We start from the raw sequence: 57,368 nt of genomic DNA, 5'->3' as shown, positions 1-57,368 counted from the left end.
GCTTCTCGCGCAAGGCCGAGACCGGCGGCTTCCTCGACGACTACAGCAAGATGAAGATCATGGACCTGTCCGAGGTCCACGCCGGCGGCGCCGGCAACGCGCCGATCCTCGGCCAGTACCTGGCCAAGATCATCCTCAACAAGGACACCCAGCGCTTCTCCAACGCCGACTGGAAGTTCATCCACAGCTACCTGATCGACTCCTGCGGCATCAAGGCCAACCAGTCGCGGCTGTACTTCTACATCTTTAGCGCCGGCGGCGGCACCGGCTCGGGCATGGCCTCGGAATTCGGCCTGGCCCAGCAGTTCGCCTACATGAGCAAGACCTTCGAGACCAAGCAGGAGAGCAGCAGCGAGGACAACCGCGGCCACTCCTTCGTGTTCGAGCCGATCTTCACCAGCGGCATCTGCATCCTGCCGAACATCTCCGACCAACGCATCGAGATGTCGGAAGCCCTGCACATCAACGCCGGGCGCCTGCTGTGCAAGTACCTCGCCGAGGAGTGGGACTTCTCCTACAACTTCGACAGCGAGGAAACCGGCGAAGAGAGCGTGATGCGCCGCATCCGCCCGTGGAACGCCATGATGCTGATCTCCAACGACATCATGCGCTACGCCGAGGAGAGCGACGGCGGCAACGTGCAGAACATCGACGTGAACGCCATGGAGCGCCACGCCAACCAGTACATCTCGCAGCAGATCTTCAACATCCTCACCGCCCAGGCGGTGACCACCGACTACGACCAGAACTACTTCCGCCGCGCCGGCATCGACATCGGCGAGACCATCCGCCTCGACGCCAACGACCTGTTCATGAGCCTGGCCGGCCCGGTGGCCGTGGCCTACGCCGAGTCCGTGGTGGCCGAGCAGGCGCCGCCCGCCCCCACCGACAAGTTCAAGGTGTTCGAGAAGGAACAGCCCAGGCTCAACATCGACGACCTGTTCTTCCGCTCCATCGACCTGCCGCACTTCAACAAAACCACCCAGGCCATCGAGGGCATCAGCCTGCTGCCGATCGAGGCCAAGCGCTACCGTGCGGCCCTGGAGCAGTACAAGAAGTCCAACTTCGACGCCAGCGCCCTGAGCGACCTGCACTTCTTCAAGAACTGCTCGTCGGTGGTGTCCATCGTCTCCCTGCCGAAGGACTACAAGCTGTCCTACATGGACCTCAACCGGCTCAAGACCCACCTCAACAGCCTGTTCCCCAACACCACGCTGAAGCGCTACGCCCTGGTGATCGGCGCCTCGGCCAACCTGTCGCTGACCACCCTGATCGTCAAGAGCCCGTGCCTGTCGGACGACTTCCTGACCCTGATCGTCGCCTTCATCAAGCGCTGCTTCGCCCGCGACCAGTACCGCTACGACGAGAGCCTGGACAACGCCATGCTCGACTTCATCGTCTCCGAGGACTTCGACGAAGCGCGCATCGACGCCATGCTCAACGAATACGAGAACCCGGCGAAGATCCTCGACACCAACTGGTACGCGATCAAGCCGATGTACGAGAAGAAGTACCGCGAGCTGATCCACGACCAGGACAAGTTCGTCTCGATCAACGACATCCGCCTGTCCCGGGACAGCGTGAAGAAGGCCATCAGGTACCTGCGCGAGATCTACCGCCACCGCGTCGGCAAGACCCGGGTCATCTCGCTCAACGACTACCCCAGGGACTGAGGCAGGCGGCTCACCCGCGCCAGCCGGCCAGCCACGCCAGGCTGGCCGAGGTATCACCGCCTGGACTGTACTCCGCGCCCAGCCAGCCCTGGTAGCCGGTTGCCTCCAGGACCTCCAGCAACGGCACGAACGCCAGCTCACCCGTGCCCGGCGCGCCGCGTCCCGGGCAATCGGCGAACTGGACGTGCCCGGTCCTGCCCGCCAGACGCTCGATGCAGGCGGCGACATCCAGGCCCTGGCGGGCCATGTGGTAGAGGTCGAGCTGTGCCTGGCAGTTGGGGTGATCCACCCTGCGCAGCAGCTCGTCCAGTTGCTCGGCCGTATTGATCAGGAAGCCGGGCATGTCCAGCGGATTGATCGCCTCGCACAGTACCCGGATGCCCAGCGCCTGGAACCGCTCCGCCGCCTCGCGCAGGTTGGCCTCCAGGGTGGCCAGCGCCTGCTCGCGGGGAACGCCTTCGGCCAGCCGTCCGGGCAACACGTTGACGCATTGCGGGCGGACCACGGCCGCGTAGTCCAGCGCCTCGCGCAAGGCGGCGTCGAACTGCGCCTGCCGCTCGGGCACGGCCGCCAACCCAGCGCCCCCGGCCATCAGGTCGCCGGCCGGCAGGTTGACCAGCACCAGCGGCATCGAACTGCGCTCCAGCACCTCGCGCAACGATGTCGCCGACACCTCGTAGGGAAACTGGATCTCCACCCCGTCGAACCCCGCCGCTGCGGCCGCCTGTGGGCGTTGCAACAGCGGCAGCTCGCCGAACAGCAGGGACAGGTTCGCGGCGATCTTCATGGCCGCTCCTCGCGGAACAGCTGGATCAGGGTCGCCGGATCATGTTCGAGATGGCCCTGGCTGCCGTGCAACCGCATCAGCTGGGCGGCCAGGCCGCTCATGGGCGTGGCCCTGCCTTGCTCGTGGGCCAGCCTGACGGCGGTATCCAGGTCCTTGAGCAGCGTGCGCACGTGCCACTTGATGGGTTCGAAACGGCTCTCGGCCATCTGCGGGGCGAGTATCTGCAGCGGCCTGGAATCGGCAAAACCGCCGGCCAGGGCGTCGGCCAGGAGATGGGTATCAACGCCGGCGCGTTCCGCCAGGGCGACGGCCTCGGCGATCACCAGTGCATTGCAGGCGACCAACATCTGGTTGCAGACCTTGGTGACCTGACCCGAGCCGACGCAGCCCATGTGGGTCACGCGCTGGCCCAGGTTCGCCAGGATCGGCCGCAGGGAATCCACGTCCTCGCCGCGACCGCCTGCCATGATCGCCAGCGAACCCGCCTCTGCGCCCTGGACGCCGCCGGAAACCGGAGCGTCCACCCAGCGCATGCCAGTGTGCCCTTCAAGCGCCTCCGCCATTTCGCGGGTCGCCGCAGGGTCGAGACTGGAAAAATCCACCAGCAGTTGGCCGGGTCTTGCTTGCTCGACGATTCCGCCCTCGCCGAACACCACCTGACGCACCGCCGCAGTGTCGGCCAGGCAAAGCATGACGATGTCCGATCCCGCGCCCAGCTCCGCCGGCGTCGCCACATCATGCGCGCCAGCCTGTAGCAGCGGCGCACATTTGTCGGCCGAGCGGTTCCAGACGTTAAGGGGATAGCCGGCCTGCAGCAGGCGATGCGCCATGCGCAGCCCCATCAGGCCGATACCGGCGAATCCCAGAGTGGGTCGTACTGGTTGCATGCGAAGCGTCCGCTACAGCTTGAAGAGCGTGTGATTGTAGCGTCTGCGGACATGAAAAAAGCCGGTCGGTGACCGGCTTCAATCGGTTTGCGGGCGGCCAATGCGAACAGGCGCCGGGCTTCGGCATGCCTTGCCGTGCTTACTGCAATCGCTGCGACAACTCCGGCGCTCGGGGCCTCGGTCGCGCTGCTCGGCCGCTACCCCTTGGTCAGTTGACGCTCAGCCTGTCGCGGTTCTTCTCCAGGGTGGCCGGACCGATGCCCTTGACCTCCAGCAGCTCGTCCACCGACGCGAACGGACCGTTGGCGTCGCGATGGTCGACGATGGCCTGGGCCTTGGTCTGGCCGATACCCACCAGCTCGGATTCGAGCGTGGCGACGTCGGCGGTATTGAGATTGACCTGGGCGATCACGACCTGATGCGCCGTCTTGCCGGGAACGGCAGTGGCTTCGGCGGCGGCGGAGGCATTGAGGGAGAAAGCGAGCAGCGAGGGGTAGATCAGTGCAGCGAGACACTTCTTCAACATGGTGGAACTCCTTTGGTTGATTGGCGCAAATCCGGTCGCGCCAATCGCAAGGCTAGTTACCACCCACGGGCTGTCAAACCCTAGAAGTTACAGATCCGTGTAACGCTGCACATGAATCCAGTCGACTATGTCACCTTCCGGCGCATAACCGCTGACGGTCTCTCTCAGCAACTGGCGGACCTTGTCGTAGTCATCACGCTCAAGAGCGCCGAGCATGTTCTCCAGTACCGCCTTCATGCGCTCCCAGGACAGGCGCTCTTCGCTGGCGCGCATGATCATGGGGTGCTCGGTCGGTGTCACATTGTCGCCGATCAGCAGCTCCTCATAGAGCTTCTCGCCGGGCCGCAGTCCGGTGAACTCGATGGAGATGTCGCCGAGGGGACTGCGCTCCGAACGGATGCTCAGGCCGGAAAGGTGGATCATCTTCTCGGCGAGGTCGAGAATCCGCACCGGCTGGCCCATGTCCAGCACGAATACGTCGCCACCCTGCCCCATTGCGCCCGCCTGAATCACCAGTTGAGCCGCCTCGGAGATGGTCATGAAGTAGCGGGTGATGGACGGATGGGTGACGGTGACCGGCCCGCCCCGCTTGATCTGCTCGCGGAACAGGGGAATCACCGAGCCCGAGGAGCCCAGCACATTGCCGAAGCGCACCATGGTGAAACGGGTCTTGTTGACCTGGTGCAGCCCGCTCGGATCGCTGAACAGCACGGGCGCCGATTCCCGACTCAGCGCCTGCAGGATCATCTCCGCGAGGCGCTTGGTGCCGCCCATCACATTGGTCGGCCGCACCGCCTTGTCCGTGGAGATCAGCACGAAATGCTCGACGCCGGCCTTCAGCGCCGCCTGGGCCGTGCTCAGGGTGCCCAGCACGTTGTTGCGCACGCCTTCGGCGATGTTGTGCTCGACCATGGGCACATGCTTGTAGGCCGCCGCGTGGTAGACGGTATCGACCCGCCATGCCCGCATCACGTCCAGCATGTGCGACTGCGAGCGGACGGAGCCGAGAATCGGTACCAGCCGGATGGGCAGGGATTCGCGCTGGAGGTAGTCCTCCAGCTCGGCATGGATGCTGTACAGGTTGAATTCGGCGTGGTCGATCAGCACGACCGTGCGCGGACGGCTGCCGATCAGCTGCCGACACAGCTCCGAGCCGATGGAGCCGCCGGCACCGGTCACCATCACCACCTTGTCGCGGATGCAGCGCTCGAACAGCTCCACCTGGGGCGGCACGGCATCGCGGCCCAGCAGGTCGGCGATGTCGACTTCCTGGATGTCGTCGACCCGCACCCGGCCGCTGGCCAGGTCCATGATCGCCGGCACCGAGCGGATATGCAGAGGGAAGGTCTCGAGATGCTGCAGGATTTCCTTGCGCCGCGCCCGGGTCGCGGAAGGGATGGCCAGCAGGATTTCCTGGGCCGCGGTCTCGTTGATCATCTGGTCGATGTGCTTGGGCTTGTACACCTTGAGCCCGGCGATGACCCGGGTGGCGATGCTGTCGTCATCATCGATGAACGCCACGGGGCGCATGGCACGCCCCATGCGCAACGCGGCGACCAGCTGGTTGCCGGCGGTGCCGGCGCCGTAGATCGCCACGCGCGGCAGGTCGTCGTCCTTGCCCATGAGGCTCATGGCGGCACGGACATCGAGCCAGTTGCCCATGAAGTACTGGCGCATCAGCAGGCGCACGCCCCCCGCCATCAGCAGACTCAGCCACCAGTAGTTGAACACCAGCGAGCGTGGCACCAGCGCCTGGGAATCCCGGTTCCAGTAGACCACCAGCGCCAGCACCAGGGCCGAAATCGTCACCGCCTTGAAGATGCTGATCAGTGCGTCGTTGCCCAGGTAGCGCAATACGGCCCGGTACATGCCGGAGCGGATATAGATGGGAATTGCGATAGCGGGGGCCGCCAGGAACAACCAGAGATGGTCATCGAAGGGATCGACGAGCTTGTCGGACCCCAGCCTGACCCAGAATGCCAGCCACAGGGCGGCCCAACAGATCAGCACATCGACGCTGACCTGCAGAAGTCGTTTGTATCGGCGCGGCCATTTCAACAACCATGCGCGCAAATTCATGGGCTCCATGCCTCGCAACGAAATAAAGTGGTACTACTCAGCCAAACCCGCACGGTATTTCAACACCAACCAGATCAATGGCCCATAGGCCAACGGAACAACGAACCAGGCATCACCCTTCAGCACCACCCAGCAGGCCAGCGGCAGCAGCCAGAACAGATTGATCGCGGCAACCGCCGCGGTCACTGGCCGATGTGCCCGCAAACGACGCGCGGCGTGCTGATAGGCGTGCTCCCGATGAGCTTCGTATACGCGCACACCCCGCCACAGACGGCGCAACAGGGTGATGGTGGCATCCACCAGAAACACGGCCAGCAATATCAGCCAGGCCCAGAGCAGATCAGGGTTGGCCCAAGCCATCTGCAACGACAGCAACCCCAGGATCAACCCGAGAAAACCGCTGCCGGCGTCCCCCATGAAGATCCTGGCCGGGGGAAGATTCCAGTAGAGGAAGCCACCCACCGAAACAGCCAGGAGAGCGGGAAGCACCGCAGCCTGCCAGTCCCCCGTCAATCCGCAGATCAGTGCCACGGCGGCGCAGGTGGTAACCGCTTCAACCCCGGCGATACCGTCGATGCCATCCATGAAGTTATAGAGATTGAGCATCCAGACCAGATACAGAAGCCCGACCGGAATTCCCCAGACACCCCACGGGATATATGCGTCGCCGAACTGCAGGGGCGGCATGCCGCCCAGCCAGTATAGCCCCCAGGCCGCCGCCACAAAATGCACCAGAAGCCGCCAGCGGGCGGAAATGGGTCGATGATCGTCAAGAAAGCCGACCAGAGCGACGAGACTTCCCGCACCACCGAGGGCGATGGCGTGGTGAACTTCGAGCCATCCGCCCTGGACGACCATCGGCAGGGCCGCGACGAAGCTCAGGACGATGGCCACGCCGCCACCGCGCGGCGTGGGCACCACATGCGAACTCCGCTGGTTGGGAACGTCCATGATGCTGTGATGAAGCGCATACGCACGCACCAGCCAGGTCCCCACCCAGGCAACGCACAGCGCGGCCGCAAGCAGCCAGCCGACCGTCAGCATGCGCGTCTCCGCAGGAAATGCTCAGCGGTTTCCCGTAGCGCCTGCTCGCTGCGCACGGGCGGAGTCCAGCCCAGAAGCTCTCGCGTCTTGTCTATATCCAGTTGCAGCGAGCCGTACAGGCGCTGGACCAGGGAATCCCTGCCCGTCGCAATCAGCAGGCGCTTCACCAGCCGGGAACCCCACAGGCGCGCAGGGCGACCCATCGCAGCGCCCAGGCGACGCAGTAGTTCGGAAGTGGAGATATCGTCACCATCGCTGACCAATAGCGTCTGGTTGGCCGCGGCTGGGTGGCGGACGCAACACACCAGCAAATCGACCAGATTATCCAGCGCGACAAAACTACGGCGGTTATCCACGCCGCTAAGCGGCAGCGGTATGCCGAGGCGCAACCAGCGCATCAGGCTGAGGAAATTGGCACGCACACCCGGCCCGTAGACCAGCGGGGGACGAACGATGACCAGTTCCATGCCGGTCTCGTCGGCGATCCTGCGCAGGCCCTGCTCGGCTTCGTACTTGGAGAGGCCATAGGGATCGCTCGGTGGCACAGGCGCGTCATCGGCGCGGATGGGCTCTCCGGGCCGGCTCGCCTCGCCATTGACCTTGACCGAACTGAGGAACACGAAACGGCGCACGCCCGCCGCCGCAGCCGCCGTAGCCAGCGCCAGCGTGCCCTGGACATTGACCCTGCGGAACTCGGCCAAGGGATCGGCGGCATGATCGTGCATCACATGCACGCGAGCGGCAGCATGCACCACTGCGGAGAAGCCTTGCAGATCCTGCGGGCTCACCCGGCAATCCTCGAGATCACCCAGTGCCAGATATTCGACAGAAGCTTCTGCTGGAGCGGGTACACGACGCACGCCCGCGACAGGCACCATGCCAGGCTCCGCGCCGAGCCTGCGCATCAACGCACCGCCGACGAAACCGGTGGCTCCTGTTACAAGCACCCGTTTCATGGGCAGATAGTTCATCTAGGGTTGATCCAGATTGCAGGCAGCGTTCGACAACATCTGCAAAGGTTTAGTTGCTCTTCGCCACTGAGGAAGCGACTTGTGTTTCGCGCCTTGCGCGCGCCGAGCGTCCAGCCATCCGCCAGGCGAGGATCAGGCTGAAGAAGAGGCTGGAGAGGACACCCAGCAGGAAGGCGGCGACCAGCACCACGGAGAACGGCAGCTCCGGGGTCGCCCAGAGCAGGAACTGGAATTGCGACTGCTGACTGTTCTGCAGGACGAACACCAGAACCAGAGCGCCGACGAGCAGCAGACCCGAAACGACGATGAAGCGCTTAATTCCGCTGAGCATGTTCAGCTTCCCAGGGCGACGGAAAAACCGTGATCTTACTCGTCATTGACGCGATCGCGCAGCTCTTTGCCAGGTTTGAAATGCGGCACGTACTTGCCATCCAGTCGAACCGACTCGCCGGTCTTCGGGTTTCTTCCGACCCTAGGAGCACGATAGTGCAGAGAGAAGCTGCCAAAGCCACGAATCTCGATCCGGTCGCCAGTCGCCAGAGCCTGGGACATCTGCTCCAGCATGGTCTTGATCGCGAGCTCCACATCCTTGGAGGACAGCAGTCCCTGGTGAGTGACAATGCGCTCGATCAACTCCGACTTGGTCATGGTTTTCCCTTCTTTTTCAAGCGGCTAGATCAACTGATAGGGTGTTTTAGCACGCCTGCCAATGTTTGGATAGCCCAAATGTCAAGAGGAAAAATACGAATCGCCCGGAAATGAAAAAGGGCGACCGAAGTCGCCCTTTTTCCAGAAGCACCGGAACTTAGTTCTGGTTCATCTGCGCACGGATCAGATCACCGATGGTGGTCGGACCAGTGGTTTCGGTTTCCTGCTTGTTACGCAGCTCTTTCATCGCATCCTTTTCGTCTTCGACGTCTTTGGACTTGACGGACAGGCTGATAACGCGGGACTTGCGGTCGATGCTGATGATCTTGGCTTCGACTTCGTCGCCTTCTTTCAGCACGTTGCGCGCGTCTTCGACGCGGTCACGGCTGATTTCGGAGGCTTTCAGGATGCCTTCGATGTCGCCGCCCAGGCTGATCACGGCGCCCTTGGCGTCCACTTCCTTGACGGTACCGCGCACGATGGTGCCTTTCTCGTTCAGGGAGGCGTAGTTGGAGAACGGATCGTCTTCCAGCTGCTTGATGCCCAGGGAGATGCGCTCACGCTCCGGATCAACGGAGAGGATGACGGTTTCCAGCTCGTCGCCCTTCTTGAAACGACGTACGGCTTCTTCGCCCACTTCGTTCCAGGAGATGTCGGACAGGTGAACCAGACCGTCGATGCCGCCGTCCAGGCCGATGAAGATACCGAAATCGGTGATCGACTTGATGGTGCCGGAGATCTTGTCGCCCTTGTTGAACTGGCCGGAGAAGTCTTCCCACGGGTTGGACTTGCACTGCTTGATGCCCAGGGAGATACGACGACGCTCTTCGTCGATGTCGAGAACCTGAACTTCCACTTCGTCGCCGACCTGAACGACCTTGGACGGGTGGATGTTCTTGTTGGTCCAATCCATCTCGGACACGTGCACCAGGCCTTCCACGCCCTCTTCCAGCTCGGCGAAGCAGCCGTAGTCGGTGAGGTTGGTGACTTTGGCGGTAACGCGGGTACCTTCCGGGTAGCGCGCCTTGATGGCGACCCACGGATCTTCGCCCAGCTGCTTCAGACCCAGGGAGACGCGGTTGCGCTCGCGGTCGTACTTCAGGACCTTGACGTCGATCTCGTCGCCGACGTTGACGATCTCGGACGGGTGCTTGATGCGCTTCCAGGCCATGTCGGTGATGTGCAGCAGACCATCTACGCCGCCCAGGTCAACGAACGCACCGTAGTCGGTGAGGTTCTTGACGATACCTTTGACCTGCTGGCCTTCCTGCAGGGATTCCAGCAGAGCTTCGCGCTCGGCGCTGTTCTCGGCTTCCAGCACGCTGCGACGGGAAACGACAACGTTGTTGCGCTTCTGGTCCAGCTTGATGACCTTGAACTCCAGCTCTTTGCCTTCCAGGTGAGTGGTATCACGCACCGGACGGACATCGACCAGGGAGCCCGGCAGGAACGCGCGGATGCCGTTGACGTCAACGGTGAAGCCGCCTTTGACCTTGCCGTTGATGACGCCCTTGACCACTTCCTCAGCATTGAAAGCGGCTTCCAGAACCAGCCAGGACTCGGCACGCTTGGCTTTCTCGCGGGACAGCTTGGTTTCACCGAAGCCGTCTTCCACAGCGTCCAGCGCAACGTGGACTTCGTCACCGACCTTGATGGTCAGCTCGCCTTGTTCGTTGAAGAACTGGTCGAGCGGGATGACGCCCTCGGACTTCAGGCCGGCATGCACGGTGACCCAGTCACCGTCGATGTCGACCACAATGCCGGTGATGATGGCACCCGGCTGCATGTCGAGGGATTTCAGGCTTTCTTCAAAAAGTTCTGCAAAGCTTTCGCTCATGTTGATTCCTGTTGATCAAGGGCGGGGATTCGCCCAAACCACACTCCAGACAATGTGGGTTCGTTCATGTAAAAAGAGGCCTGCGGGACTATGACTGGTCTCCCGCATGCCTCCTTGCGAGCCTTTCGACTTAAGGCAGCCGTGGCTCATTGCCCTGCAAGATCGCGACTGGCGACCTCGCTGAGAATTCTTTCCATCACCTGCTCGATGGTCAGCTCGGTGGAATCCAGCTGGATGGCGTCGACCGCCGGCTTCAGCGGAGCCACCGCGCGCTGCATGTCGCGCTCGTCGCGCGCACGAATCTCGTCTAGCAGACTCGGCAGGCTAACACCTTCGACCTTGCCTTTCAACTGCAGGTAGCGGCGACGCGCGCGCTCCTCGGCGCTGGCGGTCAGGTAGATCTTCAACGGCGCGTCCGGAAACACCACGGTGCCCATGTCACGACCGTCGGCCACCAGGCCCGGTGCCTCGCGGAAGGCGCGCTGGCGCTGCAGCAGTGCCTCGCGCACGGCCGGCAGGGACGCGACCATGGAAGCGCCGGCGCCGACCTGCTCGTTGCGGATGGCGTCGGTGACCTCCTCGCCCTCGAGGATGATGCGCTTGCCGACGAACTGCACGTCCAGGTGGGCGGCCAGGGTCTTCAGCGCTTCCTCGTTGGTCAGGTCGATACCATGGTTGCCAGCGGCGAAGGCCAGCAGGCGGTACAGGGCGCCGGAGTCCAGCAGTTTCCAGCCCAGCTGGTTGGCCAGCAGGCCGGCGATGGTACCCTTGCCCGAGCCGCTCGGCCCGTCGATGGTGATGACGACGGCGTTCATGCCTTGCTCTCTTCCGCCACGCGGATGCCGGTCTGTGCCGCCAGACCGAGGAAGTTGGGGAAGGAGGTGGCGACGTTGGCGCAGTCGTGGATGCGGATCGGTGCAGTCGCGCGCAGCGAGGCGACGCTGAAGGACATGGCGATGCGGTGGTCGCCATGGCTCCACACTTCGCCGCCACCGATCGCACCACCCTCGATGATGATGCCGTCCGGGGTCGGCTCGGCCTTCACACCCAGGGCGATCAGGCCATCGGCCATCACCTGGATGCGGTCGGACTCCTTGACCCGCAGCTCCTCGGCGCCACGCAGCACGGTGCGCCCTTCGGCGCAGGCGGCGGCGACGAACAGCACCGGGAATTCATCGATGGCAAGCGGCACCAGGTCCTCGGGGATATCGATGCCCTTCAGCCTGGCGGCACGCACTCGGATGTCCGCCACCGGCTCGCCGCCGACTTCGCGCTGGTTTTCCAGGGTCAGGTCGGCGCCCATCAGCTTGAGGATGTCGATCACCCCGGTACGGGTCGGGTTGATGCCTACGTGCTCCAGCACCAGCTCGGAGCCCTCGGCGATGCTCGCGGCGACCAGGAAGAAGGCAGCCGAGGAGATGTCCGCCGGTACTTCGATATGGGTGGCGCTGAGCTTGTGACCGGACTCGACAGTGGCGACGTTGCCGTCGACCGCCACCGGATAGCCGAAGCCGCGCAGCATGCGCTCGGTGTGGTCGCGGGTCGGCGCCGGCTCGGTCACGCTGGTCTCGCCGGCGGCGTACAGGCCGGCCAGCAGCAGGCAGGATTTGACCTGGGCACTGGCCATCGGCATCTCGTAGCTCATGCCGGTCAGGCGCTGGCCGCCGCGAATGGTCAGCGGCGGGCGGCCTTCGGGGCCGGTCTCGATCACCGCGCCCATCTCGCGCAGCGGCTTGGCCACGCGGTTCATCGGGCGCTTGGACAGCGAGGCGTCGCCACTCAGCACGGTGTCGAACGGCTGCGCGGCGAGCAGGCCGGAGAGCAGGCGCATGGAGGTGCCGGAGTTGCCCAGGTAGAGCGGGCCGGGCGGCGGCTTGAGGCCGTTCAGGCCGACGCCGTGGATGGTCACCTTGCCGTGATGCGGGCCTTCGATCACCACGCCCATGTCGCGGAAGGCCTGCAGGGTGGCCAGGGCGTCCTCGCCCTCGAGGAAGCCCTCCACCTGGGTGGTGCCTTCGGCCAGCGAGCCGAGCATGATCGAGCGGTGCGAGATGGACTTGTCGCCGGGCACGCGGATGCGGCCGGAGAGGGAGCCACCGGGGTTGGCGAGGTAGATCAGGTCGTTCGAGTGCATGGCGTCCACATAGGCCCTGCGGGCCAGGATTTTGCTGAAATGCTCGCGGGCATGACGGGCGCGGGTGAACACGCCCAGCAACTGATGCCCGTCCCCAGCGTCGACCGCGCCGCGCAGGGCGTCGAGGTCGTCGCGAAATGCGTCGAGGGTGCGCAGCACGGCCTCGCGGTTGGCGAGGAAGATGTCGTGCCACATTACCGGGTCGCTGCCGGCGATCCGCGTGAAATCGCGGAAGCCGCCAGCGGCGTAGCGGAAGATTTCCAGGTTCTCGCTGCGCTTGGCCAGCGAGTCGACCAGGGTGAAGGCCAGCAGATGCGGCAGGTGGCTGGTAGCAGCCAGCACCTGATCATGGTGCTCCACCTCCATGTGCTCCACATCGGCGCCCAGGGCGCGCCACAGGCCGTCGACCAGTGCCAGCGCAGCGGCATCGGTGCTTTCGTGCGGAGTGAGGATCACCTTGTGCCGGCGGAACAGCTCGGCGTTGGAAGCCTCCACCCCGCTCTCCTCCGAGCCGGCGATGGGATGGCCCGGGACGAAGCGCTCTACCCTGCCGTCGAAGGCCAGACGCGCCGCGCGCACCACGTTGCCCTTGGCGCTGCCCACGTCGGTGAGCACCGCGCCCCCCAGGTCGAGCCGCGCCAACTGGGCCAGGACCTTTTCCATGGCCAGGATAGGCACCGCCAACTGGATCACCGCAGCGCCCTGACAGGCGGCGGCCAGCTCGGTCTCGCAGCGGTCGACCACGCCCAGCTCCACCGCCAGGCGGCGCGACTCCGGGTCCAGGTCCACGCCCACCACTTCGTCGAACAACCGCTTCTCGCGGATACCCTTGGCGAAGGAGCCGCCGATCAGGCCGAGCCCCACCACCACCAGGCGGCCGAGCCTGCCGGCCGGCATGACGTCAGCCACGGAGAATCCGCTCCAGCGCTTCGAGGAAGCGGGCGTTCTCCTGCTCGGTGCCGATGGACACGCGCAGGAAGGTCGGCATGCCGTAGCCTGCCACCGGACGTACGATCACCCCGGCCTGCAGCAGCGCCTGGTTGATCGGCGCGGCGTCGCGGCCGAAGTCGACGGCGATGAAGTTGCCCTTGCTGGGAATCCAGCTCAGGCCCAGGCCACGGAAGCCCTCTTCCAGCTGCGCCATGCCGGCATCGTTGGTGCGGCGGCTGGCGGCCAGGTAGTCGGCATCGTCCAGCGCGGCGCAGGCGGCGGCCAGGGCCAGGCTGTTGACGTTGAACGGCGCACGCACGCGGTTGAGCACGTCCGCCACCTGCGGCGAACTCAGCGCATAGCCGACCCGCAGCGAGGCCAGGCCGTAGGCCTTGGAGAAGGTGCGCGAGACCAGCAGGTTCGGGTATCGCGCCAGGTAGTCGAGGCCATCCGGCAGCTCGCCGCCCTCGGCGTACTCGATATAGGCCTCGTCCAGCACTACCAGCACATTCTCCGGCACGCGGGCGAGGAAGCGCTCCAGAGCATCGGGACCGAACCAGGTGCCGGTCGGGTTGTTCGGGTTGGCGACGAACACCACGCGGGTATTGGCGTCGATGGCCGCCAGCATGGCTTCCAGGTCATGACCATGATCCCTGGCCGGCACCACCTTGCCTTGGGCACCGACCGCCTGGGTAACAATCGGATATACGGCGAAGGCGTACTGGCTGAACACCGCGTTCAGGCCCGGCGCCAACCAGGCGCGGGCAACCAGGTCGAGAATATCGTTGGAGCCGTTGCCCAGAGTCACCTGGGCCGGGCTGACGCCACAGCGGGCTGCCAGCTTCTGCTTCAGCTCGAAGCCGTTGCCGTCGGGATAGCGGGTCAGCTCGGCCAGTTCGGCGCGGATCGCCTCCAGCGCCTTGGGCGACGGACCCAGCGGATTCTCGTTGCTGGCCAGCTTGACGATGCCGGCCGGATCGAGATCCAGCTCGCGAGCCAGTTCGTCGACCGGCTTGCCCGGCACGTAGGGCGAGAGTTTCTGTACACCCGGTACGGCCAGGGCGAGGAAATCGCAGCTCATGATGGCTCCTCAGAGAACCGCTTTCGGGTAGGAACCCAGCACCTTCAGGGCGACGGCTTCGCTGTTGATCTTCTCCAGCACGTCCTTGATCAGCGGGTCCTGGTGGTGGCCGACGAAGTCGATGAAGAACACGTAGGTCCACTTGCCGCTGCGCGACGGGCGGGTCTCGATGCGAGTCAGGTCGATGCCGTTGGTGTGGAACGGCACCAGCAACTCGTGCAGGGCGCCCGGCTTGTTGCGCATGGAGACGATGACCGAGGTCTTGTCGTCGCCGGTCGGCGGTACTTCCTGGCTACCAATGATGAGGAAGCGCGTGGAGTTGTCCGGGCGGTCCTCGATCTTTTCCTGCAGCTTGGTCAGGCCATAGAGGTTGGCCGCCATATCGCCGGCGATCGCCGCCGAGTTCCACTCGCTCTTCACCCGCTTGGCCGCGTCGGCGTTGCTGGAGACCGCCACCCGCTCGACGTTCGGGTAGTGCGCGTCCAGCCATTTGCGGCACTGGGCCAGGGACTGGGCGTGGGAATAGATGCGGGTGATCTTGTCGGTCTTGGTGGTCTCGCCGACCAGCAGGTGGTGGTGGATGCGCAGCTCCACCTCGCCGCAGATGACCATGTCGTGTTCGAGGAAGCTGTCCAGGGTGTGGTTGATCGCACCCTCGGTGGAGTTCTCCACCGGCACCACGCCGAAGTTGACCGCGCCGGCGGCCACTTCGCGGAACACCTCGTCGATGGCGGCCATCGGCACGCTGATCACCGAGTGGCCGAAATGCTTCATCGCCGCCGCCTGGCTGAAGGTGCCTTCCGGGCCGAGGTAGGCGACCTTGAGCGGCTGCTCCAGGGCCAGGCAGGAGGACATGATCTCGCGGAACAGCCGCGCGATTTCCTCGTTGTCCAGCGGCCCCTTGTTCAGCTCCATGATGTGCTTGAGCACCCAGGCTTCGCGCTCGGGGCGGTAGAACACCGGCTTCTCGCCTTCCGGCAGGGAGGCCATCTTGACCCGCGCCACGTCCTGGGCGCAGCGCGCGCGCTCGCTGATCAGCTCGAGGATCTTCTCGTCGAGGCTGTCGATGCGAACCCGCAGCGCCTTGAGCTGATCGGCGTCGCTCATCAGCCGTGCTCCTTCTCGAACTCGGCCATGTAGGCCACCAGCGCCTCCACGGCGTCCAGGCCGGTGGCGTTGTAGATGGAGGCACGCATGCCGCCCACCGAGCGGTGGCCCTTGAGGTTGAGCAGGCCGCGGGCGTCGGCGCCGGCCAGGAAGGCCTTGTCCAGCTTCTCGTCGGCCAGGCGGAACGGCACGTTCATCCAGGAGCGGGCGCTCGGCTGGATCGGGTTGCTGTAGAAGTCGCTGGCATCGATGGCCTTGTACAGCAGGTCCTTCTTGGCCTTGTTGCGCTGCTCCATCGCGGCGACGCCGCCCTGCTCCTTCAGCCACTCGAAGACCAGGCCGGAGAGGTACCAAGAGTAGGTCGCCGGGGTGTTGTACATGGAGCCGTTGTCGGCGGCGATCTTGTAATTGAGCATGGTCGGGCAGACGCTGCGGGCGCGGCCCAGCAGGTCTTCGCGGACGATGGCGACGACCAGGCCGCTCGGGCCGATGTTCTTCTGCGCGCCGGCGTAGATCAGGCCGAACTTGGACACGTCGATCTCGCGGGAGAGGATGTCCGAGGACATGTCCACCACCAGCGGGGTGTCGCCCACTTCGGGAATCCAGTCGAACTGCAGGCCGCCGATGGTCTCGTTGCTGGCGTAGTGCACGTAGGCGGCGTCCTTCGACAGCTGCCACTCGTTCTGCCCGGGGATGGCGAAGTAGTCGTAGCCCTTGGCGCTGGCGGCGACGTTGATGTTGCCGTAACGACGCGCTTCCTCGATGGCCTTCTTCGACCAGATGCCGGTCTCGATGTAGTCGGCGGTGCCGTCTTCCGGCAGCAGGTTCAGCGGAATTTCGGCGAACTGCTGGCTGGCGCCGCCCTGCAGGAACAGCACCTTGTAGTCGTTGGGGATGCTCAGCAGGTCGCGCAGGTCCTGCTCGGCCTTCTCGGCGATGGCCACGTACTCGTCGCTGCGGTGGCTCATCTCCATCACGGAGAGGCCACGACCCTGCCAGTCGAGCATCTCGGCCTGGGCGCGCTGCAGAACGGCGGTGGGCAGCGCGGCCGGGCCAGCGCAGAAGTTATGGGCTCGTTTGCTCACTTCGACTCTCACTCTTCGCTGTTGCCGGTATCCGCGCCCTCTTCGGCGTCGGTCACCGCATCTTCGTTCTGCTCGCCGGCCTCGCCTTCCAGCGCCTCCAGCTCGTCCTCGTCGCCGCCGGATGGCTCCTGCACCCTCTCCAGGCCGACCAGGGTCTCGTCCTTGGTCAGCTTGATCAGGGTCACGCCCTGGGTGTTGCGCGAGGAGAACGACACTTCGTCGACGCGGGTACGCACCAGGGTGCCCTGGTCGGAGATCAGCATGATCTCCTCGCCGCCCTGCACCTGCACGGCGCCGACCAGCTTGCCGTTGCGCTCGTTGATCACCATCGCGATCACGCCCTGGCCACCACGACCACGACGCGGGAACTTGCCCAGGCCGGTGCGCTTGCCGAAGCCACGCTCCGAGGCGGTGAGGATCTGTGCGCCGGATTCGGGGATCAGCATGGAGATCAGCTGCTGCTCCTTGCCCAGGCGCATGCCGCGCACACCGCGGGCGGTACGGCCCATGGTGCGCACCATGCTCTCGGCGAAGCGGATCACCTTGCCGGCGCTGGAGAACAGCATGACTTCCTTGGCGCCGTCGGTGATGGCGGCGGCGATCAGGGTGTCGCCCTCGTCCAGGCGCAGGGCGATCAGGCCGCTGGAGCGCGGCTTGCTGAACTGCACCAGCGGAGTCTTCTTCACGGTACCGAACGCGGTGGCCATGAAGATGTAGGCACCGGTGGGCTCAGCCACCAGTTCCGGGGTATCGCCTTCGACTTCCTCGACTTCCGGCTCGACCACCTCGCCTTCGAGCACAGCGCCCTCGGCCTCGTCGAGTTCTTCCTCGTCGCCGGCCTCGCGCTGCAGGGCTTCCAGGTCGATCTGCAGCATGGCGGTGATGCGCTCACCCTCGTCCAGCGGCAGCAGGTTGACCAGCGGACGGCCGCGCGCAGTGCGCGAGGCTTCCGGAATCTCGAAGGTGCGCAGCCAGTAGACCTTGCCCTTGCTGGAGAACAGCAGCAGGGTGGCGTGGCTGTTGGCGACCAGCAGGTGCTCGACGTAGTCCTCGTCCTTCACCCCGGTGGCCGACTTGCCCTTGCCGCCACGGCGCTGGGCCTGGTAGGCATGCAGCGGCTGGGACTTGGCGTAGCCGCCATGGGAAATGGTGACGACGCGCTCTTCCTCGGTGATCAGGTCGGCGATGGTCAGGTCCATCTGCGAGGCCATGATCTCGGTGCGGCGGGCGTCGCCGAACTCGGCCTTGACCTTCTCCAGCTCCTCGCGGATGACTTCCATCAGGCGCTCGGGGCTGGTCAGGATGCGGATCAGCTCGCCGATCTGGACCAGGATTTCCTGGTACTCGGCCAGCAGCTTCTCATGTTCCAGGCCGGTCAAACGGTGCAGGCGCAGCTCGAGGATGGCCTGGGCCTGCTCGGGCGACAGGTAGTACTTGCCGTCGCGCAGGCCGTACTGCGGGTCCAGGTCTTCCGGACGGCAGGAGTCGGCACCGGCGCGCTCGACCATCGCTTCCACCGCGCTGGAGGCCCAGGCGGTAGCGATCAGGCGCTCCTTGGCCTCGGCCGGGGTCGGCGAGTTCTTGATCAGCTCGATCACCGGGTCGATGTTGGACAGGGCGACGGCCTGGCCTTCGAGGATGTGGCCGCGCTCACGGGCCTTGCGCAGCTCGTAGACGGTCCGCCGGGTCACCACTTCGCGGCGGTGGCGGACGAACACCTCGAGCATGTCCTTGAGGTTCAGCATGCGCGGCTGGCCGTCGACCAGGGCCACCACGTTGATGCCGAACACGCTCTGCATCTGGGTCTGCGCGTAGAGGTTGTTCAGCACCACCTCGCCGACTTCGCCACGGCGCAGTTCGATGACCACGCGCATGCCGTCCTTGTCGGACTCGTCGCGCAGCTCGGTGATGCCTTCGATCTTCTTCTCTTTGACCAGCTCGGCGATCTTCTCGATCAGACGCGCCTTGTTCAGCTGGTACGGCAGCTCGGTGACGATGATCTGTTGGCGGTTGCCGCCCTTCTCCATGTCCTCGATCGTCGCGCGGGCACGCATGTAGATGCGGCCACGGCCGGTGCGGTAGGCCTCGATGATGCCCGCGCGACCGTTGATGATGCCGGCGGTGGGGAAGTCAGGGCCGGGGATGTACTGCATCAGCTCGTCGACGGTCAGCTCGGGATTGTCGATCAGCGCCAGGCAGCCATCGATCACCTCGGTCAGGTTGTGCGGCGGGATGTTGGTGGCCATGCCCACGGCGATACCGGACGAGCCGTTGACCAGCAGGTTGGGGATCTTGGTCGGCATGACCGCCGGGATCTGCTCGGTGCCGTCGTAGTTGGGCACCCAGTCGACGGTTTCCTTGTCCAGGTCGGCCAGCAGCTCGTGGGCCAGCTTGGCCATGCGCACTTCGGTGTATCGCATGGCCGCGGCATTGTCGCCGTCCACCGAACCGAAGTTGCCTTGGCCATCGACCAGCATGTAGCGCAGGGAGAAGGGCTGGGCCATGCGCACGATGGTGTCGTAGACAGCCGTGTCGCCGTGCGGGTGGTACTTACCGATCACGTCACCGACCACACGGGCGGACTTCTTGTACGCCTTGTTCCAGTCGTTGCCCAGTTCGCTCATGGCGAAGAGCACGCGCCGGTGCACCGGCTTCAGGCCGTCGCGCGCATCCGGCAGAGCACGCCCGACGATCACGCTCATGGCGTAGTCCAGATAGGACTGTTTCAGCTCGTCTTCGATATTGACCGGGAGGATTTCTTTGGCCAGTTCACCCATGAGAAGCCTGGTTCCTTATTCTGGTGAAACCCCGTCACGCCCTTCCTGGGCCGGACCGGAGTCCGCCGTTGTCGCCACAGCGGGGGCGACTCACGACAAATCAACGAGTTAAGTCGTATTGGAGCGGCCCGCACGGGGCCGCCCGAGAACTGCCGGAGCTTACCACAGTCACCCGTGCAGACCTACCCCGCCGGACGCCCGGACGATGGCCTCAGTGCAGGCGCTTGCGGCACATGAGCTGGGCCATTTTCGCCGCATCCGGCCGCTCGACCACGCCCTTTTCGGTGACGATCACGTCGATCAGGTCGGCCGGCGTCACGTCGAACACCGGGTTCACCGCATGTACATCGGCGGCGACGCGCTGCTCGCCGACATCCAGCAGCTCGCGACCATCGCGCTCCTCGATGAGGATGTCCTCGCCATCCTCCAGACTCATGTCGATGGTCGAGCTGGGCGCCACCACCATGAAGCGCACGCCGTGGTGCATGGCGTTGACCGCCAGCTGGTAGGTGCCGATCTTGTTGGCTACATCGCCATTGGCGGTTATGCGGTCGGCGCCGACGATGACCCAGGTGATGCTCTCGGTCTTCATCAGGTGGGCGGCGGCGGAGTCCACGTTCAGACTGACCGGCACGCCCTCGCCCGCAAGCTCCCAGGCGGTCAGGCGCGAGCCCTGCAGCCAGGGCCGGGTCTCGTCGGCGTAGACCCGCTCGACCAGCCCACCCAGGTGGGCGGCGCGGATCACCCCCAGCGCGGTGCCGAAGCCGCCGGTGGCCAGGGCGCCAGTATTGCAGTGGGTGAGCAGCTTCTGCGGGCCATCCTGATGCTTGCGGATCAGCTCCATGCCGAGCTGAGCCATGGTCAGGTTGGCCTCGCGGTCGCTGTCGAAGATGCCGATCGCCTCGGCCGCCAGCGCCGCCCGGACATCCTCGCCCGCCTTCAGGCGCTGCAGGCGCTCGCGCATGCGGTCCAGGGCCCAGAACAGGTTGACGGCGGTCGGCCGCGACTCGGCCAGCACGCGGAAGTCGTCTTCCAGCGCAAGCTTCCAGTCGCCGCCGGCTTCCAGGCGCGCCCGCGCGCCCAGGGCCACGCCGAAGGCGGCGGCGATGCCGATGGCCGGGGCCCCGCGCACCACCATGCTGCGGATCGCCTCGGCCACGCCGGCGGCCGAATCGTAGGCCAGCCAGGCCTCCTCGCGCGGCAGCAGGCGCTGGTCCAGCAGGAACAGCGTGTCATCGCGCCACTCGATGGCCTTTACCTTCTCTGCCGCCAACAGCTTGTCGCGCATGACATCCCCGCCCGGTGAAACGAAAAGCCGCGGATTATAGCGAGCCGCCGCCGACATGGGTCAGTTATACTGCCGCCCTGTTTCCTTCAGCCTGGATACCACGCCATGCCCGAACCGCGCCAGCCGCTCGACCTGCTGCTCCTGCCTGCCTGGCTGGTGCCCGTCGAGCCCGCTGGCGTCGTGCTGAGGGACCATGCCCTGGGCATCCGCGACGGCCGCATCGCCCTGATCGCGCCGCGCGCGGAGGCCATGCGCCACCCAGCCAGCGAAATCCGCGAACTGCCCGATTGCCTGCTCACCCCCGGCCTGGTCAACGCCCACGGGCATGCCGCCATGACCCTGTTCCGCGGCCTGGCCGACGACCTGCCGCTGATGAGCTGGCTGCAGGACCATATCTGGCCGGCGGAAGCGCGCTGGGTGGATGAGGCGTTCGTGCGCGACGGCACCGAGCTGGCCATCGCCGAGCAGATCAAGGGCGGCGTCAGCTGCTTCTCCGACATGTACTTCTTCCCGGAAGTGGCCAGCGAGCTGGTGCACAAGAGTGGCATCCGCGCCCAGCTGACCATCCCCGTGCTGGACTTCCCCACGCCCGGCGCCCGCGACGCCGAGGAGGCGCTGCGCAAGGGCCTGCGCCTGTTCGACGACCTCAAGCAGCACCCGCGCATCAAGGTGGCCTTCGGCCCCCACGCGCCCTACTCGGTCAGCGACGACAAGCTGCGCCAGGTGCTGATGCTGGCCGAGGAACTGGACGCCGGCATCCACATGCACGTCCACGAGACCGCCTTCGAGGTGCAGCAGAGCCTGGAACTGCACGGCGTGCGCCCGCTGCAGCGGCTGGCCGGCCTCGGCCTGCTCGGCCCACGCTTCCAGGCCGTGCACATGACCCAGATCAGCGCCGAGGACGTGGCCCTGCTAGTGGAAAGCAACAGCAGCGTGATCCACTGCCCCGAATCCAACCTCAAGCTGGCCAGCGGCTTCTGCCCGGTGGAGAAACTCTGGCAGGCCGGGGTCAACGTCGCCATCGGTACCGACGGCGCCGCCAGCAACAACGACCTGGACCTGCTCGGCGAGGTCCGCACCGCTGCCCTGCTGGCCAAGGCCGTGGCCGGTAGCGCCACCGCCCTCAACGCCCACGCCGCCCTGCGCATGGCCACCCTCAACGGCGCCCGCGCCCTGGGCCTGGATGACTGCACCGGCTCGCTGGAGCCGGGCAAGCTGGCCGACCTGGCCGCCTTCGACCTGTCCGGCCTGGCCCAGCAGCCGGTCTACGACCCGGTCTCGCAGCTGATCTACGCCGGCAGCCGCGGCTGCGTGAAGCACCTCTGGGTCGGCGGCAAGCAGTTGCTGGACGACGGCCGCCTGACCCGCCTGGACGAGTCGCGCATCATCGCCAACGCCCGCGCCTGGGGCGAGCGCATCGCCGCCAAGAATTCGCTTTGAAGAGAGTCATGCCATGAGCAACGTCGACCACGCCGAAATCGCCAAATTCGAGGCCCTCGCCCACCGCTGGTGGGACCGCGAGAGCGAGTTCAAGCCGCTGCACGACATCAACCCGCTACGGGTCAACTGGATCGACGAGCGCGTCGGCCTGGCCGGCAAGAAGGTGCTGGACGTGGGCTGCGGCGGCGGCATCCTCAGCGAGGCCATGGCCCAGCGCGGCGCCACCGTCACCGGCATCGACATGGGTGAGGCGCCGCTGGCCGTGGCCCAGCTGCACCAGCTCGAATCCGGGGTGAACGTCGAATACCGGCAGATCACCGCCGAGGAAATGGCCGAGGAAATGCCCGGCCAGTTCGACGTGGTCACCTGCCTGGAAATGCTCGAACACGTGCCCGATCCCTCCTCGGTGATCCGCGCCTGCCACAAGCTGGTCAAACCAGGCGGTCAGGTGTTCTTCTCCACCATCAACCGCAATCCCAAGGCCTACCTGTTCGCGGTGGTCGGTGCCGAGTACCTGCTGCGCCTGCTGCCGCGCGGCACCCACGACTTCAAGAAGTTCATCCGCCCCTCCGAGCTGGGCGCCTGGAGCCGCGCCGCCGGCCTGCAGGTCAGGGACATCATCGGCCTGACCTACAACCCGCTGACCAAGCACTACAAGCTGGAAGCGGACGTCGACGTCAACTACATGATCCAGACCCTGCGCGAGGAGTGAGGCGCATGGCCCTGCGAGCGGTTCTCTTCGACATGGACGGCACCCTACTGGACACCGCGCCGGACTTCGTCGCCGTGTGCCAGGCCATGCGCACCGCGCGCGACCTGGCCCCAGTGGACGACCAGCTGATCCGCGACGTGGTGTCCGGCGGCGCCCGCGCCATGGTCGCCGCCACCTTCGGCATCGCGCCCGGCGCCGAAGGCTTCGAGGCGCTGCGCCTGGAATTCCTCGAGCGCTACCAGCAGCACTGCGCCATCTACAGCAAGCCGTTCGACGGCATGAACGAACTGCTCGCCGACATCGAACGCTCGCGGCTGGTCTGGGGCGTCGCCACCAACAAGCCGGTGTGCTTCGCCGAGCCGATCATGCAGCAGCTGGAACTGGCCGACCGCAGCGCCGTGCTGGTCTGCCCGGACCACGTCGAGCGCAGCAAGCCGGCACCGGACATGCTCCTGCTGGCCTGCCAGAAGATCGGCGTGAGCCCCGCCGAGACCCTCTTCGTCGGCGACGACCGGCGCGACATCGAGTCCGGCATCGCCGCCGGCTGCAAGACCGCCGCCGTCACCTACGGCTACATCCATCCCGAGGACAACCCGCGCCACTGGGGCGCCGACGTGGTGGTGGACCATCCGCTGGAGCTGCGCGCCGTGCTCGAACGCGCCCTGTGCAGCTGCTAGTCGCCGCCTGATGTCTCTCGTTTTTCCAACTTGAAGCTTGCCGCTCTCCGAAGGAGCCTCAGATGTTCGATTACCAAGCCCGTCCCGACCTGCTCAAGGGACGCGTGATCCTGATCACCGGCGCCGGCCGGGGCATCGGCGCGGCCGCCGCCAAGACCTGCGCTGCCCACGGCGCCACGGTGCTGCTGCTGGGCAAGACCGAGGAAAACCTCAACCGGGTCTACGACGAGATCGAGGCCGCCGGCCATCCGCAGCCGGTGGTGATCCCCTTCAACCTGGAGACCGCCCTGCCGCACCAGTACGACGAACTGGCGGCCACGGTGGAAAACGAGTTCGGACGCCTCGACGGCCTGCTGCACAACGCCGCCATCGTCGGGCCGCGCACGCCCCTGGAACAGCTGTCCGGCGACAACTTCATGCGCGTCATGCAGGTCAACGTCAACGCCATGTTCATGCTGACCAGCACCCTGCTGCCGCTGCTCAAGCTGTCGGACGACGCCTCGGTGGTGTTCACCTCCAGCAGCGTGGGCCGCAAGGGCCGCGCCTACTGGGGCGCCTACGCGGTGTCCAAGTTCGCCACCGAAGGCCTGATGCAGGTCGTGGCGGACGAAGTGGAAGGCATCACCCAGGTCCGCGCCAACAGCGTCAACCCGGGCGCCACCCGCACCAGCATGCGCGCCCAGGCCTATCCCGGCGAGAACCCGGCGAACAACCCGTCGCCGGAAGACATCATGCCGGTCTACCTGTATCTGCTGGGCCCGGACAGCAAGGGCGCCAACGGCCAGGCACTCGACGCCCAGTGACCTCGCATACCGCCGGTTTTCCGGCGGTCGGCAGCGAAGCGGCATCAGATTGCCAGCACCGGCGTCAAGGTAGCGGCGAAAGGTTGCCGCAAAAGCCGCCCAGAAACGTCACAACCATTTGAAATAAAAGAACTTTATTAAAGTGGCACAGAATTCGCTCTAGCTCTCCCAACAAGGCGCTCAAGCGCCGGAGGTCGAGCAGCATGAATTCCACCATCCCGCCCAACACCATCGATTTCGACGCCGCCAAGCTGCAGCGCCTGGGCTATGCCAGCCGCAACCAGCCGCTGCTGAAGCCGGTCACCCTGGCCCAGCTACGCCAGCAGCTCAGCCTGCAGCTGCAGACCTCGCTGGAAGTCGATCGCATCCTCGGCCTCTTCTTCCAGCAGGTACAGCGCCTGGTGCCGCTGAGCGCACTGAGCTACCAGCTGGCCGCCTGCGACCTGCGCCTGGAACTCGGCGAGCGCGCCAACCACTCGACCGCCTACCGCCTGAGCCACCAGGGCGAATACCTGGGCGAGCTGACCTTCCGCCGTCACCAGCGCTTCAGCGACGAAGAACTGGGCCAGCTGGAATCCCTGCTCGCCAGCCTGCTGTTCCCCCTGCGCAACGCCCTGCTCTATCGCGCGGCCCTACAGAGCGCGCTGCGCGACCCGCTGACCGATACCGGTAACCGCATCGCCATGAACCAAGCCCTGCAGCGCGAGGTCGACCTGGCCCGCCGCAGCATGCAGCCGCTCTCCGTGCTGATGCTGGACATCGACCACTTCAAGAGCATCAACGACCGCTTCGGCCACGCCACCGGCGACGAAGTACTGAAGGTCGTGGCCGCCGCGCTGAAGAACAGCCTGCGCAACATCGACATGGTGTTCCGCTACGGCGGCGAGGAATTTCTGGTGCTGCTGGCCAATACCAGCCGCGAGGCGGCACAACTGGTGGGCGAGCGCCTGCGCCTGGCGGTGATGGGCCTGCAATACGTCGAAGAAGGCCGAGCGCTGGAAATCTCCATCAGCCTGGGTTGCGCCACCCTGCTGGCGGGCGAGTCCCCGGAAAGCCTGCAGCGCCGCGCCGACAACGCCCTGTACGTATCCAAGCGCGAGGGCCGCAACCGCCTGTCCATGGCCGGTTGAGAAACACCAGACGACAAAAAGGGGCTCCGCGGAGCCCCTTTTTGTTTCCAATGAACCGAGGCCTACAGCGGCGGGGCGCAGGAAAGGGTCAGGGTGGTGGTTTCCCCCCGGATCAGCGCCGGATCGCTGGCGAGCACCAGGGTCTTCTTCCCACCCGTTTTAAGGTTGACGAGGCCTTGCTGCAGGACCTGTTCGACGCCCTCGACCTCCACGCTGCTGGTGTAGCGGGCGAGCGCCGAGAAGCAGGCGCAGTCGCCTATCGGCTTGCTCAGCTCGACATCGCCCTCGACCGTGGCCAGATTGCCCTGGACGGCCAGGGGTGCAAGCCTCACCGCCGCGCAGTCGGCCAGTTCGTTGTTCAGGCGTATGCCTTCGGCCGAGCAGGCCAGCGGGCTCAGCAGGCAAAGATAGACCAGCAACCTAGTTCGCAACATAGGTACCTCCGTTGGTCTCGCGACCCGCCACGTATTTGACCTTGATGATCAGGTGCCCACGTGTTCTGGCAAGGCTGCTCGACTTCAACACCGTGAAAAACCCAGGATCGACTTCGATGCAACCGTGGCTGTAGCCCTTGGTCGAGTCATGCATATAGAAGCCACCGCGCCTGATGGCACATGCCTGGCGGGTCTGAGGGTCCGCCGGTTCCATCCTGGCCCGGTTGTTTCCCCAGTTCGCCCAGAAGGGCTCGCAATCGCCTGCCGCATTACCTCGCGGGATTCGCTGCATACCCCATGCAGGAGACAGATTGCACCGATTCTTGCCGTCGTCCTGCGCATCGCCCATGTCGCGGATAAAGACCTTGTACAGTCCCTCGGGTACCGGCCCCTTGTCCGGCACACACTGAAACTCCGGTCTCTGGAAGCCCGGCAGGGCCGTGCTGGCCTTGAACCGGCCGACCCCGCCCCACCTCACTTCCTGCCCATCGAATTCCAGATCGATATTCATCGCCAACTCCCTGTCTGCTCTTGAGATACCGAACGCAGACTAAAGAGAAGCCAGGCCGCTGCAAACCCGTCTCCCTTGCGGCTGAGAAACAGGTCTCAGCCGCCGGTCAAGGTGCCACTGCGATGGATTTCCAGGCGGGACGGCCCAGCAGTAAAGCCGGTGCTTCTACGCAGTAGGTATCAGTGACTACTGCTGCGGCGCCTGCGGGGTTTCCTGGCCGAGGCAGCGCACGGCCTGTTTCTTGTCGTCCACCAGCACGCCGGTCAGGCCCTTCTGCTGGGTGTCGAACAGCACCAGCACGCCGTCGATGCACTGGGCGGACTGGGTGGCGGGTTTCAGCGAGATCTTGTAGTCCTCGCCGGGGATGGTCTTGAGCATGGTGAATTCGGCCAGCAGGAGGGCATCCTGCTCCTTGGCGAAATGCAGGTACCCGTAGTACCAGAGCACGCCCACGGTGCCGATGATGCTGGCGATGCCGGTGAGGATCAGGGGGATGACGTTGCGTTCTTCGCTCATGGCTGAGGCTCGTTGTCCGGGGGCGCACAGTTTAACCGCAGCCCGGCCGCCCTGCGCGACCGGGATGTCGCAGCCGCTACTTGCCGCCGGCGCGGGTTTCCTCGCGGGCCTTGAAGGTGGCGTCGTAGATGCGCTCGGCCAGACGGGAGAACGGCAGGCTCTGGATCCAGACCGTGCCGCTGCCGCTCAGGGTCGCCAGGAGGATGCCCTCGCCGCCGAACAGCATGCTCCTGAGCCCGCCGGCCAGGGCGATGTCGTAGTCGATGCCGCTGGTGAAGGCCACCAGGCAGCCGGTGTCCAGGCGCAGGGTCTCGTTGTTCAGCTCCTTGCGGATCACCGTGCCGCCGGCATGCACGAAGGCCAGGCCGTCGCCTTCCAGCTTCTGCAGGATGAAGCCCTCGCCACCGAAGAAACCGGCGCCGAGGCGCTTGTTGAAACTGATGCCGATCTGGGTGCCGTAGGCGGCGCAGAGGAAGGCGTCCTTCTGGCAGATCAGCCGCCCGCCCACCTGGCTCAGCTCGATGGGCACCACGGTGCCCGGATAGGGCGCGGCGAAGCCGACCCGGTGCTGGCCCTTGCCCTGGTTGCTGAAGTGGGTCATGAACAGCGACTCGCCGGTGATCAGGCGCTTGCCGGCGCCCCACAGCTTGCCCAGTACGCCGCTGGCCGAGCCGTCGCCCATGCGCGTCTCGAAGCGGATGCCCTCGGTCATGTAGTTCATCGCGCCGGCCTCGGCGATCACCGTCTCGCCGGGGTCGAGGATGATCTCCACGGTCTGGGCCGAGGCGCCGAGGATGTCGTAGTCGAGCTTGTGGCTGGGCATGGTCAGGGTTCCTTCGTCGGTAGCCCGGATGCAATCCGGGTTGGCGCCGTCCCGGATTGCATCCAGGCTACAGGATGTTGGCGTAGTCCGCTTCGATGCGATCCAGGCTCAGGTGGTTCAGGAAGTTGGAGAAGCACATCCAGGCCGCCAGCGCGTTGAGGTCGCGGAACTGCGGCGGCAGGTACTTGGGCGGCGCCACCAGGCCCTCGTCCACCAGTTGGCGCAGGGTGCGCATGTCTTCCAGGGTGGTCTTGCCGCAGAACAGCAGCGGGATCTGCTCCAGTTTGCCCTTGCGCACGGCGAGCTGGATGTAGTTGTAGATCAGGATGAAGCCCTTGAGGTAGGACAGGTCCTTGGTGAACGGCAGGCCGTCCGGCGTGGAGCCGCGGAACACTCGGCTGGCGTTGCCGTAGCTTTCCTCCAGGCCGTAGCCCTGTTCCTGGTAGAACTCGAACACCTGGAGGAAGTCGGCGCCTTCCTCTGCCATGTGGATGGCGCGGGTTCGGTTGGTCAGCTTGCGCAAGCGGTACGGGTAGGAGGCGAAGGCGATCACCTCCATCAGGATCGCCAGCCCCTCCTGGGTCACGGTCGACGAGGGCGGGCCCTTGGCCAGGAAGGTGCAGATGGGCTGGTTGAGGCCATTGAGGGTGGTGCCGACATGCACCATGCCCTCGTGCACTTCCAGCGCGCGCACGTCGCGCTCGTTGAACATGGCGTCGGCGCGCACCTTGATGTAGTCGGCGCCGGCCGCCGCGTCGGCGACGATGCCGTCGGACTCGAAGACGCGGATGGTGTCGTCGCCGAAGACCCTGGCCAGGCGCTCCTGCAGGATGGCCACGGCGTTCTCGGCGGTCAGCGTCTTGGCCTCGTCCTCCAGATCGCCGCGGGCGGCGATGTTATTCAGGTAGCCGGACAGCATCAGGCCCAGGTCCGCCAGGGTCGGGTCGCCGGCATGGAAGGCATCCGAGGCGGCGCCGTACAGCTCCTGGGAGATCAGGCCGAAGTCGGCGGTGCCGCGCGCCTCAAGCATGCGGATCACCATGCGGTATTCCTTGCACATGCGCCGCATGATCTGCCCGACCGGGTTGAACTGGCCGAGCTGGCGGGTGATGTCGCGCTCGATGTTCTGGAATTCCAGCTTCTTCGCCACCGGGTCGAAGGCCAGCGGCCGGCTCTCGTAGTAGGCGCGGTCCACCGCCGGTAGCTTGCGCCCGCCGGCTTCGAGGAAGCCCTTGCGGACGCTGTCGTCCCACTTGATGGCGTCGAGCACGCGGATCGGCGTCTGCGCCTCGACGAGGCGCCCGGACAGGGCGCGGATGATTTCGTGGTATTCGTGCTGGGACGTGCGTCGGGTCATCGGTGCCCTACTCGGCGCTGCGCTGGTAGCGCGCCACTTCGACGAAGACGTCGGCGTTGGCCTGGTTGTCCAGGTAGGCGAAGACCTTGTCCAGCGGGCTGGTCACCAGCACCGCCTCGCCCTTGGGCGTATCGACCGGGCGGCCTTCCAGCGTGCCCTCCTCCATTTCCTGGAGGATGCGGTCGACGTCCAGGTTGTAGATCACCAGCTCGTTGTCGGTGGTCAGCTCGAAGCCGGCGATGGCGAAGTTGGCGCCCAGGCGCTTGGGCAGGCCGGCGGAGACGTACCAGCGGCGGCCGTGATGGGCCACGGTGAAGCCGTACTCCTCGGCCACCGCATCCGCCGTGTCCTCGCTCCAGACCCTGGCGCGGTACACGTTGGAACCGGCGCGGGCAACGCTCAGGTACTGCCGCTCGCCCCATTCGTCCTTGCGTTCCCAGTCGCCAAGCAGCGGGATCGGCGCCGCCTCGTTGGCCGGGATGGGGTCCTTGAAGGTCACCAGGCAACCGCTCAACAGCAGGCAACTCAGGGCGGCTATCGCGACGCGCCAGGCTTTCATCAACGCACTCCTTGTGAGATTTGATCGACCGCCACAAACGAAAAGCCCCGCCAGGGCGGGACCGGAAATCGGGGCTCCGCGACCAGGTCCGGGAGCATCGCGGCACGGCGCGCCGGGGGCTCCAGGTCGAAGTCTTCCGGCCCTTCGACAACGGGCATGATATTCCATCCCCCCGACAAGCGTAGTCAACACCCTCTCCCCCGTCCCAGAGCCGCCGGCCACCAACACAGACATCGCACTGTGGGCGACGATCCATCCGGGTATGAAAAAGGCTATATCCCCGTTAGATGTTGTATTGCTCTGGACTCCTTCTGGATCCCCGCCTGCGCGGGGATGACGAGGTAGGGGCGTCATTCCCGCGGTGGGAATCCAGAGGCAGGCACCAGCAGCGTTCAGATAGAGGAGCTTGACCGCGCAACACGCAACGGGGACATAGCCATGAAAAAAGGGGCCTGTCATCACGACAGGCCCCTCCTTCTACCCCGGCGCTCCGCGTCAGGCCTGCGGGCGCATGTGCGGGAACAGGATCACGTCGCGGATCGACGGCGAGTCGGTCAGCAGCATCACCAGGCGGTCGATGCCGATGCCTTCGCCGGCGGTCGGCGGCATGCCGTATTCCAGGGCGCGAACGAAGTCGGCGTCGTAGTGCATCGCCTCGTCGTCGCCGGCGTCCTTCTCGGCCACCTGCTGGTGGAAGCGCTCGGCCTGGTCCTCGGCGTCGTTCAGCTCGGAGTAGGCGTTGGCGATTTCGCGACCACCGATGAACAGCTCGAAGCGGTCGGTCACGCTCGGATCGTCGTCGCTGCGACGGGCCAACGGGGAAACCTCGAAGGGATAACGGGTGATGAAGTGCGGCTGTTCCAGCTTGTGCTCGACCAGCTCCTCGAAAATCATCACCTGCAGCTTGCCCAGGCCCTCGTGGCCGAGCACCTTGGCGCCGGCCTTCTTGGCGATGGCGCGGGCCTTCTCGACGTCGTTGAGGTCGGCCGCGGTGATGTCCGGGTTGTACTTGAGGATGGAGTCGAACACCGACAGGCGCACGAACGGCTCGCCGAAGTGGAACACCTTGTCGCCGTAGGGCACGTCGGTGGTGCCGAGGACGGTCTGGGCCAGCTCGCGGAACAGTTCCTCGGTCAGGTCCATGTTGTCTTCGTAGTCGGCGTAGGCCTGGTAGAACTCGAGCATGGTGAACTCGGGGTTGTGCCGGGTCGAGACGCCTTCGTTGCGGAAGTTACGGTTGATCTCGAAGACCTTCTCGAAGCCACCGACCACCAGGCGCTTGAGGTACAGCTCCGGCGCGATGCGCAGGAACATCTGCATGTCCAGCGCGTTGTGGTGGGTCTCGAACGGCTTGGCCGCGGCGCCGCCGGGGATGGTCTGCAGCATCGGGGTTTCCACTTCGAGGAAACCGCGCTCGTTGAGGAAGCGGCGGATGTGGGCGATCACCTGGGAGCGCACGCGGAAGGTGTCGCGCACCTCGTCGTTGACGATCAGGTCGACATAGCGCTGGCGGTAGCGCTGCTCGGTGTCGGTCAGGCCGTGGTGCTTGTCCGGCAGCGGGCGCAGCGACTTGGTCAGCAGGCGCACGTTCTGCATGTCGACGTACAGGTCACCCTTGCCGGAACGGGCCAGGGTGCCCTCGGCGGCGATGATGTCGCCCAGGTCGAAGTGCTTGACCGCTTCCAGCTGCTGCTCGGAGAGGGTCTTGCGGTTGACGTAGACCTGCAGGCGGCCGGAGGTGTCCTGGATGACGATGAAGGCGCCGCGGTTGAGCATGATGCGACCGGCGACCTTGACCGGGATGGCGGCGGCTTCCAGTTCTTCCTTGGTCTTGTCCGCGTACTGCTTCTGCAGGTCGGCGCACAGGTTGTCGCGGCGGAAGTCGTTGGGGAAGGCGTTGCCCTGCTCGCGGATGGCGGCAAGCTTTTCCTTGCGCTGGGCAATCAGCTTGTTTTCTTCCTGCTGCAGTTCGTGCTGGTCGAGTTGTTGGTCGCTCATGGTCATCGGTTCCATCTAGGGTTCGTCCCCTCTCCCGCCGGGAGAGGGTTAGGGTGAGGGGATGGGCAGCGGCCCCTCACCCCCGCCCTCTCCCAGGGGGAGAGGGAGTCATATCGGGTCGTCTCAGAGACCTTGTTTCAGGCTGGCTTCGAGGTAGCCGTCGAGGTCGCCATCGAGCACCTTCTGGCAGTCGCTGCGCTCGACGCCGGTACGCAGGTCCTTGATGCGCGAGTCATCGAGCACGTAGGAGCGGATCTGGTGGCCCCAGCCAATGTCCGACTTGCTGTCTTCCAGTGCCTGCGAAGCGGCGTTGCGCTTCTGCATCTCCAGCTCATACAACTTGGCCCGCAGCATCTTCATGGCGGTGTCCTTGTTGGCGTGCTGGGAGCGTTCGTTCTGGCAGGCCACCACGGTGTTGGTCGGCACGTGGGTGATCCGCACCGCCGAGTCGGTGGTGTTGACGTGCTGACCACCGGCGCCGGAGGAGCGGTAGGTGTCGATGCGCAGGTCGGACGGGTTGATCTCGATCTCGACCTTGTCGTCGATCTCCGGCGACACGAACACCGCCGAGAACGAGGTGTGGCGGCGGGCGCCGGAGTCGAACGGACTCTTGCGCACTAGGCGGTGCACGCCGATCTCGGTGCGCAGCCAGCCGAAGGCGTACTCGCCCTTGATGTGCACGGTGGCGCCCTTGATCCCGGCGACCTCGCCTTCGGACAGCTCGACGATCTCGGCGCTGAAGCCGCGCTTGTCGGCCCAGCGCAGGTACATGCGCAGCAGGATGTTGGCCCAGTCCTGGGCCTCGGTGCCGCCGGAGCCGGCCTGGATGTCCAGGTAGCAGTTGTTGGTGTCCATCTCGCCGCTGAACATGCGGCGGAATTCCAGCTTCTCGAGGATCTCGCGCAGGCGCTCGACTTCGGCGGCGACGTCGTTCACCGCGCCTTCGTCGTTCTCCTCGACGGCCATGTCGAGCAGGTCGCGGGAGTCGGCCAGGCCATTGCTGAGGTCGTCCAGGGTCTCGACGATCTGCGCCAGGGTGGCGCGCTCGCGGCCCAGGTTCTGGGCGTACTCCGGGTTGTTCCAGACGTTCGGGTCTTCGAGTTCGCGGTTTACTTCGACGAGACGATCATGCTTGTGATCGTAGTCAAAGATACCCCCGAATCGTCTGGGTCCGCTCGGACAGGTCCTTGATGCTGTTGAGGATCGGATTGATTTCCATGGCTGGCGGCACTCGCAGGTAAAACTTCGGAAAAGCTGCGGAGTATACCTGACTCGGACATTACTGGCAGTCGCCAAAACCGGCCCTGCAGACGAGCGATGCATCGCCCCCTGGCCCGCCAGCAAGCCATTGCTTTTGAAATGAGTAGCTACATAGAATAATTATCATTCAGCAATCGTTTCGGAATCCGAGATCTGCCGTGTCTGCGACCAGTTCCAGCGAGCCCCACGAATTCCACCAGCTCTACAGCGACCACCATGCCTGGCTCTATGGCTGGCTGCGTCGTCGCCTGGGCTGCTCGCACCATGCGGCGGATCTGGCCCACGACACTTACCTGCGCATTCTCAGCAGCCGTCAGGCTCCATCAGCCGAGCAGGCCCGCCCGCACCTGATGCAGATCGCCAAGGGCCTGGTGATCGACCGCTACCGCCGCCAGGCCATCGAGCTGGCCTACCAGCAGGCGCTGAGCATGCAGCCGGAAACCCTGGCCCCGTCAGCCGAAGAGCGCGTGCTGATCATCGAGGCGCTGATGCAGATCGACAGCATGCTCGCCAGCCTGAAGCCGCTGGTGCGGGAAACCTTCCTGCTGTCGCGCTTCGAGGGGCTGACCTACTCCGAGATCGCCAAACGCCTGGGCATCGCCGTGGCGACCGTGCGCAAGTACATGCTGGTCGCCATGCGCGCCTGCGTGGCGGCGACGGCGGAATGAGCCTCGTCGTGCCGCACGCCGAGCTGCATAAACAGGCACAAGAAACAGCCATGCACTGGCAGGTCATCCTCTGGTCCGGCGAGGTTACGGAGCAGGAGCAGCACGCGTTCCATGCCTGGCTGCACGCCGATAGCGCGCACCAGCACGCCTGGCAGGCACTCCAGCGCGCCTGCAGGCCGCTGAGCCAGGTGCCGGCGGCCATCGCCAGCCAGGCCCTGCGCAGTGCGCCAGCCAATCAGCAGCGGCGCAAGGTGCTGCTGGGCCTGGGCCTGCTGTGCGCCAGCCTGGCGAGCGCCCGGCTGATCCAGCAGACGCCGCAGTGGCAGACCGCCCGCGCCGACTATCGCACCCGGCGTGGCGAAACCCGGCGCGTCAGCCTGCCTGATGGCACCCTGCTGACGCTGAATACCGACAGCGCGGTCGATCTGCACTTCTCCGCCAGCACCCGCACGCTCCAACTGCTCCAGGGCGAAGTGCTGATCAGCACCGCCGCCGACCCGGCCGCCACACCCCGTCCGTTCCGGGTCAGCACGCCCGCTGGCGACATCCGTCCGATCGGCACGCAGTTTTCGGTACGCCGCCTGGACGACGAGCAAGGCAGCGTGCAGGTACAGGTATTCGCCGGGGCCGTCGAGATCAGTCCGCAGGCCGGCGTCAGCAGCCGTCTGGACGCAGGCCAGCAGGCGCGCTTCGACCGGCTGCGCACCACCCGCCCGCTGCCGGCCCAGCCCAGCAGTGCGGCCTGGGCCAGGGGCCTGCTGGTCGCCGAGCAACAGCGCCTGGGGGATTTCCTGGACGAATTGAGCCGCTACCGCCCCGGCGTGCTGCGCTACGCGCCGGAAATCGCCGAGCTGCCGGTATCCGGGGTTTATCCCCTGGCGGATACCGACGTCATCCTGCACGCGCTGGAGCAGGCGCTGCCCATCCGCGTCAGCCGCATGACCCGCTACTGGATCAGCGTCGCCGCGCGCTGAGCGCCGAAAAACTTTCCAGCAGGCCGTAGCACTTTTTCGTTCTCGTGCGGGATTAGCCACAGAAGCCCGATTACTTCTGCCCTTCTGTAGCCCCTCACAAGGACACATCATGCCAACCCGCACAACGCAACCTCACGCGCCAGCGCTGCTACTACTCGGTTGCCTGGCTACCGCCATCACCGGCAGCTACGCACAGGCCCAGCCAGCCACGCAGAGCCTGCAACAGATGCAGTTCGCCATTCCCGCCGGCCGTCTGGACCAGGTACTCAACCAGTTCGCCGCCGCCACCGGCATCCTCCTGGCGGTGGATGGCAACCTGACCCGCGACCGGGTCAGCCAAGGGCTGCAAGGAACCCATAGCATCCACAGCGGGTTGGCGACGATTCTTGCCGACACCGGGCTGACCACCGAGCAAACCGGGCCGGCGCAGTATCGGCTGAGCCTGATTGCGGATGAGCTGACCACGCTGCCGGACACCTACATCGCCGCCAGCCAAATCAATGAAACGCCCCAGGGGCCGGTCGCCGGCTATATCGCCCAACGCAGCGCCAGCGCCACCAAGACCGACACCAGCCTGCTGCGCACCCCGCAGGCGGTGACCGTGATCAGCGCGCAGCAGGCCCAGGCGCAGGGCGCGCACAGCCTCACCCAGTCGCTGCGCTATGCCGCCGGGCTGTCGCCGGAAGTGCGCGGTTCCTCGACCCGCTACGACATCCCCTATATCCGGGGTTTCGGCTCCCCCAGCGACCCGATCATCTTCCAGGATGGCCTGCGCCTGCTGCGCGGCCCCGGTTATGCCATTCCCCAGGTAGAAGCCTGGGGCAGCGAACGCATCGAGCTGCTCCGGGGGCCGTCTTCGACCCTGTACGGCACCGCCATGCCCGGCGGGCTGGTCAACGCCGTATCCAAGCGCCCCACCGACTACGCGCGCGGCGAAGCGCAGTTGCAGCTTGGCAGCCACGATCATTACCAGGCCGCACTGGACCTGTCCGGCCCGGCCAATGAAGAAGGCACGCTGCTCTATCGCCTGGTAACGCTCGGCAAGGTGGCCGATACCCAGGTGGTCAACAGCGAGGAAGAGCGCTACTACATCGCCCCGTCGCTGACGCTCAAGCCCAACGAGCGCACCCGCCTGACCCTGCTCAGCAGCTACCAGAAAGACCCGGAAGGCGGCTACTACGGCATCCTGCCGACCGTGGGCAGCCTGTGGAAAAGCCCTGCCGGGCAGATTCCCCGGGATTTCAACGACGGCGACCCGGCATTTTCCGAGTACGACCGCGAACAGTACGCACTGGGCTATGAATTCGAGTACGACCTCGACGACACCTGGAGCCTGCGCCATCACCTGCGCTACCTCAGGGCCGACGCGATCAGCAAGGACGTTGCCACCGCAGCCCTGGAGGCGGACAACCACACCATCCGCCGCTATGCGCTGGCGACGGACGAGTCGATAGCCGGCATCGTCTCGGACCTGCAACTGCAATCTCGATTCACCACCGGCACTCTGCAACACACGCTGCTGATGGGCTGGGAGCATCAGAACATCGACTCCGCGCAAAAGCGGCTTTACGGCAGCGCACCGTCCATCGACTACCTCAACCCGCGCTACGGCATTGCCACAGCGCTGAACCTCGGCCCGTTCATCGACCAGGACCAGGCCATCGAACAGAACGCGGTCTACGTGCAGGACCAACTGCAACTGGGCAACTGGGGCCTGCTGCTGGGCGGTCGCTACGATCGCGTACACACCGACACCGACGACAACCGCACTGCGGTCAGCCAGCGTCAGCGGGACAGCGCCTTCAGCGGCAAGCTGGGCCTGCTGTACAACTTCACCGAACAACTGGTGGCCTATGGCAGCTATGCCACCTCCTTCCTGCCGGTCAGCGGTACCGATCACCTGGGCAAGGCCCTGACGCCGACCACCTCCAAGCAGTACGAACTGGGCCTGAAATACCAGCCGGCCAGCTTCGACGGGCTGTTCACCCTCGCCTATTTCGACATCACCCAGCAGGACGTGGTCGCCACCGTCAACCCGCTCATGCGCTACCAGACCGGCGAGATACGCTCCAAGGGCATCGAACTGGAAGGCAAGGCCAGCCTCGACCAGCGCACCCAGCTCATCGCCGCCCTGAGCTATACCGATGCCAAGGTCAGCCAGAGCGTGGGCGTCGACAAAGGCGATTCGCCTATCGGCATTCCCGATCGCAGCGCCTCGCTGTGGCTGGACCATCGCCTCGCCCACCCCGCACTCGACGGCCTGACCATCGGCGCTGGCGTGCGCTACATCGGCGAGGCCGTCGGCGGTTACAGCCCAACAGCGTTCACCCCCGGCGCACGCCGCCTGGATGTGCCTGGCTATACCCTGCTCGACGCCATGGCCAGATACGACTTCGGCGTCCTGGATGGCCGGCTCGACGGCATCAGCGTCCAGCTCAATGCCAACAACCTCGCCGACAAGACTTACGTCACCTGCCTGAGCAACAACTTCTGCAATTACGGCAACGGCAGGACGGTCTATGCCTCGCTGAACTACCAATGGTGAGCCTGACCCCGACCGCCAAGGGGCAATTGCACATCCTGCTGGCACTCAATGCGCTGTATGTGGGCTTCGGCATGATCATGGGCGTGGTCAACGGCGGCATGCCGACCATCATGCGCAGCCAGGGGCTGAGCCTGGCTTCGGCCGGCTGGCTGTACCTGCTGTTTCTGCCGTTCGGCCTGACCTTCCTGTGGGCACCGCTGATCGACCGTTTGCGCCGACGCAGCGGTGATATGAGCCTGATCGTGACGATGCAGTTGCTCGCCGTCGCCACCCTGCTGCTGGTGGCCGGCGCAGCCGAGCGGCCGCAGTGGCAGTTGTTCTGCCTGGGCATGCTCGCCTCGTTGGCGATCGCGACCATGGACCTGGCCCTGGATGCGCTGGCGGTGCAACGGGTCGATGCCGCCTGGCGGCCAGCGGCCTCCGGCAGCAAGCTGGCGGCCCTGTCCTTCGGGGCCATGCTCGGCGGCGGCGTGTTCGTCGCGCTGTTCGAGCGGGTCGGCTGGCAGACTGCGTTCGTCCTGCTGGCGGTCGTGCTGGCCGCCCTGCTCCTGCCGATCTGCCTGCTGCCACGCGCCCCCCAGGCGCACGTCGCACAAGCGCGCCCGGCCAGCCTGCCCGCGCTGTTCCGCCAGCCAGCGGCGCGCCGGCGCATCGCCCTGCTGAGCCTGACCTGCTGCGTCATCTTTCCCCTGGCCGGCCTCGGCCGGCTGATGCTGCTCGACCTGGGCGTCAGCATCGAGCGCATCGGCTGGATCATCGGCACCCTTGGCCCACTCAGCATGCTGCTGGCGTCGCTGCTCGCCATCGCGCTGATGAAGCGCTGCGGCCTGTTAATCAGCATGCGCCTGTTCGTCGGCCTGGCGCTGCTGGCCCTGTGCGCCATCGGCACGGGGCTGACCCTGCACCAGCCAACAGCGGCCATGCTCGGCACGCTGCTGCTCGGCGCGGGAGTTGGCGGCATCTACGTCACCCTCGCCAGCATGATTCTCGGCTGGTCATCCGGTAGCCAGCCGGCCACCGACTACGCCGCCTATTACGGCATCGGCCGCTTCGCCAGCACCCTGGCGACGATCGCGGCCGCCAACCTGATCGGCCATATCGGCTGGACGCCCTTCTACCTCGCTGGTGCTGCCGCCTTGCTGCTGGTCGCCGTGGCGCTGCAACCTGTCTACCTGGAGCACTGAACATGCCGGCGCAACCCGACCCGGACTTTTTCGACCTCACGGCCTGGCCCATGGCCTTCATCCGCTTTCCCGAGCTGCATGAACCCGAGCGGGTCGCCCGCCTGCTCGCCGGGCTGGATGGGCTGCTGGCCCGGCAACAGCCCTTCGTGGCGATCTGGAGCCCGCCCAGCCACGACCATGACGACGAACCCCACGCCGATGAAAAGGCCGCGATCCTGTGGATCAAAAAGCACAAGGTGCCGCTCAACCAGCTCTGCCAGGGCTACGTGTACATCACCGACGACAGCGCCCTGCAAACGCTGCTGAAAGAGCGCCTGCAAACGGTATCCAAAACCCTCTATCGCTTCCCCATGCGTGTGGTGGCAAACCGGCAGATGGCCATTGAAGTGGCCGGAAGCATGCTGGCAGGGCGCTGAAACGCCAGCGCAAGACCGTGTCGGGCAGCGCTCAGAACTTCAGGCTCAGGCGCGCCGCCAGGGCGTTGTCGCGGGCGTCTTCGGCATAGTGGCCGGCGTAGGTCAGGCCCAGGTAGGCGTTCTCGCCCAGCTCGCGGTCCAGGCTCAGGTCCAGGCGCAGGCTGGCGCGCTCGAACTCGCGCCCCCGCAGGCGCAGCGCCTCGCCCTCCTCGCTCCAGGCGCGGCTGGCGAGCCGGTCGCTGCCCAGGTCCTGGCGCAGCGCCAGGCTGGCGCGGCCGACCCACTTGCCGCCCTGCGCGTACCACGGCGCGGCCAGGCGCCAGCCGAGGGTGAGATGGCCGCTCTCCTCGTCGGCACCCGGCAGGCGCAGCCGGCGGGCCTGCTGCGCGGGTGCGTCGAGCCGGACGTAGGCCAGGCCGGCGAAGGGCTCCAGGGTGAAGTCGCGGAAGTCGAGGGCGAAGCTGCTCTCGCCGAACAGCTGCCAGCTGCGCGCCCGCTCGCCCCGCTCCAGCTCGTGCCAGCCGTGCAGCACGCCTAGCTTGAAGCCCAGCTGGTTGTAGACCCGAGTGGCAGCGTACAGACCCAGGTGCGCGCTGTCGCTGTCCGCGTGGTCGTCGGCCTCCAGCCGGGCGCGGGCCACCGAGGCCAATGCCCCACCCATCCACTGCCCGCCCAGCGGACGATCCAGGCCCAGCACCAGCCCCTCGCCGTCGCGTCGCAGGCCGCCGTCCCAGGAACCGCGGATACCGTAGGCCCGCGACCAGAGCGGCCACTCGCCCTCCTGCGCCTGCCTCTCGCGGAAGGCGAAGCGCACCTGTTGCAGACGGTCCAGCGCCGCCTCACGCGGCAGGCGGCTGTCGTCCAGCAACAGGGCGCGCTGGTCGAGCAGCAGTTCGCCGGCCAGCGCGCCCTGGCCGGTGAGTGTCAGAACCAGTGCGCCCAGAGTCGCCCGCCGTGCCATGTCCGCCTCCCGATGAACTGGAGGGAGTCTATCAGGGGATCGCCTCGGCCGTGGTCACCGCCAGCCAGGGGCCGGGCGAGCGGCCGGCCAGCGCGCTCCAGTACCAGGCCGAGTGATCGCTGAAACTGGCGCCGGCGGCGTCCTCGATGTACTCGCAGACCCGCAGCGGGCCGCCGGGCCCTTCGGCGACGAAGCAGCGTTGCAGCCCGGGCGTTGCCCCGCCGACGGCATCGACACGGCGTTGCAGCACCTGGGCACCGATGCGGTAGCCGAGCCCTCGAAAGCAGTCCGCCGCCGGATGCAGCTTGCGGGTCGGCCGGGTGACGTGGCGCAGGCTGACCACGCGCTCGCCGTCACTGAAACGGCCGATGGCGCCGGGGAATTGCGCGGCGAAGCGCAGCTCGACCGGCGACAACGCCAGCGGGCGCAACTCGCGGCCTGCCAGGCGCTGCGGCCACTCGATGGCGCTGGCCAGGGCGCGCGGCGGTTCCGCCTCGGCCTGCAGCAGCGGCCAGCCGCCCAGGCCGACGAACACCAGCGCCAGCCCCGCCTGCCAGAGGCCCGGCACGGTCTCGATGGTCAGCCGTGCCGACGGCGATACGGGAATCCAATTGCCGGCGGTGACGATGCGCATCACCAGGGCGCAGACCACGACGAACACCAGCAGGCCGATGCCCTCGTGCATCCACCCCGGCCAGCCCAGGCGGCCGGTTTCCTGCAACACCAGCAGGCTGTTGCGCAGGATGTTGCCGACCAGCACCAGTGCGCCGAGCAAGGGGATGCGCCGCAACAGCAGGCGGTCCGGCAGGCGCAGCCAGGCGGCGCTGGCGAAGGCGGTGAAGTAGGCGACCCAGGCCATCTGGATGCCGGAACAGGGGGCATCGACCATCACCAGCTGCCCGCCGACCTCCAGCGCGCTGCCCTGACGGGAAACGACCAGGCCGCCGCCGCGCAGCAGCCAAGCGCTGGCCTCGGCGGTGAGCAGACGCAGCGGATAGCCGAGGTAGAACTGCAGCGAGGACAACAGCGGCAGCGCCAGCAGGCCGAGGCCGAACCAGGCCAGGCGCGGTTGCCCGCTGCCGCGCAGCGCCATGGCCACGCCCAGCACCGCCAGCACGCCCAGGGCGGCGCGGGGCAACGGCGGCCAAAAGCCCTGGCTCAGCGCCGCGAGGGCGGCCAGCGCGGCCCCCGCCAGCAGCCAGCCGGTACGTGGCGCCACGAGAAAGCCACGCCGCTCGCGCCACAGCACCAGCAGCAGCGCGCCCAGCGCGACGATGCCGTAGGGGTCGTCCGAGCCATCGCCCAGGCGCCGCGCGCTCCACGCCCACAGCGGCCACAGCGCCAGGGTCGCCAGCAGCAGCCAGCTCCAGCCCGGCAGGCCGCGCCGTGCCCGCTCATCAGCCACGGGCGCGGCGCCTCGCCATCCAGCCCATGCCCAGCGCGGCGACCAGCAGCATGGCCCAGGCCTCCGGCTCCGGCGTGCTCGGCACCGGCGCGCCGATCGCCTGGTTGCTCACGCCTTGGGGCAGCGGCAATGGCTGGGCGACCTTGGCCGCCTCGCCCGGCTGCGGGTTGCGCACCTGCTCGTCCACGGCGACGAACGAGGTGTAGGGCGTCAGCAGGCCGTACCTGAGGCCGAAGTCGAGGATCGCCTGGCTATGGACGTAGCCGCCCTCCAGGGTCTCCTGGTCGACCAGGCTGGCGACCTTTCGCCGCGCCCACAGGTGCGCCAGCGCCTGGCCGCCCTGCTGCACCTGCGCCGCCACGATGGGCACCTCGGCGTGGAACGGCCCGCCGCTGCCGTGGCCCTCCACCCGCAGGTTGCCCCGGGCCGGGCCGCGCCACTTGCCGAACACCGCCAGCGGGCGCTCGGCGAACAGGTCGGGCAGCACCGCCGGCTCCACGTCGTATACCTCCAGGCCGTCGAAGCTCAGCTTCGGACTGGCCAGCAGCGGCGCCTCGATCATCCGCCGCAGGCGTTCGGCCTCCTGCGCCGCCGACGCGGCGTCGAGCACCACGAACGGCTCGCCCTGGCCGGCGCGGGCCAGGCCCTCGATCAACTGGCGGTTGACCGAGCTGCCGATGCCGAAGGCGAACAGGTTGGCCTTGTCCAGGTTCTCGCGCACCAGCCGGAAGGATTCGCGCTCCACCGTGACGTAGCCGTCGGTGACCACCACGAAGCTGCGCGAGCGCTCGGCGTCCACCGGTATCGCCAGGGCCTGGCGCAGCGCCGGTAGCAGCTCGGTGCCGCCGGAGCCCATCTGCGTGTCGAGCAGCGCCAGCGCCGTCTCGACGTTCTCCGCCGTGGCCGGCTGCGACTGCGGCGCCAGCATGCGGCTGCTGCCGGAGAACAGCAGGACGTTGAAGCTGTCCGCCGGGCGCAGGCCGCCGATCAGGTTGCGCAGCAGCTGCTTGGCGGTATCCAGCGGAAAGCCGTGCATCGACCCGGAGATGTCCACCACGAAGATGTACTCGCGCGGCACGATCAGGCTGGCGGGTGCGCGCCGGGGCGGCGCGACCAGGGCCAGGAAGAAGTTCTCCTCCTCGCCCTCGGCGAGCAGCACGCCGCTCTGGAAGCCCGCGCCGGACAGCCGGTAGTCGAGCACGAAGTCGTGATCGTTGGCCGGCCGGCCATCGTCGCCCAGCCCAAGGCGCAGCCGGTTGGGCCCCAGGCGCTCGCTGCGCAGCGGGTGGCTGGGCGAGGCGACATCCTCCAGCGGGGTCGGCGCCGCCAGGTCGACATCGAGCCGGAAACCGCTGGCCGGTACCTGGCCCTCGGCCAGGTAGGGCGTGGCGACCCACGGCTCGGCCTTGTGGCTCTCGCTCCCCGGCCGGCCGTTGTAGCGCGGCCCGACCACGGTCGGGAAGACGAAGCGGTAGACGCCCTCCTCCGGCAGCAGCAGCTCGGTGTAGCGCAGCTCCACGTCCACCTCGTCGCCCGGCAGGATGTTGGCGACCTGCATCTGGAACACGTTCTCGCGCTGCTGCTCCAGCAGCGCCGCGGTCTTGCCGGCGCTCCTGGCCTGCTGGTACTCCGCCCGCGCCTTCTGCTTCTCGCGGATCTGCGCGCGCAACTCGCGCTCGCCCAGGCGCACGGTCATGCCGTACACCGCCGCGCGGGTCGAGCCCGGGAACACGTAGCGCGCCTCCAGCGCCCGCTGGCCCTCGTTGCGGTAGCGCTGCACCACCCGCACGTCGGCCATCACGCCGAGGATGCGCACCTGCACCTCGGTGGCCTTGAGCGGCAGACTGTCAACGCCTGGGTCGCCGCCCTCCACCGCGAAATAGGGACTCTGGCTGTGCTCCTGCTGGGCCGCCACCAGGGTCGAACAGGCCAGCAGGAGCAGCCCCAGCACTGCCCGGCTGCAGAATGTGCGCAACATATCCATCTCCCGCGAACGTTTGTCGATGGCGGGATGCTGCGGACGCGGCGTGGGAAAAGTTTGAAGATTGCGTGGACTTTGTGTGGAATGCAGCGACGCGGCCGCGAGGCCTTCACCACCCCGTCATCGGCCCGCGCCTGGGCGGACAGCATCCGGAGTCGCCGTTCATGCGCCCAGCCTTCAGTCTGCGCAGCCATTTCGCCCTGCTCATCGCCCTGCTGGTCACCCTGCTCAGCTGGCTGTTCGGCACCCTGATCGGCAACGACTCGGGCAGCCGCATCCGCGAGGACGTGGGGCGCGACCTGACCGAAGTCTCGCTGCAGATGATCGACCGCCTGGACCGCGACATGGCCAGCCGCGCCGCCTACCTGCAGGTGCTGGGCAGCCTGCAGGTGCTGCGCCAGCCGGACGACCCGGGGCAGATCCGCGCGCTGCTCGACCGCCTGCAGAAGGAAATCCCTAGCATCGCCTGGATCGGCTTCACCGACCCGATGGGCGTGGTCCTGGCCTCCAGCAACGGCATCCTCGAAGGCGTCAGCCTGGCCCAGCGCCCCGTCTACATCCGCGGCTACAAGGAGCTGTTCATCGGCGACGTGCACGAGGCGGTGCTGCTGGCCAAGCTGCTGCCCAACCCGAGCGGCGAGGCGATGAAGTTCGTCGACATCAGCCTGCCGGTGTACGGCCCGGACGACCGGCTGGCCGGCGTGCTGGCCTCACACCTGTCATGGGCCTGGGCCGACGAGGTGCGCCAGTCGCTGCTGGAGCCGATCCAGCGGCGGCGCAACGTCGAGTTCCTGATCCTCGGCAGCGACCACACCGTGCTGCTCGGGCCCAAGCCGATGATCGGCCAGAAGCTGGACCTGGCCGAACTGCGCCGCCCGCTCGACCCGGCTGGCCAGTGGGCCGTGCAGCGCTGGCCGGACGGCGAGGACTACCTGACCGGCTTCGCCGCCAGCCAGGGCTACCAGGACTACGCGGGCCTGGGCTGGATCGTGGTGGCGCGCCAGGCGCTGGACGAGGCCTACGCCCCGGCACACGAGATCGGCCAGCGCATCGTGCTCTGGGGCGTTGCCCTGGCGCTGCTGTTCGCCGCCATCGGCTGGCTGACGGCCGGCTACTTCACCCGCCCACTGCGGCAGATCGCCAGGGCCGCCGACCGCCTCAGCGCCGGGCGGATCGCCGTGATCCCCGACCTCGACAGCCCACGCGAGATCGCCATGCTCAGCCAGTCGATCCGCCAGCTGGTGGAGAGCCTGAGCCGCCAGCAGAATGCCCTAGGCCTGATGGAGAACAAGGCCTACAGCGACCCGCTGACCGGCCTGGCCAACCGCGCCGCGCTGGAGAATTTCCTGCGCCAGGCCAGGAGCCACGAGCGCGGCCTGGCCCTGCTCTACATCGACCTGGACGGCTTCAAGCCGGTCAACGACCAGTTCGGCCACGCCGCCGGCGACCAGTTGCTCAAGCATGTGGCCGTGCGCCTGCGCGGCTGCCTGCGCGAGGGCGATCTGGTCGCGCGCCTGGGCGGCGACGAATTCGTGATGGTGCTGCGGGTGGCAGAAGGCGATGCGCTGGAACAGGCGCGGGAGGTGGCGGAACGGGTGCTGCAGGGCCTGCGCCAGTCAGTGCTGATCGACGGCCACGAAGTGCGCATCGGCTGCAGCATCGGCGGCGCGTTGTGGCCACGGGACCACGAGGTGCTGGAAGGTGCCCTGGAGCTGGCCGACCAGGCGCTGTACCGGGCCAAGCAGGCCGGGCGCAATCGCGCGGAGTTCCAGGCCGAGGCCCGGAACCCCGGCGGGGATGTCAGCTGACCAGTTCGCGGCGGACCTGGGCTTCCAGTTCGGCCTTGAGCGAGGGCTCCAGCTTGAGCTGGCGGGCCAGCTCTTCCAGGTAGGCGCGCTCCATGAAGTGTTCCTCGTCCACCATCAGCACGCTGGCGATGTACATCTCCGCGGCGATTTCCGGGGTGCTGGCGGCGCGCGCCACCTCGCCCGGGTCGAGCGGCTTGTTCAGTTCCGCTTCCAACCAGCGCACCAGCTCGGGGTCGCCCGCCAGCGCGCCGATCTGCTCCTCGATCAGCTGGCGTTCGCGGGCATCCACGTGGCCATCGGCCTTGGCCGCCGCCACCAGCGCCTTGAGGATGGCCTGGCTGTGCACCTCGGCCTGGGGCGCCGGCAGGCGGTCGACGGTCTGCGGCTCGACGAGCGGCTGCGTGCCACCCTGCTGCTGGGCCTGCCAGTTGCCGTAGGCCTTGTAGGCGATCACCCCGAGGGCCGCCAGGCCGCCGTAGGTTAGGGCCTTGCTGCCCAGCTTGCGCGCGCTCTTGTTGCCCAGCAGCATGCCCAGGGCGCCCGCCGCCAGCGCGCCGCCACCGGCGCCCTTGAGCAGGCTGCCGAGGTCGCCGCCGCCCGCCTTGCCGGCGCCGGTCACGCTGCCGAGCAGGCCGCCCAGGCCAGCGGACGACGAGGCACCGGATTTCTGCTGCAGCAGGTCCTGGCCGGACTTGAGCAATTGGTCGAGCAATCCACGAGTGTTCATCTGGGCCCTCCTTCAGGGGTAGCCGTTCCATGAGGTCGGTCGATTCTAATCGCCGGCATCGCCGCCCGGCTCGCGGCGCAGTGCTTCCAGATATTGCCGCGGGCAACCGGCCGGCCGCCTCCGACGGAGCGTGATCCAGTTCGGGAATCCGCACGCCGGCGGCCCGCCATCGCCCTAAACGGTGGGGCAGGTCACATCCGTGGCGGCGACGATCTTTCAGGATCGCCCGGACACCGCCACCCCGGCGGCCGGAGCCGCCGCCCATGCCCCACGCCTCGCCCCGCCCTTCCTCGCGTCGCCGGCTGCTCGGCCTGCTAGGGCTCGCGCTCGCCCTGTGCGGCACGCCCGCCGACGCCGGCGACGCGCTGGCGGACGCCCTCGCCGCCGGCCGCCTGCAGGCCTGGCAGCAGTTGCTGGAACAGGGTGGCGACGACGAGCGCGCCCTGCTGGAGCGGGTCAACCGCTTCGTCAATCGTAGCGTGCAGCACGGGGAGGACCAGGACATCTGGGGCCAGGCCGACTACTGGGCTACCCCGCAGGAGACCCTGGGTCGCGGGCGTGGCGACTGCGAGGACATCGCCATCGCCAAGTACTTCGGCCTGGTCCGCCTGGGTGTGCCCAGCGAGCGCCTGCGCCTGACCTTCGTCAAGTCACTGGAACAACAGCGTGCCCACATGGTGCTGGCCTACTACGGTGACGAGCGCGCCGAGCCGCTGATCCTCGACAACCTGCGCGCGCAGATCCTGCCCGCCGGCCAGCGCGGCGACCTGCTACCGGTCTACGCCTTCAACAACCACGGCATCTTCTTCGGCAGCGCGCCGCAGCGCAGGTCGAAGCAGACGCCCCAATTGCTGTCGCGCTGGCAGGACGTCAACGCGAGGACGCTGGCCGAGGCCGGCGCGCCCGCCGATCTGGCGATCTAGCGTGGCGCCAGGTGCGCCACCATCAGCTGGACGCTCTCGCGTCCCTGGTACTCGTTGACGTCCAGCTTGTAGGCCAGCTCCACCCAGCGCACGTTGGGGTTTGGCCATACCTCGCGGTCGATGTTGAAGGCGATGCCGTCCAGGGTCTGGCCGCCGCATTCGGTCTTCACCACCAGCTTGAGGTGCTTCTCGCCCACCACCCGCTGGGTGACGATCTGGAACACGCCGTGGAACAGCGGCTCGGGGAAGTGCTGGCCCCAGGGGCCGGCATGGCGCAGGGCCTTGGCCAGCTCCAGGTGGAACTCCTCGGTGCCCAGCTGGCCGTCGGACAGCAGGCGGCCGGTGAGGTCGTCCTCGGTCAGCTGGCGGCGCACTTCCGCGTCGAAGGCGCTGGCGAAGGCGCCGTAGTGGCCCTGGGGCAGCGACAGGCCGGCGGCCATGGCGTGGCCGCCGAACTTGCTGATCAACCCGGGGTGGCGCGCCGCCACGGCGTCCAGCGCGTCGCGGATGTGCAGGCCGGGCACCGAGCGGGCCGACCCCTTGAGCAGGCCGTCGCCGGCGTCGGCGAAGGCGATGGCCGGGCGGTGGTAGCGCTCCTTCAGGCGTGAGGCGAGGATGCCGATCACCCCCTGGTGCCAGTCCGGCTCGAACAGGCAGAGGCCGAACGGCAGGCTCTCCACCGGCAGGTCGCGGAGCTGAGCCAGGGCCTCGCGCTGCATGCCCTGCTCGATGGCCTTGCGGTCCTTGTTCAGGTCGTCCAACTGCTGGGCCATGTCGCGTACCAGGGCCTCGTCCTCGCACAGCAGGCACTCGATGCCCAGGCTCATGTCGTCCAGGCGTCCCGCCGCGTTCAGCCGCGGGCCGAGGATGAAGCCGAGGTCGGTGGAACTGATCCGCCCATGCTGGCGCCCGGCCACTTCCAGAATCGCCCGCAGCCCCGGCCTGGCCCGGCCGGCGCGGATGCGCGCCAGGCCCTGGTGGACCAGGATGCGGTTGTTGGCGTCCAGCGGCACCACGTCGGCCACGCTGCCCAGGGCGACCAGGTCGAGCAGCTCGCCCAGGTTGGGCTCGGCGATGCCCGCACGGGCGAACCAGCCGACCTCGCGCAGCCGCGCGCGCAGGGCCAGCAGCACATAGAAGATTACCCCGACCCCGGCCAGCGACTTGCTGGGGAAGTCGCAGCCCGGCTGGTTGGGGTTGACGATGGCGTCGGCCGCCGGCAGTTCCGGCCCCGGCAGGTGGTGGTCGGTGACCAGCACCCGCAGCCCGGCGGCCTTGGCCGCAGCCACGCCGTCGACACTGGAGATGCCGTTGTCCACCGTCACCAGCAGGTCGGGCCGGCGCTCCAGGGCCACGGCGACGATTTCCGGGGTCAGGCCGTAGCCGTACTCGAAGCGGTTCGGCACCAGGTAGTCGACGTGGGCCGCGCCGAGCATGCGCATGCCGAGCACGCCCACCGAGCTGGCGGTGGCGCCGTCGGCGTCGAAGTCGCCGACGAAGAGGATGCGCTCGCGCCGCTCCAGGCCCTGCACCAGCAGTTCCACCGCCGCATCAATGCCCTTCAGCCGCTGGTACGGGATCAGCCGCGCCAGGCCCTTGTCCAGTTCCTCGGCGGAGCGCACGCCACGGGCCGCGTAGAGACGGGTCAGCAGGGGCGGCAGGTTGCCCAGGTCAGGCAGGGTGTCGGGGAGCGGGCGGAGATCGATACGCATGAAAGAAGAAGCCTGTTGATTCGTAGGACCACCCCCTCTCCCCTTGGGAGAGGGTTGGAGTGAGGGTATTGCGGGCGGCTCGGAGCTGCCGGGTGGCTCCTCACCCCCGGCCCCTCTCCCAGGGGGAGAGGGGAGGACTCAGCGCTCGCCAGCCAGCCACTCCAGGGGAATCTCGTGCTGGCCGCGCTCGTCGGTGACGTACAGCAGGCCGTCGCTGATCATCACGCTCCAGCTGAGCGAGCGTGGCAGGTCGCGGGCCAGGTTCTCCAGGGCCTCCTGGTCCACACCGACCACGTTGATGTTCTTCAGGCTGCGCACGCCGTCGAGCACCTTGCTCTGCCATACCCGCAGGTTGCCGTAGGCCAGCAGGCTGAACTTCTCGGTGCGCCGGGAGCACCAGGTGATGCGCTCGGCGTCAGGCTGGCCGACCTCGATCCAGTGCAGCACGCGGTCGTCCAGGCTCTTCTCCCACAGCGCCGGCTCGTCGACGTCGGACAGGCCGCGACCGAAGGCCAGTTGCTCGTGGTACCACAGCGCGTAGGCGATCAGCCGCACGGCCAGGCGCTCCTCGGTCTCCGAGGGATGCCTGGCGACGGTGAAGCGCAGGTTCTCGTAGACGTTGCGGTCGAGGTCGGTGAGATTGAGTTCGACTTTGTAGGGCGTGGCTTGCAGGGCCATGGGCAGGCTTCCGGCGGCTCGAAAAGGCGGCAAGTCTACCCGATTCGCCCCGCAGCCTGTTCACGATCTCTTGGGTGAGGAAACATCCGCCCCGTTCGGCAACGCAGCGGGCGAAACGGCGCAGGCTTCGCGGCCGAGGCCGCTCCCACAGGGGATTTCAGCGGGGCGCGACAGATTCCGGGCAGGCTCTCACCGGGGCTCTGCCCGGTACAGCTCCACCCGGTTGCGCCCGGCCGCCTTGGCCGCGTAGAGCGCCTCGTCCGCCAGCGACAGCAGGCGGTCGAGCTGGTAGCCGGCCTGGGCCGCCTCGGCGATGCCGATGCTGACGCTCAGCTGGCCCGCGGCGACGAACGGTAGAGAAGCGAACTCGCTGCGAATCCGCTCGGCCAGGGACAGCGCCGCGGAGGCGTCGGCCCCCGCCAGCAGGCAGACGAACTCCTCGCCGCCGATCCGCGCGCAGATGTCGTGCTGGCGGGAGCGGTCCATCAGGATCTGGCCGAAGTCGGCCAGGGCCTGGTCGCCGGCTGCGTGGCCGAAGCTGTCGTTGACCTTCTTGAAGTGGTCGAGGTCGCACAGCAGCAGCACGGCCGGCCGACGCAGGTGCGCGCAGTCGGCGAGCAGCCGGCCGGCCGCGTCGACGAAGGCGCGACGGTTGCCGATGCCGGTCAGCGGGTCGCGCAGCGCCGCGCTCTTGTACAGCAGCTCGGCGCGCTCCTTGACCATCGACAGGGTGACGAAGGCCAGGCCGATGGCGTACAGCAGCGTCTCCAGCACCACCAGGGAGAAGAAGGTGGTGCTCTGCCCCTCCGGGTCGAACGGCATGTCCCGGTCGAGAAAGGCGCGCACGATATAGAAACCGGCGTGGAGCAGCACCAGGGCCAGGGTCGGCCGGTAGTCCACCTCCAGTTGCAGCCTGCTGCGCCACAGCTCCCAGGCGCCGAGAACGGCATAGGCGGCCATCAGCAGGGAGCTGAGCGTGATGCGCAGCGACAGCGCCTGGTGGAAGGCCGGCACCAGGCACAGCAGCAGCCACACCGCGCCGCCGGCCAGCATGCCCCAGCGACAGGGCGAGCGCCCGGTGAACACCCGCAGGGCGGTCCAGGCCAGGGCCGCGCTGAACAGCACCAGCAGGTTGCTGAAGACGATGGGCACCCAGTCGATGCCCACTCCGCGCAGGGTGCCGACCAGCGCCCCGAGGGCACCGATCACCAGTGCCGCCGCCAGGTAGCCCAGCGTGCGGTCGCGCCCACGGGTCCAGGCGTGCAGCATCAGCACGCTGACCAGCAGGAGTACGTAGATGTCCAGCATCACCAGGGTGGCGAGGTTCAGCTGCATGATGCACCTCCGCTCACCCGCGAACGGCGCTCTGGCACTAGAGGCATGAAGCGATAACTACACGAACGGTCAAAATTCCCGCCACTTTACGTGGCGCCGTTCGGCGAAGCCAGAGGAAGCAATCAACTGGCCATCAGCGGGCGTAGCGCGTCCAGAGCGACTCGAACACCCGCGCATAGTCGGCCACCAGTTGCGGATGGTCGATCACCAGCAGGTTCTCCTCGTTGCTGGTGCTGGCGCTGCGGGTCCAGTTGAAGCTGCCGTTGAGCAGGATGCGCCGGTCGAACAGGGCGAACTTGTGGTGCATGTGGAACGGGCTGTGGTCGATGCGCAGCGGCACGCCTTGGGCGATCAGGCGCAGGACGTCGCTGCCTTCGTCGTGCTGCTTCTCGTCGTCGCTGATCACCCGCACCGCCACGCCCCGGCGGTGGCAGGCGGCGATCTCGTCGCTGAGGCGGTCGTCGGAGATGGTGTAGACGCAGATGTCCACCGACTCGCGCGCCTGGCGGCACAGCTCGCGGATCTTGCGCAGGCAGTCCTCGCCGGGGCTGAAGTGGGCGCTGGCGACCGCCGGGCGCGGTGGCGTGGCGGCCAGGTCGAGAGTACGCACCACCTGCTCCAGCCACTTCAGCGCCGGCAACACGTTGGCGGGATCGGTCAGCGCCAGGTCGCGCACCAGGTCGAAGGCACGGTTACGCAGGTAGCGCACCTGGTCCGGGCCCAGGTCGGTGCCGAGCTGGCGCAGCTCGTCGCGCTCCTCGTTGCTCAGCTTGAGGTCGACCAGGCTGTCGCGCAGTTGCTGGTCGAGACGGGCGAAGTCCATGTCCACATCCTCAGGTCGGGCGCCGGCGCCGAGTCAGGGCGGCGAACAGCACGCCGCACAGGGCACCGAACAGGTGGTATTCGAAGGAGATGTCCCGGCTCGGCAGCAGGCCGAGCCACCAGCCGCCGTAGTAGAGCAGTACCAGCAGGGCGATCAGCAGGCTGGCCAGGCTGCGCTCGAACCAGGCCCGCGCCAGCAGCAGGCCCCACAGGCCGAACACCCAGCCGCTGGCGCCCAGGTGCAGCCCCGGCCGGGCGAACAGCCAGACCAGCGCCCCGCTGCCGACGATGATGAAGGCGCTGGCAGCGAGGAACTGGCGCAGCGAACCGAGCAGCGCCAGCCAGCCCAGCAGCATCAGGCCCGGCAGGTTGTTCAGCAGGTGCCACCAGCCGGCGTGCAGCCAGGGCGCCAGGAGGATGCCGGGCAGGCCGTCGACCCGCCGTGGCAGCACGCCCCAGGCGTTGAGGGCGTGGCCGCTCAGGCCGTTGACCAGTTGCAGCGCCAGCAGCGCCGCGGCGATGCCGATCAGCAGCCGCAGACGGGGCGCCAGCCAGGCCGTCACGCCTTTTCCGGCCCCGGCTCGGTCGGCGACTGCGGCGCGCCGAGGAACTGGCCCAGCTCGCGCAGGCGTTGGGCCATCTCGCCCATGCGGCCATGGGTGCGCAGGTCGATCTCGATCTTCTTGTCCATGGCGTTCATCAGCGGCAGGAAGCTGTTCTGCAGGGTCTCGGCGACCCGCTCCAGCAGCACCTGCACGCCGGGCTGGGGCGGCGCCTGCACGGCCACGTCCACCTGGGGCTGCAGGGTCCCGAGCCGCTCCAGGCCGGCCAGCAGCTCGGCCCAGGGAATCTCCTGCTGCTTCTGCGGCTCGCGCTGCAGGGCACGGATGCCTTCCACCAGATCGTTGAGCTGAGCCACCACGCGGGCGCCGACGTCGCTGTCGCTGCCACCCATGGCCTTGTTGCGCAGGAAGTCGCGCTTGATCTGCTCCCAGCGGGCACGCTGTTCTTCCGTCATATTGCCACGCAGCTCGGCCAGCTTGAGCAGGTTCTCCTCGGCGCCGGTGGTGAGCAGCTGCGACTCGCCCTGGTAGTGGTCGGCGATCAGCTGCAGCAGCTCGGCGTCGTTCATCACCGCGCTGATCTTCTCGGCCATCTTGTTCATGTTGCGGTAGCTGCCCTGCAGCTTGAACGGCGGCTCGCTGCGGTACTGGTCGGCCTGGGCGGCGCTGGCGATGTACTGCTGGTTGACCCGGCCCACCACGTCGCGCACCTGCATCAGGCGCTGCAGGGTGCTGACGATCTCGTTGATCTCCGCGCCGCTGTAGCCATGGCTCAGCTCGTTGGCGGAGAACGGCTTGCCCTCGGCCTTGGCGACGAAGCGGTAGACGTCGGCCATGTCGCGGGTCGCCAGCGGCGCCAGCACCGGGTTGGAGGTCAAGCCGTTCTCGATGTACGACAGGGAGAAGGCTTCCTGCATACCGCCCAGGGTGTCGCCGAGGTTATAGATGTCGGCGCGGTTGGCGAGCATGTCGGGGATCTTGAAGACATCGCCGGACTCGGTGTACGGGTTGCCGGACATGATCACGCAGAACTTCTTGCCGCGCATGTCGTAGGTCCGGGTGCGGCCCTTCCATACGCCCTCGATGCGCCGGGTGCCGTCGCACAGCGAGATGAACTTCTGCAGGAACTCCGGGTGAGTGTGCTGGATGTCGTCGACATACAGCATCACGTTGTTGCCCATTTCCAGCGCCAGGTTGAGCTTCTCCAGCTCCTGGCGCGAAGTGGCGTCCGGCGCCTGGGCCGGATCGATGGAGCGCACCTCGTGGCCCAGGGCCGGGCCGTTGATCTTCATGAAGATCAGGCCCAGGCGGTGGGCGACGTACTCCATCAGGGTGGTCTTGCCGTAGCCGGGCGGCGAGATGAGCATCAGCAGGCCCATCAGGTCGGTACGCTTGTTCTCCCCGGCGGTGCCCATCTGCTTGGCCAGGTTGTCGCCGATGAAGCCCAGGTACACGTCGTTGATCAGCTTGTTGCGCACGAAGGAGCTGAGCGGCCTGGCCTTGAACTCGGACAGGCGCAGCGCCTCGCGCTCGCGGGCGATCACTTCCTGGCGTAGCGCCTGGTAGCGCTGCAGGCCGGGCAGGAACGCCTCGCGGTGGCTGCGCAGGCGGGCGAACAGGTCGTCCACCGCCAGCACCAACTGACGCTCGTGGATCCGCGGGTGCTCGCCCATCAGGTCGGTGACGGTGAAGCGCAGGTCCACCTCGGTGACGCGGCCGGGGAAACCCTCCCCCAGCAGCGACAGCGCCACCGCCTCGGCCACGTAGCCGGCCAGCGGTGCGAACTCGTCCTGGGCGCACAGGCCGCGCAGCCAGTTGCCGGCCAGCGCCCACTGCGCCGCCGGCCGACCGTCCAGGCGTTCCAGGGCCTGCTGGTAGTCGTCCCACATGCGCGCGCCCTGCAGGCGCAGCTTGAGACCTCCCTGCAGCTGCCTGGCGTATTTGCTGAAGACGAACTCGACGCGCTCGGCGGCCAGCTCCTGCACCAGGTATTCGGCGGCCTCGCCCACCACCGCCTCGTCCAGCCCCAGCGGCTGTTCGGCGAGGAAGGCATGCAGCGCCTCGGCGATCTCCTCCTGCAACTGCTGCAACCCGTCGCGGCCGCCGAACAGCTGCTGGATATGGCGGCTGGTGCGCGCCCGCTCCGGCCACTGGGCGGCCCCGTCGGTGTCCCGGCGCAGGTCCCAGAACAGGCAGCCCAGCGCGCGCGCCTCGGCGCCGTAGCGCAGCAAGCCGGCACTGTCGCGCAGGGGCAGCAACTGGGCGAGGATGACGGCAGCGTCGTGGTCGTGGATGCCCTTCTCGTAGCCTTCCTTGTAGCGCGGCGCGGCGAAGTCGCGGATCAGCCTGGCCAGCTCGTCCGGCTGCGCCAGCAGCGGCTTGAGACGCTCCAGGCTCAGCCCCTCGCGGCCCTCGTCGGCGGCGGCCAGCACCTCGCCGGCCAGATACTCGGCGCGGTACAGCTGCTCGGATTCGGACTCCAGCGCCACCTGCCAGAACGGCTTGAGCGCCTCCAGTTCGGGGTTCTCCAGCGGTTCGAGGAAGTCGGTGCCGGTCAGGTGCAGGTAGAGTTGGTCGCCGCGCGGCAGCAGGGTCAGGTCCAGCTCCTGGGTGTTGACGCTGAAGCGGTGGCGCGGGCCGAGCTTGATGACGTTGCCGCCCGCCTCGAACAGTTCGCTCTTGTCGCGCAGGGCACGCACCGCCTGGTCGCGGGCACCCTTGAGGCGCGCCTCGATGTCGTCGGCCTTGACGCTGTCCTTCAGCTCGCGCAGGCGCTCGGTCATCTCGCGCAGCTTGAGGATCAGCGGGTCGGCAGCGAAGAAGGCGTTGAGTTCCTCGGCCTGGGTGAACCGGGCGGTGCGCCGGCCCAGGCTGTCGAGGATGCGCCGGGCGGCGTCGAGCACGCCCTGGGCCTTGCGCTGGCGCTCGTCGAGCAGCGCCTGCTTGTGCGCCTCGAAGGTCTCCAGCAGTTCCTCGCGCTTGGCCATGATGTCGCCGAGGAACTGCTCCTGGTCGCCGAACTGGCTCTCCAGTTCCTCCAGCTGCACCAGCAGGCGGGCCAGCTGCTCGTCGCAGCGCTCCGGGTCCTGGGCCTGGCCGAGGGCGTTGGTGATGCCCTGGCTGAACAGTTTGAACTGGGCGCCGAACTGCGCCACCGTCTCGCTCGAACCCAGGCCCTTGCGGCGCTGCTCGGCGCGCGCCCTGGCCTGGTTCAGGCGGGCGTAGATCTCGGAGATGGATTCGACGATGCGGGTGCGCTGGGTGGCGTCCTCGATCTTCAGCCCGGCCATCAGGCCGGACAGCATGTCCAGGTCGGCGGCCATGGTCTGCAGGGCGGCCATCGGCTCGGCCAGCTGTGCCACGGTCTCGGCCTTCTGCGCCTGCTCGTCGAGGCCCTGCAGGCGCACCACGAAGGGCTGCAGGGCGCTGTCGTCGGCGAGGAAGCTGGCGGTGGCCGCCGAGATGCGCTCCTGGGCGGCCAGCAGCTCGGCCTCCATGGCGTCCAGGCGTTCCAGGTCGATGTAGCGGTATTCGCGGATGGTCAGCAGCAGGCCGCGCTGGGCGGTGATGCCGTTGAGGGCGTCGACGAAGCTCTGCGCCTGGTCCCAGCTGTCCGGCAGCAGGCTATCGAGCAGCGTCTTGTGGCGGCTCTCGGCGTCGACCATGGCCTGGGCCGACTGCTTGCGGATGCTCTCGACCTTCTCGTACTCGTCCAGCACCAGCTCGGCGGTGGCGGCGATCTCGCGCAGCAACGGGGCCAGCCCGGCCAGCTGCTCGCTGGCCAGCCAGTGGTAGGTGTCGAACAGGCGGCGGGTGTTCTGGCACAGCAGGCTGTAGCGCTGCACCGACACCGAGGGCGCGTCGATCTCGCGGCACAGGTCGTAGAGGTCGGAGATGCCGCGCACCAGCTCGGCGTTGCCGATCTTGCCGAGAAAGCCGCTGCGCGCCGGCTGGCGGGCGGCGAATTCGTCGCTGCAGAACGGCGTCTGCCAGATCTGCATGGGGTGGATGCGGGTCGGCTCCTCGCCTTCGGCGGAGAAGATCACCGTGCGCCCGTCCTCCAGGCGCGCGTAGCCGTGGCCGAAGATCGGGTTCTGCAGTTGGCGGTTGATCATGTTGTAGGTGAGCAGTACCGAGCGGCCTTCTTCCGGGTGGTAGAAGATGTACTGCACGTCCTCGCCGTTGGGCGAGCGCACGGCGCGCTTGAAGCGCATGCCGGCCATGGACTGCTCGAAGGTCTTGTACTCGCCGTTCTGCAGGTAGTAGCCGCCGGGGAAGATGATGCCGTGGTCTTCCGGCAGCTGGACGCAGGCCTGGCCGATGGCGTCGATGCGCTCCACCTTGCCGGTGAGGCCGTTGTACACCAGGTAGCGCCAGCGCTCCTCGCGGTACGGCAGCACCTTGAGCAGCACCAGGCTGCCCAGGCGGGCGAACTCGACCTGGGCGTCGTCCAGCGACTGGGTCTTGTCCATCACCTCTTCGCGGTAGATGCCCAGGCCGTCCTCGGTGTTGTTCTCCACCTTGATGGTGAGGTCGCCGCCGATGGTCTCGACGAACAGGGTGTCGAGGATGTTCAGGTGCGGATGGCGGCCTTCCACCACCATCTCGCGGGTGGCCCGGGACCACTCGAAGTCGAACGGCGCCGGCAGCGCGATATCGCGCTCGCCGCGGTTGTCGATGTAGCGGACGTCCTTGCCGTCGAGGGAGATCGACCAGCGGAACACGCGGATGTCGGTGATCCGCTCGCCGATCTGGAAGCTCGCCAGCAGCTTGCCGTCGCGGATGGCGAGCTGCAGCAGGCGGGTATTCTTGTAGTAGCTGTACAGCTCGTTGAAGTCGTTGACGAAGCCGGGCGCGGCCAGGAAGGTGCCTTCCAGCGGCACCGGCTCGGCCTCGTAGGCATCGCCCTCGCCCACCAGCCGGTAGAGGGAAAACACGTCGGCGACGCCGGTCTCCTTCTTCAGGCCGATGAACACGTTGTAGCCGAACAGCAGGCAGTCGCCGACCTGGACGATGTCGCGGGCGATGCAGTTGTTCTCGGTGCGGATGCGGACCCGGCCGATCACCTCCATCTGGCTGCTGCCGAACTCCTCCAGGCGCTGCCGGTTGAGTTGCTCGGCGGTCTGCCGCAGGCGCTGGCCCTGGTCCTCCAGACGCTTGTGCAGCACCTCGTAGGCGCCGCCTTCGGCGACGGCCTTGTCCAATACGTCCTGTGTATGTGCGTCCGACATCGTGCTCTTCCTGGATCTGCGTATTCGGGCCCTAGGCGATGGGTGGACATGCTGTGGGCCTGCCCACCCCGCGCGCTACCCGCCGATCTTCTTCTCGACCTTGGCGATCTTGTCGCGCAGCGCCGCGTCGATTTCCTCCGGCCGGACCTGCGCGATGATCTTGCGCAGCACCCGGACCTCGTTATCGTCGATCACCCCGTCGCGCTCGGCGATCTCCAGCAGCGCCTTCAGCTCCTGGGCATCCAGGCGCCCGTCATCGCTGAAGCACTGGATCGAGCGGAAGGTCATCTCCAGATAGTCCCTTGATTCCGACATGGCTGTTTCCTGATTGATCGAAATGGATAGATGGGGCGGCATCGCC

The 57,368-nt window shown here is 67.0% G+C and carries 49 protein-coding genes (1 of these 49 running past the window's edge); 13 read left to right on the top strand and 36 right to left on the bottom strand.

Annotated elements, in window-relative coordinates; all coding sequences use genetic code 11:
• On the top strand, positions 1–1,673 hold the 3' portion of the coding sequence (locus N7640_RS16805) for a hypothetical protein (protein WP_279903868.1). Its footprint begins 490 nt before the window's first position; the window shows 1,673 of its 2,163 coding nt (coding positions 491–2,163); the start codon falls outside the window, past its left edge; it ends in the stop codon at positions 1,671–1,673.
• Between the two features lie 10 nt (positions 1,674–1,683).
• Here the strand turns inward: N7640_RS16805 and N7640_RS16800 are convergent, their stop codons facing one another.
• The 16 genes from N7640_RS16800 to mtnA all read right to left on the bottom strand — a co-directional run bounded on the left by N7640_RS16800 (position 1,684) and on the right by mtnA (position 20,854).
• Positions 1,684–2,460 carry a TIM barrel protein gene (locus tag N7640_RS16800; RefSeq protein WP_279903870.1) on the bottom strand — a complete coding sequence of 259 codons (777 nt, stop codon included), beginning with the start codon at positions 2,458–2,460 and terminating at the stop codon, positions 1,684–1,686.
• Positions 2,457–3,347, bottom strand: a complete 891-nt coding sequence (locus tag N7640_RS16795) for an NAD(P)-dependent oxidoreductase (protein ID WP_279903871.1) — start codon at positions 3,345–3,347, stop codon at positions 2,457–2,459. Before N7640_RS16795 ends, N7640_RS16800 begins: the two co-directional genes overlap by 4 nt.
• A 208-nt stretch (positions 3,348–3,555) precedes the next feature.
• Entirely contained in the window at positions 3,556–3,873 is a 318-nt protein-coding gene (locus tag N7640_RS16790) for a ComEA family DNA-binding protein (protein WP_220812844.1), read from the bottom strand.
• An 87-nt stretch (positions 3,874–3,960) separates the two neighbouring features.
• On the bottom strand, positions 3,961–5,952 hold the full coding sequence (locus tag N7640_RS16785; protein WP_279903872.1) for a nucleoside-diphosphate sugar epimerase/dehydratase: 1,992 nt from the start codon (positions 5,950–5,952) through the stop codon (positions 3,961–3,963).
• 33 nt (positions 5,953–5,985) lie between these two features.
• Positions 5,986–6,996, bottom strand: coding sequence for a glycosyltransferase family 4 protein (locus N7640_RS16780; RefSeq protein WP_279903873.1), 1,011 nt, complete (start codon positions 6,994–6,996; stop codon positions 5,986–5,988).
• A complete protein-coding gene (locus N7640_RS16775) occupies positions 6,990–7,967 on the bottom strand; it encodes an NAD-dependent epimerase/dehydratase family protein (RefSeq protein WP_279903875.1) in 978 nt (325 codons plus the stop codon). The genes N7640_RS16780 and N7640_RS16775 overlap by 7 nt, the downstream gene beginning before the upstream one ends.
• Positions 7,968–8,016: 49 nt before the next feature.
• The gene (locus N7640_RS16770) at positions 8,017–8,298 is read right to left on the bottom strand and encodes a LapA family protein (RefSeq protein ID WP_279903877.1); all 282 of its coding nucleotides are present in this window, start codon (positions 8,296–8,298) and stop codon (positions 8,017–8,019) included.
• A 35-nt stretch (positions 8,299–8,333) separates the two neighbouring features.
• Positions 8,334–8,615 carry an integration host factor subunit beta gene (gene ihfB / locus N7640_RS16765; protein ID WP_220812839.1) on the bottom strand — a complete coding sequence of 94 codons (282 nt, stop codon included), beginning with the start codon at positions 8,613–8,615 and terminating at the stop codon, positions 8,334–8,336.
• A gap of 157 nt (positions 8,616–8,772) precedes the next feature.
• Complete coding sequence (gene rpsA / locus N7640_RS16760; protein WP_220812838.1) at positions 8,773–10,452, bottom strand: 30S ribosomal protein S1; 1,680 nt, start codon at positions 10,450–10,452, stop codon at positions 8,773–8,775.
• A 146-nt stretch (positions 10,453–10,598) separates the two neighbouring features.
• The gene (cmk, locus tag N7640_RS16755; protein WP_279903880.1) at positions 10,599–11,267 is read right to left on the bottom strand and encodes a (d)CMP kinase; all 669 of its coding nucleotides are present in this window, start codon (positions 11,265–11,267) and stop codon (positions 10,599–10,601) included.
• Complete coding sequence (locus tag N7640_RS16750) at positions 11,264–13,483, bottom strand: bifunctional prephenate dehydrogenase/3-phosphoshikimate 1-carboxyvinyltransferase (protein ID WP_279904023.1); 2,220 nt, start codon at positions 13,481–13,483, stop codon at positions 11,264–11,266. The genes cmk and N7640_RS16750 overlap by 4 nt, the downstream gene beginning before the upstream one ends.
• Before the next feature lie 4 nt (positions 13,484–13,487).
• The gene (gene hisC, locus N7640_RS16745) at positions 13,488–14,597 is read right to left on the bottom strand and encodes a histidinol-phosphate transaminase (RefSeq protein WP_279903882.1); all 1,110 of its coding nucleotides are present in this window, start codon (positions 14,595–14,597) and stop codon (positions 13,488–13,490) included.
• 9 nt (positions 14,598–14,606) lie between these two features.
• Positions 14,607–15,704 carry a prephenate dehydratase gene (gene pheA / locus N7640_RS16740; RefSeq protein ID WP_220812835.1) on the bottom strand — a complete coding sequence of 366 codons (1,098 nt, stop codon included), beginning with the start codon at positions 15,702–15,704 and terminating at the stop codon, positions 14,607–14,609.
• The gene (serC, locus tag N7640_RS16735; RefSeq protein ID WP_279903884.1) at positions 15,704–16,789 is read right to left on the bottom strand and encodes a 3-phosphoserine/phosphohydroxythreonine transaminase; all 1,086 of its coding nucleotides are present in this window, start codon (positions 16,787–16,789) and stop codon (positions 15,704–15,706) included. The genes pheA and serC overlap by 1 nt, the downstream gene beginning before the upstream one ends.
• A gap of 8 nt (positions 16,790–16,797) precedes the next feature.
• Positions 16,798–19,566 (bottom strand): DNA gyrase subunit A, encoded by a 2,769-nt coding sequence (gyrA, locus tag N7640_RS16730; protein ID WP_279903885.1) that lies wholly within the window; start codon positions 19,564–19,566, stop codon positions 16,798–16,800.
• Between the two features lie 211 nt (positions 19,567–19,777).
• Positions 19,778–20,854 (bottom strand): S-methyl-5-thioribose-1-phosphate isomerase, encoded by a 1,077-nt coding sequence (gene mtnA / locus N7640_RS16725; RefSeq protein WP_279903886.1) that lies wholly within the window; start codon positions 20,852–20,854, stop codon positions 19,778–19,780.
• Positions 20,855–20,959: 105 nt separating this feature from the next.
• Here mtnA and N7640_RS16720 point away from each other — a divergent pair, with 105 nt between their 5' ends.
• From N7640_RS16720 to N7640_RS16705, 4 genes are all read left to right on the top strand, one after another.
• Positions 20,960–22,294 carry a TRZ/ATZ family hydrolase gene (locus tag N7640_RS16720; RefSeq protein ID WP_279903888.1) on the top strand — a complete coding sequence of 445 codons (1,335 nt, stop codon included), beginning with the start codon at positions 20,960–20,962 and terminating at the stop codon, positions 22,292–22,294.
• A gap of 13 nt (positions 22,295–22,307) precedes the next feature.
• Complete coding sequence (ubiG, locus tag N7640_RS16715; RefSeq protein ID WP_279903889.1) at positions 22,308–23,006, top strand: bifunctional 2-polyprenyl-6-hydroxyphenol methylase/3-demethylubiquinol 3-O-methyltransferase UbiG; 699 nt, start codon at positions 22,308–22,310, stop codon at positions 23,004–23,006.
• 5 nt (positions 23,007–23,011) lie between these two features.
• Positions 23,012–23,683, top strand: a complete 672-nt coding sequence (gene mupP / locus N7640_RS16710; protein ID WP_279903891.1) for an N-acetylmuramic acid 6-phosphate phosphatase MupP — start codon at positions 23,012–23,014, stop codon at positions 23,681–23,683.
• A gap of 62 nt (positions 23,684–23,745) precedes the next feature.
• On the top strand, positions 23,746–24,486 hold the full coding sequence (locus N7640_RS16705; RefSeq protein WP_279903893.1) for a YciK family oxidoreductase: 741 nt from the start codon (positions 23,746–23,748) through the stop codon (positions 24,484–24,486).
• Between the two features lie 64 nt (positions 24,487–24,550).
• Here the strand turns inward: N7640_RS16705 and N7640_RS16700 are convergent, their stop codons facing one another.
• Positions 24,551–24,691 (bottom strand): hypothetical protein, encoded by a 141-nt coding sequence (locus N7640_RS16700; protein ID WP_279903894.1) that lies wholly within the window; start codon positions 24,689–24,691, stop codon positions 24,551–24,553.
• On the opposite strand from N7640_RS16700, the gene N7640_RS16695 reads away from it, so the two are divergent.
• Positions 24,690–25,616, top strand: a complete 927-nt coding sequence (locus N7640_RS16695; protein ID WP_279903895.1) for a GGDEF domain-containing protein — start codon at positions 24,690–24,692, stop codon at positions 25,614–25,616. The genes N7640_RS16700 and N7640_RS16695 overlap by 2 nt on opposite strands.
• Positions 25,617–25,678: 62 nt before the next feature.
• Here the strand turns inward: N7640_RS16695 and N7640_RS16690 are convergent, their stop codons facing one another.
• The 8 genes from N7640_RS16690 to prfB all read right to left on the bottom strand — a co-directional run bounded on the left by N7640_RS16690 (position 25,679) and on the right by prfB (position 33,033).
• A complete protein-coding gene (locus tag N7640_RS16690) occupies positions 25,679–26,050 on the bottom strand; it encodes a DUF2195 family protein (RefSeq protein ID WP_279903897.1) in 372 nt (123 codons plus the stop codon).
• The gene (locus N7640_RS16685) at positions 26,037–26,561 is read right to left on the bottom strand and encodes a hypothetical protein (RefSeq protein WP_279903899.1); all 525 of its coding nucleotides are present in this window, start codon (positions 26,559–26,561) and stop codon (positions 26,037–26,039) included. Before N7640_RS16685 ends, N7640_RS16690 begins: the two co-directional genes overlap by 14 nt.
• A gap of 186 nt (positions 26,562–26,747) precedes the next feature.
• Positions 26,748–27,077 (bottom strand): hypothetical protein, encoded by a 330-nt coding sequence (locus tag N7640_RS16680; RefSeq protein WP_220813645.1) that lies wholly within the window; start codon positions 27,075–27,077, stop codon positions 26,748–26,750.
• 76 nt (positions 27,078–27,153) lie between these two features.
• Positions 27,154–27,900: a TIGR00266 family protein gene (locus tag N7640_RS16675; RefSeq protein ID WP_279903900.1), complete on the bottom strand. Its 747-nt coding sequence runs from the start codon at positions 27,898–27,900 to the stop codon at positions 27,154–27,156.
• 67 nt (positions 27,901–27,967) lie between these two features.
• Positions 27,968–29,257 (bottom strand): flavohemoglobin expression-modulating QEGLA motif protein, encoded by a 1,290-nt coding sequence (locus N7640_RS16670; protein WP_220813647.1) that lies wholly within the window; start codon positions 29,255–29,257, stop codon positions 27,968–27,970.
• Positions 29,258–29,264: 7 nt separating this feature from the next.
• Complete coding sequence (locus N7640_RS16665; RefSeq protein ID WP_279903901.1) at positions 29,265–29,816, bottom strand: hypothetical protein; 552 nt, start codon at positions 29,814–29,816, stop codon at positions 29,265–29,267.
• A 495-nt stretch (positions 29,817–30,311) separates the two neighbouring features.
• Complete coding sequence (lysS, locus tag N7640_RS16660; protein ID WP_220813649.1) at positions 30,312–31,814, bottom strand: lysine--tRNA ligase; 1,503 nt, start codon at positions 31,812–31,814, stop codon at positions 30,312–30,314.
• A 123-nt stretch (positions 31,815–31,937) separates the two neighbouring features.
• A protein-coding gene (prfB, locus tag N7640_RS16655) for a peptide chain release factor 2 (RefSeq protein ID WP_220813650.1) occupies positions 31,938–33,033 on the bottom strand; the annotation gives its coding sequence in 2 pieces (ribosomal slippage) (positions 31,938–32,960 and positions 32,962–33,033; 1,095 coding nt in all).
• Positions 33,034–33,232: 199 nt separating this feature from the next.
• Here prfB and N7640_RS16650 point away from each other — a divergent pair.
• The 5 genes from N7640_RS16650 to N7640_RS16630 all read left to right on the top strand — a co-directional run bounded on the left by N7640_RS16650 (position 33,233) and on the right by N7640_RS16630 (position 38,861).
• Positions 33,233–33,742, top strand: coding sequence for a sigma-70 family RNA polymerase sigma factor (locus N7640_RS16650; protein WP_279903903.1), 510 nt, complete (start codon positions 33,233–33,235; stop codon positions 33,740–33,742).
• Between the two features lie 50 nt (positions 33,743–33,792).
• Positions 33,793–34,716 carry a FecR domain-containing protein gene (locus tag N7640_RS16645; protein WP_279903904.1) on the top strand — a complete coding sequence of 308 codons (924 nt, stop codon included), beginning with the start codon at positions 33,793–33,795 and terminating at the stop codon, positions 34,714–34,716.
• A gap of 109 nt (positions 34,717–34,825) precedes the next feature.
• A complete protein-coding gene (locus tag N7640_RS16640; protein ID WP_279903905.1) occupies positions 34,826–37,261 on the top strand; it encodes a TonB-dependent siderophore receptor in 2,436 nt (811 codons plus the stop codon).
• Positions 37,255–38,445, top strand: a complete 1,191-nt coding sequence (locus tag N7640_RS16635; protein WP_279903907.1) for an MFS transporter — start codon at positions 37,255–37,257, stop codon at positions 38,443–38,445. Before N7640_RS16640 ends, N7640_RS16635 begins: the two co-directional genes overlap by 7 nt.
• A 2-nt stretch (positions 38,446–38,447) precedes the next feature.
• Positions 38,448–38,861, top strand: a complete 414-nt coding sequence (locus N7640_RS16630; protein WP_220813654.1) for a hypothetical protein — start codon at positions 38,448–38,450, stop codon at positions 38,859–38,861.
• A 31-nt stretch (positions 38,862–38,892) separates the two neighbouring features.
• On the opposite strand, the gene N7640_RS16625 is transcribed toward N7640_RS16630, so the two are convergent.
• From N7640_RS16625 to N7640_RS16615, 3 genes are read right to left on the bottom strand one after another with little or no spacing between them, the layout of a single operon-like run.
• Entirely contained in the window at positions 38,893–39,822 is a 930-nt protein-coding gene (locus N7640_RS16625) for an autotransporter outer membrane beta-barrel domain-containing protein (RefSeq protein WP_279903910.1), read from the bottom strand.
• A gap of 31 nt (positions 39,823–39,853) precedes the next feature.
• The gene (gene xrtQ / locus N7640_RS16620) at positions 39,854–41,227 is read right to left on the bottom strand and encodes an exosortase Q (RefSeq protein ID WP_279903912.1); all 1,374 of its coding nucleotides are present in this window, start codon (positions 41,225–41,227) and stop codon (positions 39,854–39,856) included.
• A complete protein-coding gene (locus tag N7640_RS16615) occupies positions 41,220–43,205 on the bottom strand; it encodes a VIT domain-containing protein (protein WP_279903913.1) in 1,986 nt (661 codons plus the stop codon). The genes xrtQ and N7640_RS16615 overlap by 8 nt, the downstream gene beginning before the upstream one ends.
• 167 nt (positions 43,206–43,372) lie before the next feature.
• On the opposite strand from N7640_RS16615, the gene N7640_RS16610 reads away from it, so the two are divergent.
• Positions 43,373–45,016 (top strand): sensor domain-containing diguanylate cyclase, encoded by a 1,644-nt coding sequence (locus N7640_RS16610; RefSeq protein WP_279903914.1) that lies wholly within the window; start codon positions 43,373–43,375, stop codon positions 45,014–45,016.
• Here the strand turns inward: N7640_RS16610 and N7640_RS16605 are convergent.
• Positions 45,009–45,743, bottom strand: a complete 735-nt coding sequence (locus N7640_RS16605; protein ID WP_279903916.1) for a tellurite resistance TerB family protein — start codon at positions 45,741–45,743, stop codon at positions 45,009–45,011. The two genes, N7640_RS16610 and N7640_RS16605, sit on opposite strands and share 8 nt — an antisense overlap.
• 263 nt (positions 45,744–46,006) lie before the next feature.
• On the opposite strand from N7640_RS16605, the gene N7640_RS16600 reads away from it, so the two are divergent.
• Positions 46,007–46,666, top strand: coding sequence for a transglutaminase-like cysteine peptidase (locus N7640_RS16600; RefSeq protein WP_279903918.1), 660 nt, complete (start codon positions 46,007–46,009; stop codon positions 46,664–46,666).
• Here the strand turns inward: N7640_RS16600 and recJ are convergent.
• From recJ to N7640_RS16565, 7 genes are all read right to left on the bottom strand, one after another.
• Positions 46,663–48,378: a single-stranded-DNA-specific exonuclease RecJ gene (gene recJ, locus N7640_RS16595; RefSeq protein ID WP_279903919.1), complete on the bottom strand. Its 1,716-nt coding sequence runs from the start codon at positions 48,376–48,378 to the stop codon at positions 46,663–46,665. The two genes, N7640_RS16600 and recJ, sit on opposite strands and share 4 nt — an antisense overlap.
• 138 nt (positions 48,379–48,516) lie before the next feature.
• Positions 48,517–49,056 carry a YaeQ family protein gene (locus N7640_RS16590; protein ID WP_279903921.1) on the bottom strand — a complete coding sequence of 180 codons (540 nt, stop codon included), beginning with the start codon at positions 49,054–49,056 and terminating at the stop codon, positions 48,517–48,519.
• A 189-nt stretch (positions 49,057–49,245) separates the two neighbouring features.
• On the bottom strand, positions 49,246–50,391 hold the full coding sequence (locus N7640_RS16585) for a GGDEF domain-containing protein (RefSeq protein ID WP_279903923.1): 1,146 nt from the start codon (positions 50,389–50,391) through the stop codon (positions 49,246–49,248).
• Between the two features lie 133 nt (positions 50,392–50,524).
• Positions 50,525–51,214 (bottom strand): phospholipase D-like domain-containing protein, encoded by a 690-nt coding sequence (locus tag N7640_RS16580; RefSeq protein WP_279903925.1) that lies wholly within the window; start codon positions 51,212–51,214, stop codon positions 50,525–50,527.
• A gap of 10 nt (positions 51,215–51,224) precedes the next feature.
• On the bottom strand, positions 51,225–51,776 hold the full coding sequence (locus tag N7640_RS16575) for a rhomboid family intramembrane serine protease (protein ID WP_220814440.1): 552 nt from the start codon (positions 51,774–51,776) through the stop codon (positions 51,225–51,227).
• Positions 51,773–57,007 (bottom strand): DNA repair ATPase, encoded by a 5,235-nt coding sequence (locus N7640_RS16570; RefSeq protein WP_279903928.1) that lies wholly within the window; start codon positions 57,005–57,007, stop codon positions 51,773–51,775. Before N7640_RS16570 ends, N7640_RS16575 begins: the two co-directional genes overlap by 4 nt.
• A 75-nt stretch (positions 57,008–57,082) precedes the next feature.
• Complete coding sequence (locus tag N7640_RS16565; RefSeq protein WP_220814438.1) at positions 57,083–57,322, bottom strand: hypothetical protein; 240 nt, start codon at positions 57,320–57,322, stop codon at positions 57,083–57,085.
• Positions 57,323–57,368 lie beyond the last annotated feature (46 nt).

The sequence above is a fragment of the Pseudomonas sp. GD04015 genome (assembly GCF_029837675.1).
GTDB classification, from domain to species: Bacteria; Pseudomonadota; Gammaproteobacteria; order Pseudomonadales; family Pseudomonadaceae; genus Aquipseudomonas; species Aquipseudomonas paralcaligenes.
This window is presented reverse-complemented; position numbering and strand designations above follow the sequence as displayed.

Coding starts and splice junctions, on each gene's coding strand:
- N7640_RS16800 (WP_279903870.1), bottom strand. CDS start 2,460: ATGAAGATCGCCGCGAACCTGTCCCTGCTGTTCGGCGAGCTGCCGCTG.
- N7640_RS16795 (WP_279903871.1), bottom strand. CDS start 3,347: ATGCAACCAGTACGACCCACTCTGGGATTCGCCGGTATCGGCCTGATG.
- N7640_RS16790 (WP_220812844.1), bottom strand. CDS start 3,873: ATGTTGAAGAAGTGTCTCGCTGCACTGATCTACCCCTCGCTGCTCGCT.
- N7640_RS16785 (WP_279903872.1), bottom strand. CDS start 5,952: ATGAATTTGCGCGCATGGTTGTTGAAATGGCCGCGCCGATACAAACGA.
- N7640_RS16780 (WP_279903873.1), bottom strand. CDS start 6,996: ATGCTGACGGTCGGCTGGCTGCTTGCGGCCGCGCTGTGCGTTGCCTGG.
- N7640_RS16775 (WP_279903875.1), bottom strand. CDS start 7,967: ATGAACTATCTGCCCATGAAACGGGTGCTTGTAACAGGAGCCACCGGT.
- N7640_RS16770 (WP_279903877.1), bottom strand. CDS start 8,298: ATGCTCAGCGGAATTAAGCGCTTCATCGTCGTTTCGGGTCTGCTGCTC.
- ihfB (WP_220812839.1), bottom strand. CDS start 8,615: ATGACCAAGTCGGAGTTGATCGAGCGCATTGTCACTCACCAGGGACTG.
- rpsA (WP_220812838.1), bottom strand. CDS start 10,452: ATGAGCGAAAGCTTTGCAGAACTTTTTGAAGAAAGCCTGAAATCCCTC.
- cmk (WP_279903880.1), bottom strand. CDS start 11,267: ATGAACGCCGTCGTCATCACCATCGACGGGCCGAGCGGCTCGGGCAAG.
- N7640_RS16750 (WP_279904023.1), bottom strand. CDS start 13,483: ATGCCGGCCGGCAGGCTCGGCCGCCTGGTGGTGGTGGGGCTCGGCCTG.
- hisC (WP_279903882.1), bottom strand. CDS start 14,597: ATGAGCTGCGATTTCCTCGCCCTGGCCGTACCGGGTGTACAGAAACTC.
- pheA (WP_220812835.1), bottom strand. CDS start 15,704: ATGAGCGACGCCGATCAGCTCAAGGCGCTGCGGGTTCGCATCGACAGC.
- gyrA (WP_279903885.1), bottom strand. CDS start 19,566: ATGGGTGAACTGGCCAAAGAAATCCTCCCGGTCAATATCGAAGACGAG.
- mtnA (WP_279903886.1), bottom strand. CDS start 20,854: ATGCGCGACAAGCTGTTGGCGGCAGAGAAGGTAAAGGCCATCGAGTGG.
- N7640_RS16720 (WP_279903888.1), top strand. CDS start 20,960: ATGCCCGAACCGCGCCAGCCGCTCGACCTGCTGCTCCTGCCTGCCTGG.
- ubiG (WP_279903889.1), top strand. CDS start 22,308: ATGAGCAACGTCGACCACGCCGAAATCGCCAAATTCGAGGCCCTCGCC.
- mupP (WP_279903891.1), top strand. CDS start 23,012: ATGGCCCTGCGAGCGGTTCTCTTCGACATGGACGGCACCCTACTGGAC.
- N7640_RS16705 (WP_279903893.1), top strand. CDS start 23,746: ATGTTCGATTACCAAGCCCGTCCCGACCTGCTCAAGGGACGCGTGATC.
- N7640_RS16695 (WP_279903895.1), top strand. CDS start 24,690: ATGAATTCCACCATCCCGCCCAACACCATCGATTTCGACGCCGCCAAG.
- N7640_RS16700 (WP_279903894.1), bottom strand. CDS start 24,691: ATGCTGCTCGACCTCCGGCGCTTGAGCGCCTTGTTGGGAGAGCTAGAG.
- N7640_RS16690 (WP_279903897.1), bottom strand. CDS start 26,050: ATGTTGCGAACTAGGTTGCTGGTCTATCTTTGCCTGCTGAGCCCGCTG.
- N7640_RS16685 (WP_279903899.1), bottom strand. CDS start 26,561: ATGAATATCGATCTGGAATTCGATGGGCAGGAAGTGAGGTGGGGCGGG.
- N7640_RS16680 (WP_220813645.1), bottom strand. CDS start 27,077: ATGAGCGAAGAACGCAACGTCATCCCCCTGATCCTCACCGGCATCGCC.
- N7640_RS16675 (WP_279903900.1), bottom strand. CDS start 27,900: ATGCCCAGCCACAAGCTCGACTACGACATCCTCGGCGCCTCGGCCCAG.
- N7640_RS16670 (WP_220813647.1), bottom strand. CDS start 29,257: ATGACCCGACGCACGTCCCAGCACGAATACCACGAAATCATCCGCGCC.
- N7640_RS16665 (WP_279903901.1), bottom strand. CDS start 29,816: ATGAAAGCCTGGCGCGTCGCGATAGCCGCCCTGAGTTGCCTGCTGTTG.
- lysS (WP_220813649.1), bottom strand. CDS start 31,814: ATGAGCGACCAACAACTCGACCAGCACGAACTGCAGCAGGAAGAAAAC.
- N7640_RS16645 (WP_279903904.1), top strand. CDS start 33,793: ATGCACTGGCAGGTCATCCTCTGGTCCGGCGAGGTTACGGAGCAGGAG.
- N7640_RS16640 (WP_279903905.1), top strand. CDS start 34,826: ATGCCAACCCGCACAACGCAACCTCACGCGCCAGCGCTGCTACTACTC.
- N7640_RS16635 (WP_279903907.1), top strand. CDS start 37,255: ATGGTGAGCCTGACCCCGACCGCCAAGGGGCAATTGCACATCCTGCTG.
- N7640_RS16630 (WP_220813654.1), top strand. CDS start 38,448: ATGCCGGCGCAACCCGACCCGGACTTTTTCGACCTCACGGCCTGGCCC.
- N7640_RS16625 (WP_279903910.1), bottom strand. CDS start 39,822: ATGGCACGGCGGGCGACTCTGGGCGCACTGGTTCTGACACTCACCGGC.
- N7640_RS16615 (WP_279903913.1), bottom strand. CDS start 43,205: ATGTTGCGCACATTCTGCAGCCGGGCAGTGCTGGGGCTGCTCCTGCTG.
- N7640_RS16610 (WP_279903914.1), top strand. CDS start 43,373: ATGCGCCCAGCCTTCAGTCTGCGCAGCCATTTCGCCCTGCTCATCGCC.
- N7640_RS16605 (WP_279903916.1), bottom strand. CDS start 45,743: ATGAACACTCGTGGATTGCTCGACCAATTGCTCAAGTCCGGCCAGGAC.
- N7640_RS16600 (WP_279903918.1), top strand. CDS start 46,007: ATGCCCCACGCCTCGCCCCGCCCTTCCTCGCGTCGCCGGCTGCTCGGC.
- recJ (WP_279903919.1), bottom strand. CDS start 48,378: ATGCGTATCGATCTCCGCCCGCTCCCCGACACCCTGCCTGACCTGGGC.
- N7640_RS16590 (WP_279903921.1), bottom strand. CDS start 49,056: ATGGCCCTGCAAGCCACGCCCTACAAAGTCGAACTCAATCTCACCGAC.
- N7640_RS16585 (WP_279903923.1), bottom strand. CDS start 50,391: ATGCAGCTGAACCTCGCCACCCTGGTGATGCTGGACATCTACGTACTC.
- N7640_RS16580 (WP_279903925.1), bottom strand. CDS start 51,214: ATGGACTTCGCCCGTCTCGACCAGCAACTGCGCGACAGCCTGGTCGAC.
- N7640_RS16570 (WP_279903928.1), bottom strand. CDS start 57,007: ATGTCGGACGCACATACACAGGACGTATTGGACAAGGCCGTCGCCGAA.
- N7640_RS16565 (WP_220814438.1), bottom strand. CDS start 57,322: ATGTCGGAATCAAGGGACTATCTGGAGATGACCTTCCGCTCGATCCAG.